At 36.5% G+C, this 49,053-nt stretch carries 41 protein-coding genes and 1 pseudogene; 27 read left to right on the top strand and 15 right to left on the bottom strand.

The annotated features are described in order from the left end of the window. The 5 genes from ACJ5H0_RS22685 to ACJ5H0_RS22665 all read left to right on the top strand — a co-directional run. On the top strand, window positions 1-1,499 hold a 1,499-nt coding region (locus tag ACJ5H0_RS22685; protein ID WP_411252134.1), incomplete at its 5' end, for an RHS repeat domain-containing protein. Between the two features lie 4 nt (window positions 1,500-1,503). Continuing rightward, window positions 1,504-1,923 carry a hypothetical protein gene (locus ACJ5H0_RS22680; protein ID WP_411252133.1) on the top strand — a complete coding sequence of 140 codons (420 nt, stop codon included), beginning with the start codon at window positions 1,504-1,506 and terminating at the stop codon, window positions 1,921-1,923. A 525-nt stretch (window positions 1,924-2,448) separates the two neighbouring features. Next, on the top strand, window positions 2,449-2,646 hold the full coding sequence (locus ACJ5H0_RS22675; RefSeq protein WP_411252132.1) for a KTSC domain-containing protein: 198 nt from the start codon (window positions 2,449-2,451) through the stop codon (window positions 2,644-2,646). 109 nt (window positions 2,647-2,755) lie between these two features. Beyond that, the gene (locus ACJ5H0_RS22670) at window positions 2,756-3,220 is read left to right on the top strand and encodes a redoxin domain-containing protein (RefSeq protein ID WP_411252131.1); all 465 of its coding nucleotides are present in this window, start codon (window positions 2,756-2,758) and stop codon (window positions 3,218-3,220) included. Between the two features lie 5 nt (window positions 3,221-3,225). Then, complete coding sequence (locus ACJ5H0_RS22665; RefSeq protein ID WP_411252130.1) at window positions 3,226-3,744, top strand: DsbA family protein; 519 nt, start codon at window positions 3,226-3,228, stop codon at window positions 3,742-3,744. Window positions 3,745-3,916: 172 nt separating this feature from the next. Here ACJ5H0_RS22665 and guaB read toward each other — a convergent pair whose 3' ends face one another. The 8 genes from guaB to ACJ5H0_RS22625 form a co-directional block, all read right to left on the bottom strand. Next, a complete protein-coding gene (gene guaB / locus ACJ5H0_RS22660) occupies window positions 3,917-5,377 on the bottom strand; it encodes an IMP dehydrogenase (protein ID WP_172280936.1) in 1,461 nt (486 codons plus the stop codon). A 168-nt stretch (window positions 5,378-5,545) separates the two neighbouring features. Beyond that, on the bottom strand, window positions 5,546-6,253 hold the full coding sequence (locus ACJ5H0_RS22655; RefSeq protein ID WP_411252129.1) for a hypothetical protein: 708 nt from the start codon (window positions 6,251-6,253) through the stop codon (window positions 5,546-5,548). 26 nt (window positions 6,254-6,279) lie between these two features. Continuing rightward, window positions 6,280-6,780, bottom strand: coding sequence for a DUF4252 domain-containing protein (locus tag ACJ5H0_RS22650; protein WP_172280939.1), 501 nt, complete (start codon window positions 6,778-6,780; stop codon window positions 6,280-6,282). 11 nt (window positions 6,781-6,791) lie between these two features. Then, window positions 6,792-8,075 (bottom strand): DUF4252 domain-containing protein, encoded by a 1,284-nt coding sequence (locus ACJ5H0_RS22645; RefSeq protein ID WP_411252128.1) that lies wholly within the window; start codon window positions 8,073-8,075, stop codon window positions 6,792-6,794. 63 nt (window positions 8,076-8,138) lie between these two features. Further along, on the bottom strand, window positions 8,139-8,807 hold the full coding sequence (locus ACJ5H0_RS22640) for a hypothetical protein (protein ID WP_172280941.1): 669 nt from the start codon (window positions 8,805-8,807) through the stop codon (window positions 8,139-8,141). Further along, a complete protein-coding gene (locus ACJ5H0_RS22635) occupies window positions 8,782-9,291 on the bottom strand; it encodes an RNA polymerase sigma factor (RefSeq protein ID WP_172280942.1) in 510 nt (169 codons plus the stop codon). Before ACJ5H0_RS22635 ends, ACJ5H0_RS22640 begins: the two co-directional genes overlap by 26 nt. A 101-nt stretch (window positions 9,292-9,392) precedes the next feature. Continuing rightward, window positions 9,393-10,553 (bottom strand): GlmU family protein, encoded by a 1,161-nt coding sequence (locus ACJ5H0_RS22630; protein WP_273649809.1) that lies wholly within the window; start codon window positions 10,551-10,553, stop codon window positions 9,393-9,395. A gap of 590 nt (window positions 10,554-11,143) precedes the next feature. After that, window positions 11,144-11,395 carry a type B 50S ribosomal protein L31 gene (locus ACJ5H0_RS22625; RefSeq protein ID WP_002976190.1) on the bottom strand — a complete coding sequence of 84 codons (252 nt, stop codon included), beginning with the start codon at window positions 11,393-11,395 and terminating at the stop codon, window positions 11,144-11,146. A gap of 185 nt (window positions 11,396-11,580) precedes the next feature. On the opposite strand from ACJ5H0_RS22625, the gene ACJ5H0_RS22620 reads away from it, so the two are divergent. The 4 genes and pseudogenes from ACJ5H0_RS22620 (at window position 11,581) to ACJ5H0_RS22605 (ending at window position 15,949) form a co-directional block, all read left to right on the top strand. Then, window positions 11,581-12,987 carry a hypothetical protein gene (locus ACJ5H0_RS22620; RefSeq protein ID WP_411252127.1) on the top strand — a complete coding sequence of 469 codons (1,407 nt, stop codon included), beginning with the start codon at window positions 11,581-11,583 and terminating at the stop codon, window positions 12,985-12,987. Continuing rightward, entirely contained in the window at window positions 12,987-13,313 is a 327-nt protein-coding gene (locus ACJ5H0_RS22615; protein ID WP_034678907.1) for a nucleotide pyrophosphohydrolase, read from the top strand. The genes ACJ5H0_RS22620 and ACJ5H0_RS22615 overlap by 1 nt, the downstream gene beginning before the upstream one ends. A gap of 158 nt (window positions 13,314-13,471) precedes the next feature. Next, window positions 13,472-14,690, top strand: a pseudogene (locus tag ACJ5H0_RS22610) (3-phosphoshikimate 1-carboxyvinyltransferase). Between the two features lie 257 nt (window positions 14,691-14,947). Beyond that, the gene (locus ACJ5H0_RS22605; RefSeq protein ID WP_411252126.1) at window positions 14,948-15,949 is read left to right on the top strand and encodes a phosphatidylinositol-specific phospholipase C; all 1,002 of its coding nucleotides are present in this window, start codon (window positions 14,948-14,950) and stop codon (window positions 15,947-15,949) included. A 94-nt stretch (window positions 15,950-16,043) separates the two neighbouring features. Here the strand turns inward: ACJ5H0_RS22605 and ACJ5H0_RS22600 are convergent, their stop codons facing one another. The 3 genes from ACJ5H0_RS22600 to ACJ5H0_RS22590 all read right to left on the bottom strand — a co-directional run bounded on the left by ACJ5H0_RS22600 (window position 16,044) and on the right by ACJ5H0_RS22590 (window position 22,516). Next, window positions 16,044-17,870, bottom strand: coding sequence for an alkaline phosphatase (locus tag ACJ5H0_RS22600; protein WP_411252125.1), 1,827 nt, complete (start codon window positions 17,868-17,870; stop codon window positions 16,044-16,046). A gap of 223 nt (window positions 17,871-18,093) precedes the next feature. Continuing rightward, complete coding sequence (locus tag ACJ5H0_RS22595; protein WP_345991626.1) at window positions 18,094-19,602, bottom strand: RagB/SusD family nutrient uptake outer membrane protein; 1,509 nt, start codon at window positions 19,600-19,602, stop codon at window positions 18,094-18,096. 25 nt (window positions 19,603-19,627) lie between these two features. Further along, entirely contained in the window at window positions 19,628-22,516 is a 2,889-nt protein-coding gene (locus tag ACJ5H0_RS22590; protein WP_411252124.1) for a SusC/RagA family TonB-linked outer membrane protein, read from the bottom strand. Window positions 22,517-22,934: 418 nt separating this feature from the next. On the opposite strand from ACJ5H0_RS22590, the gene ACJ5H0_RS22585 reads away from it, so the two are divergent. The 12 genes from ACJ5H0_RS22585 to ACJ5H0_RS22530 all read left to right on the top strand — a co-directional run bounded on the left by ACJ5H0_RS22585 (window position 22,935) and on the right by ACJ5H0_RS22530 (window position 38,279). Next, window positions 22,935-23,723: an SDR family oxidoreductase gene (locus ACJ5H0_RS22585; RefSeq protein WP_273649832.1), complete on the top strand. Its 789-nt coding sequence runs from the start codon at window positions 22,935-22,937 to the stop codon at window positions 23,721-23,723. A 125-nt stretch (window positions 23,724-23,848) separates the two neighbouring features. Beyond that, entirely contained in the window at window positions 23,849-25,453 is a 1,605-nt protein-coding gene (locus ACJ5H0_RS22580) for a BamA/TamA family outer membrane protein (RefSeq protein ID WP_411252123.1), read from the top strand. A 218-nt stretch (window positions 25,454-25,671) separates the two neighbouring features. Further along, window positions 25,672-25,929, top strand: a complete 258-nt coding sequence (locus ACJ5H0_RS22575; protein ID WP_411252122.1) for a carboxypeptidase-like regulatory domain-containing protein — start codon at window positions 25,672-25,674, stop codon at window positions 25,927-25,929. A gap of 19 nt (window positions 25,930-25,948) precedes the next feature. Next, window positions 25,949-28,780 carry a SusC/RagA family TonB-linked outer membrane protein gene (locus ACJ5H0_RS22570; RefSeq protein ID WP_411252121.1) on the top strand — a complete coding sequence of 944 codons (2,832 nt, stop codon included), beginning with the start codon at window positions 25,949-25,951 and terminating at the stop codon, window positions 28,778-28,780. A 21-nt stretch (window positions 28,781-28,801) separates the two neighbouring features. Then, window positions 28,802-30,277, top strand: a complete 1,476-nt coding sequence (locus ACJ5H0_RS22565; protein WP_411252120.1) for a SusD/RagB family nutrient-binding outer membrane lipoprotein — start codon at window positions 28,802-28,804, stop codon at window positions 30,275-30,277. Between the two features lie 81 nt (window positions 30,278-30,358). Continuing rightward, window positions 30,359-32,563, top strand: coding sequence for a phosphocholine-specific phospholipase C (locus ACJ5H0_RS22560; protein ID WP_411252119.1), 2,205 nt, complete (start codon window positions 30,359-30,361; stop codon window positions 32,561-32,563). Then, complete coding sequence (locus ACJ5H0_RS22555; protein WP_411252118.1) at window positions 32,532-32,708, top strand: hypothetical protein; 177 nt, start codon at window positions 32,532-32,534, stop codon at window positions 32,706-32,708. Before ACJ5H0_RS22560 ends, ACJ5H0_RS22555 begins: the two co-directional genes overlap by 32 nt. A 281-nt stretch (window positions 32,709-32,989) precedes the next feature. Next, window positions 32,990-33,568, top strand: a complete 579-nt coding sequence (locus ACJ5H0_RS22550) for a hypothetical protein (RefSeq protein ID WP_273649843.1) — start codon at window positions 32,990-32,992, stop codon at window positions 33,566-33,568. Window positions 33,569-33,664: 96 nt separating this feature from the next. Next, window positions 33,665-34,465, top strand: a complete 801-nt coding sequence (locus tag ACJ5H0_RS22545; protein ID WP_273649844.1) for a WxL protein host-binding domain-containing protein — start codon at window positions 33,665-33,667, stop codon at window positions 34,463-34,465. Then, window positions 34,458-37,214 (top strand): COG1470 family protein, encoded by a 2,757-nt coding sequence (locus ACJ5H0_RS22540; protein WP_411252117.1) that lies wholly within the window; start codon window positions 34,458-34,460, stop codon window positions 37,212-37,214. Before ACJ5H0_RS22545 ends, ACJ5H0_RS22540 begins: the two co-directional genes overlap by 8 nt. Next, entirely contained in the window at window positions 37,211-37,741 is a 531-nt protein-coding gene (locus tag ACJ5H0_RS22535; protein ID WP_273649848.1) for a hypothetical protein, read from the top strand. The genes ACJ5H0_RS22540 and ACJ5H0_RS22535 overlap by 4 nt, the downstream gene beginning before the upstream one ends. A 22-nt stretch (window positions 37,742-37,763) precedes the next feature. Continuing rightward, window positions 37,764-38,279, top strand: coding sequence for a hypothetical protein (locus ACJ5H0_RS22530; RefSeq protein WP_228457001.1), 516 nt, complete (start codon window positions 37,764-37,766; stop codon window positions 38,277-38,279). A 55-nt stretch (window positions 38,280-38,334) separates the two neighbouring features. Here the strand turns inward: ACJ5H0_RS22530 and ACJ5H0_RS22525 are convergent, their stop codons facing one another. From ACJ5H0_RS22525 to ACJ5H0_RS22510, 4 genes are all read right to left on the bottom strand, one after another. Next, complete coding sequence (locus ACJ5H0_RS22525; RefSeq protein ID WP_273649850.1) at window positions 38,335-40,236, bottom strand: SusD/RagB family nutrient-binding outer membrane lipoprotein; 1,902 nt, start codon at window positions 40,234-40,236, stop codon at window positions 38,335-38,337. A 10-nt stretch (window positions 40,237-40,246) separates the two neighbouring features. Then, window positions 40,247-41,137, bottom strand: coding sequence for a hypothetical protein (locus ACJ5H0_RS22520; protein ID WP_411252116.1), 891 nt, complete (start codon window positions 41,135-41,137; stop codon window positions 40,247-40,249). After that, entirely contained in the window at window positions 41,088-43,148 is a 2,061-nt protein-coding gene (locus ACJ5H0_RS22515; RefSeq protein WP_411252115.1) for a SusC/RagA family TonB-linked outer membrane protein, read from the bottom strand. Before ACJ5H0_RS22515 ends, ACJ5H0_RS22520 begins: the two co-directional genes overlap by 50 nt. 224 nt (window positions 43,149-43,372) lie before the next feature. Beyond that, a complete protein-coding gene (locus tag ACJ5H0_RS22510; protein WP_411252114.1) occupies window positions 43,373-43,966 on the bottom strand; it encodes a PadR family transcriptional regulator in 594 nt (197 codons plus the stop codon). A gap of 251 nt (window positions 43,967-44,217) precedes the next feature. Here ACJ5H0_RS22510 and ACJ5H0_RS22505 point away from each other — a divergent pair, with 251 nt between their 5' ends. The 6 genes from ACJ5H0_RS22505 to ACJ5H0_RS22480 all read left to right on the top strand — a co-directional run bounded on the left by ACJ5H0_RS22505 (window position 44,218) and on the right by ACJ5H0_RS22480 (window position 48,817). Next, a complete protein-coding gene (locus tag ACJ5H0_RS22505; RefSeq protein WP_306614850.1) occupies window positions 44,218-45,300 on the top strand; it encodes a cupin domain-containing protein in 1,083 nt (360 codons plus the stop codon). Between the two features lie 36 nt (window positions 45,301-45,336). Then, the gene (locus tag ACJ5H0_RS22500) at window positions 45,337-45,852 is read left to right on the top strand and encodes a fumarylacetoacetate hydrolase family protein (RefSeq protein WP_411252113.1); all 516 of its coding nucleotides are present in this window, start codon (window positions 45,337-45,339) and stop codon (window positions 45,850-45,852) included. Next, the gene (locus ACJ5H0_RS22495) at window positions 45,821-46,225 is read left to right on the top strand and encodes a fumarylacetoacetate hydrolase family protein (RefSeq protein ID WP_411252112.1); all 405 of its coding nucleotides are present in this window, start codon (window positions 45,821-45,823) and stop codon (window positions 46,223-46,225) included. The genes ACJ5H0_RS22500 and ACJ5H0_RS22495 overlap by 32 nt, the downstream gene beginning before the upstream one ends. Window positions 46,226-46,270: 45 nt before the next feature. After that, window positions 46,271-46,753 carry a DinB family protein gene (locus tag ACJ5H0_RS22490; RefSeq protein WP_411252111.1) on the top strand — a complete coding sequence of 161 codons (483 nt, stop codon included), beginning with the start codon at window positions 46,271-46,273 and terminating at the stop codon, window positions 46,751-46,753. Between the two features lie 35 nt (window positions 46,754-46,788). Next, the gene (locus ACJ5H0_RS22485; protein ID WP_172280985.1) at window positions 46,789-48,081 is read left to right on the top strand and encodes a spinster family MFS transporter; all 1,293 of its coding nucleotides are present in this window, start codon (window positions 46,789-46,791) and stop codon (window positions 48,079-48,081) included. Window positions 48,082-48,262: 181 nt separating this feature from the next. Further along, complete coding sequence (locus ACJ5H0_RS22480) at window positions 48,263-48,817, top strand: hypothetical protein (protein ID WP_411252110.1); 555 nt, start codon at window positions 48,263-48,265, stop codon at window positions 48,815-48,817. Window positions 48,818-49,053: the final 236 nt, after the last annotated feature.

Genomic DNA, 49,053 nt, shown 5'->3' with positions numbered 1-49,053 from the left:
CTGGAAACAGATTATCAAAAGTCGCAGAAGCTTCTCAGAATTCATCAGGATATCCTTATTTTGCAACTCCAAATGAAATTACTTATGATAATAATGGAAATATGACAAGCCATAAGGATAAGGACATCACAACGATTGGATATAATTATCTGAACTTACCCAATAGTATAACAAACGGAATTGGTAAATTCAGTACAACAAATAGTTATCTTTATCGAGCAGATGGAGTGAAACTTAAAAAGAGTTTGTCAGGGAGTTTGGTAATAGGAATAAATCAAACAGAATATTTAGATGGTTTTCAATATAACTTAGTAAACGGAGAAATATGTGCGGGCTGTACTCCTCCTAGTCCTATACTACAGTTTATTCCCACTTCAGAAGGTTATTACGATTTTGTAAAAAATAAGTACATTTACAACTATACAGATCACTTAGGAAATGTAAGATTGAGTTATCAGAAGGGTACAACAGGAATAGAGGTTATTGAAGAAAATAATTATTATCCGTTTGGGTTGAAACATGAAGGGTATAATGGTTTAGCTGGAAATCCAGCGTATCAATATAAGTACAACGTCAAAGAGTTACAGACTGAAACTGGAATGTATGATTATGGAGCAAGGTTCTATATGCCGGATATTGGTAGATGGATGACACACGATCCTTTAAGCGAATTACAATTTCGATTTAGTCCATATTCTTATGTGTATGGAAATCCAATTAGATTCAATGATCCGACAGGTATGATCGGGGAAGATCCAGATCCTAAAAAAATATATGGGCCTAAAGGAGGACAACCTATTGAAGAAGTTGTTATGACTTATACAAAGCCGAGCTCACTTTCATTCATGGGTATTAATAATATTGATGCATATCATGCTTCTCAAGATAGATTAGCTTCAGCAATTAGAGGAAGTAAAGCAGCCCTTGCAACTGAAAAATTTGAAAAAAATCTAGGATTTGCGATGATAACATTTGGAATGGGAGGAAGTAACTTACTAGCTTCCGCTAGTTGGGCTACCTTTGATACTTATATGAGTTATCAGGATGAAGAGACTCAAGGAGCTGTAGCTTCTGTGCAACTAATGGCACTTGCAATACAACTTAGACATGGAAACTTAAGTAAAGTTAATAGTGTTTTAGATGCATTAGCAGCTGAAAAAGGAATAATTATTAGTAATGGTGTAACTAAAAAAGGGGTTTTAAAAGTTGATTATTTGTTTAAGGACGTCAATGATGCCAAAAATTTTGGAGCAAAAGCACTAGGTTCTTCCAAAACAAGAATTTACGATGGATCAGGTAAATGGATTGGATGGGAAAATAAGGTTGGAGATCAAGTTTATTGGGGGCATGGTGACTGGGGAAAAGGAGTAGGAAGTTCTACTTTTCCACATTTGAATTACAATATTAATGGTCAAAAAGGACATTTATTTTTAGAAAACAAAATCAATAATAGAGGACAAGCATCCGAATTTATGTCATATTTCAATTTAGGTAGATAAATTTATGAAAAATTTTACAGAAGAAATACAAAATATTTTTTCAAAAACGGGCGATTCAGAACTAAAAAACTATTTTTATAAGAACAATCAAATTAAATTAGAAGTCTTGCTTTTTGATGACGAAACTTTGAATATGGAATTTGAAACTGAAATTTTATATTGTAAAAATTTTGAACAAAAATCTCCTTTTAATAAGGGCTATTTCAAATGTGTAGAGCTTTCAAGTGTCCTTGAAATAAATAATAATCATTATACTTTTTCAGGAAATTTTTCGGACATTATGAAGGCTCAAAAAGCTAAAATAAATTTAGCTTTTGGATTAAATATTCAAAATTATACACATCTTATAACTTTTTCCAACAGTACTGTAAATTTAGCTTTCATCATTAATTATAAAAATAGGTATAAATGCAATATAGAATAATATAGGAGTTCAATGAGCCCGTTCTCTAATACAAGCGAGATGCTCGCGTTGGTAGATAACACAAAACCCACCGTTTTTGCGAGGGTTTTGTGTTCAGATCAAATAGCAATATTTAGACAGTCCCAACTGTCGCACGAATCCTTTCGTGTGGCATTTTCTTCTAGTTTCTTTCAATGAACGATCTCATTTTCTATCTTTACTTAAAACATATAGTGATGAGTAGAAATTAGAAATTTCATAATAATTATATTTTATAAGCTTTGCTGTAGCAGGCTGGCCAGATGTATTTGTTCGAAATGAGTATAAAGAGCTCCTACCAAAGAGTTTAAGATTGGGCCAAAACCAAAAGGGTTTAGAAATTCATGCTTGTATTAATTATATTCTAGTACTGATTAATTATATTAAAATATTACATAAAAAAAGCCAATTCTGTGAAATTGGCTTTTTGTTTATGCCAAATTTTTCTACAAGAGAAACTCGTGAATCAATATTAGCAATAGGAATATTTTTTGCAGTTACTAAACCATGCCTTCCTCAGTTGTACATAGTTATGAATATTTTCCGGAAACTGAAATACTAAGAATTGTATATCAGTCGGGAGCAGTTTATGATTATTTGAAAGTACCCCAGATCATTGTTGATCAATTCAAAGCTTTTACTTCTAAAGGGACATTTCTTAATAAGGTTATCAAAAAGAAATTTAAGTATGCCAGAATAAAATAACATTCTGCGTCTTATTTTAACAATAATTTAAGTCGTTATCGGCTATGAATTAATTTCTTATTCCTAATTTTAGTTTTTCATTCAAAGAATTACAACTAATCACAAAAATATGATACTACAACAAGGAACCCCGGCACCGGATTTTGAGCTCCATGCCACTCCCGACCAGAAACTAAAACGTTCTGATTTTTTAGGAAAGAACCTGATTTTAGTTTTTTATCCTGCAGACTGGAGTCCGGTTTGTGGTGATCAGGTGAGCCTATATAATGAAATGCTTTCCATTTTTCATAAATATAATGCAGATATCCTGGGTATTTCTGTTGACAGCGCCTGGTGCCATGATGCTTTCATGGAAAACAGAAAACTACACTTCCCCCTGTTGGCAGACTTCAACCCCAAGGGAGAAGTTTCAAAAGCTTACGGCGTCTATAATGAAGAAAACGGAACTTCACAAAGAGCACTATTTGTTATTGATCCTGAAGGAATCATCCAGTGGAGCTACTTATCACCCGATGGAATTAATCCAGGAGCTGACGGAATCATTGATGCTTTAGAAAATTTAAAACAAAAATAATATTTATGTCTACTTTAAGAATTCCCATTGGTCCTAACGACCACGTTCAGGGAAATCCAGATACCGCGAAAATAGTTTTAGTAGAATATGGTGACTATCAATGTCCGTATTGTGGACACGCTTTTCCTTTAATAAGAAGATTTGTTCAGGAAAACAGTGATGATGTAGCATTTGTATTCAGGAACTTTCCTTTGACTGATACCCATGAATATGCCATGGCAGCCGCAACAGTTGCCGAGGCAGCAGGAAAACAAGGAAAATTCTGGGAAATGCACGACCTCATCTATGATAATCAAAATATATTGAACGAAGCACTACTCAAAGAGTGTGTAAAAGTTCTGAAACTGGATGTGAATAAAATCGAAAATGAGATTAACACCGAAGAACTTCAGGCAAAGATTGAGGCTGACTTTGAAGGCGGTGTACGCAGTGGAGTAAACGGCACTCCATCTTTTTTCGTCAATGGACAAAAATGGGAAGATTATGACGGAACGTATGATTCATTCATTGACCTAATTTCTTAGTTTAAAATCATCTAAAATATGCTATTCTTTCTATAAGCTGTGCAAAATTGATTGATTCGGTATATTTATTCACTTCATTCACAAAACACCAAACCTTATGAAGTGATATCAAAATCATAAAAAAGACTATCTCAGAATGAGATAGTCTTTTTATTGTATAAACTTAAAATTATTATAAAGAATAATTAGGAGCTTCCTGTGTGATAATCACATCGTGCGGATGAGATTCTTTCAATCCACTTCCTGTGATCATGACCATTTTTGTATCTTTCTGTAAAGCCTCAATATCTTTTGCTCCACAGTAACCCATCCCTGCTCTAAGTCCACCGGTTAACTGGAAAATCACATCTTCCAGTTTTCCTTTGTGGGGAACCCTACCTTCAATTCCTTCAGGAACGAATTTTTTAGCCTCACTCTGGAAATATCTTTCTTTTCCTCCTCTCTTCATTGCCGAAAGGCTTCCCATTCCCTGGTAAGACTTGAACTTTCTACCCTGGAAAATAATTTCTTCTCCCGGAGCTTCATCAGTTCCTGCTAAAAGAGATCCAAGCATTACCGCTCCTGCTCCACTCGCAATAGCTTTTACAATATCCCCAGAAAGTTTAATTCCACCGTCAGCAATTACTGCTACATTTTTAGATTTAGCATAATCGTAGACATTATATATCGCAGATAATTGAGGAACCCCAACTCCTGCTACTACTCTGGTTGTACAGATTGAACCCGGGCCAACACCTACTTTAAGAACATTTGCTCCTGCTTTGATCAAATCTTTTGCAGCTTCAGCAGTCACAATATTTCCTCCCACGATATCCAGATCCGGATATGCTTTTCTGATCTCAGAAATCTTATCTAAAACTCCTTTGGAGTGTCCATGAGCCGAATCAATTGCCACAATATCAACACCTGCCTTTACCAGCGCTGCAATCCTGTCCATGGTATCTTCTCCTACTCCTACTCCGGCACCTACAATAAGGCGGCCATTCTGATCTTTATTCGCATTAGGATACTCCAATTGATTGTCGATATCTTTAATCGTAATCAATCCTACCAATTTATTGTCTTTGTCTACAATAGGAAGTTTTTCAACACGGTTCTTAAGAAGGATTTCTTTAGCCTTTTCAAGATTGGTGTTTTTATCGGAAGTGATCAGGTTTTCTTTCGTCATGATCTCCTCAACTTTCATATCAAGATTTTCCTGATACTTAACATCTCTATTTGTAATAATCCCAATAAGAACATTATTTGGATCTACAACCGGTAAACCAGAAATTTTATATTTGGACATCATTTCTTTAGCCTGAGCTAAAGTATGATCTTTTGAAAGGGTAACAGGATCAGAGATCATTCCATTTTCAGAACGTTTCACACGGTTTACCTGTGCCGCCTGTTCTGCGATCGTCATATTTTTGTGAATGAAACCAAGTCCACCAACTCTTGCTAGTGCAATAGCCAGATCGCCTTCAGTAACTGTGTCCATCGCAGCAGATACTATCGGAACATTCAGGGTAATTTTATCGGTAAGTCTTGATTTTAATGATACCTGGTTAGGTAAAACTTCTGAATAAGAAGGGACTAGAAGAACGTCATCGAAAGTGATGGCTGTCTCTACAATTTTGTTATGAATAGACATCTTTACTTTCTTTGCAAAATTAGGCTATTTTAGTGAGATATGAAAATCCTTTTTAATAGTTTAAATAAAAATTAATAATCAATAAGTTAAATCAAAAAACCGCCCTTATATAAAAAGCGGTTTGTACAAAATAAAATGAGTTATATGAACTAAATATAATATATTTTTTTATTTAGCCGTGACCTGTCCCTTTTCGTCGACACTCTCTATATGCGTCTGGTTGTTTTTATCTACATAGATCTTAAGACGTATGCGTCCTTTATCATCCCGTATAAAAAGTCCTACATCGCCATTCGCTGTTTTTCCGGCGAAAAAACGCTCACTCCCCAATTTTCCTTCTTCCTTCAATTTGGCAAAAGCTTTCTTCATCGCTATTGGGTCATTAAGCTTTTGTAAAGAATCATCAAACCTTATTACTTTTTCGAGCGGGAAATCATCCGGTCTGTCCCAAAGTTTGAGTCCGTATGATCTTTTTTTATCCGCCCCAGTACCTTCACTATATTGAAGTTGCATGATCTGATCCGTTTTCCTCTGGTCTACAGAGTATACCATTCCTGAACCTTTTTCATCGGCATCATATACCAATCCTCCACATTCATCACCTAAAGAATTAAAGAAAATCAGTCCGGCTTCCCTTTCTCTTGCTTTAAGAGGTTTGTTATTCAGTAATCCTGGATGCTGTCGTTTTTTATTACTGATTACCATTTTGAGTGTTCCGTCTTTTTCGACAATATTAATTCTTTCAACATCAATTTCTTCGAACCTCTGGTGATCATTGCTGCTTTTAAAAGCCAATAAAAACAAAAGAACAAAAGCTACTGTAAGCGATGCTGCATATATCTTCAGCATACGCACTTCTCTGATTAATTTTTCCATGTAAATAATTTATTGTTAAAAATAAATTATTTATCTGAAGCTGAATTAATGAATTTTGAAATATCATCCGGAGTAAAATTCCCCTTTACATCCACGAATACCAATTCTCTATCTGAATTTACCGTGATCAGCATATTTTTTATGGTTTCCCCGGATTGCTTTACACGAACATTTACATTATCTCCATTATGTTTTATGGTCGCCCAATCTTCATAATTGTTATTATTAAGATATCTTGCATAATCTGCTAACATCTCCTGATCTCCGTTTTCTACCGTCAATACTTTTATTTTTGATATTTTCTTTACCAACTGAGCGGTAGCCTCACCATCCTCTTCTTCTTTTAATGCTTTTCTGATAAAAGGTTTTGCCAGGAACATGGGTACATTGACGCTTTCAAACTTTGCTCCTTTAAAATCATAGCCTGAGTCCGAAAAGAATTCCATATTAGGTTTGTGTGACACTACACAAGACTGAAGCAAAAATACCGTGCAAGCTGCAAGCAAAATGGTTCGTAAGTTTTTCATGGTCATCAGGTTTAGTTTATGGATCTCAGACTTCCACCGGAAACCTTACTGATATTGGAGTCAATTCTCGGATTTCCTTTATATTTAATGGATCCTCCGGAAGATGCTTTAGCCTTAAGCTTATCCGTTACATTGATGGTAAGACTGGATCCGGATGTAGATTCCACTTCCAATTCACTTAATCTTAAGTTTTCTGCTTTACAAGATGCACCACTGCTTATATCAATAACTCCGGAAGTTGCCTGCCCTTCAAGTATGGTATCTGACCCACTTGAAGCTTTAACAACGACGGACGAAGTATTAAGACTTATTTTTATACTGGCTCCTGAAGTAGAACTCACGTCTGTGGTACCAGAAACATTAAATTTTCCTTTGATTGTAGATCCTGATGAAGCATCAATATCCATACGGTTCTCCTTTACCGGATTTACTGCTGTAAAGTTTGCTCCGGAAGATGCTTTCACACTACTCATTCTTGGAGAAGAAACATTTACACTTAAGTTTTTAAATCTGACATTTCGTTCGCCCTTATTGTCAACATAAACTTTTAAAATACCATTCTCTACTTTGGTGATTACATATTGAAGCTTATCCGCATCTGCAATAACCTTTACACTTGTCGGGCTTTCCTGCTTATAAACGAGATTTACTCCCGTGCTCACCTGAATTCCTGAGAACTCACCCACATTTCTTGCTTCACCATTAAGGTATGAAGTACTACTCTCTGAAGTAAAGCTGCTTCGTGTAGTATTGGTACTCGAGCTTACTTTTGTTTCACTGGATTTTATAATCTTACTGAGATCATCCATTGATAGTTTCCCATCCAGCATTACTAAAACATTCCCGCCATCACCACTGTCAATACTCAACAGGACATCATCCAATATTCCTTCTTTTGCTCCTGAAGATAGAAATTTTATTTTGTTTTCCTTACTATTCACGCTCATCACTTCGCTATAGTTCAGATTATTTAAATAGGTAGAAATATCTTTATTGATCTGGGAGATATTACTTTGTATTTTTTTACCTCCCGGAGAATTTACGTTTTCAGGGCTCTCTGTAATCAGAATCTTTAATCCATTAATCTTTGTCAATAATGGTTTGATCTGATCCAGCTGAGAATCATCGATATTCAGGCTGCTAAGCATCCCAAACATGGGTTTTGCAATTTTAATAGAAGTTACACCTTCTACCTGCTGGTATTTTTCAAAAAGTTTATCGAATTTGTCATCCTGCCCATATACTGTAAAGAAGTGGGAGAAGGCAAGTGCGAATATTATCAATATTTTTTTCATGAGTCAATTTTTAATTTTAAGCTGATAATTAATACCTGATCAGGGAGTAATCTCTTTTTTTTGTTAATAGTTATCATCCATTACTTTTGGCTGTACTAACTTTTCGCTAACATTATTTGCAAATATTTGAAATGAATATTTAGTCACATTAATAGCCTCTTCAACATTATCGATCCTTTTTCCGTTTACAATAACATAATTGTTATTGTAGCCTGTAGAATCTTTCGAAGCAACATTCAATTTTCTATAAGAAGAATTATCTGTAAATTTTGGTCTTACTTCTTTTTTCAGTCTTCCTCTTTTAGGAAGAATCTCATCCAGAACATCTTTTTCCGCAACTGTGTTTCTCTGAAAGACAGAATCACTTTTTATTGCTGCAATACTGTCTGCACTGTTTACAGCGACCTGTCGTTCTGGTTCATGATTTTCTTCAATGAAATCCTGCTTTTGTTGCTTGATCTGGTTTTCTACCAATTTTGACTGGTCTGCTACCGGAACATTTTGGTAGTAATTGAAGATCAATCCTGCACTTACAAGCAATACTACACTTGCAGCCATCCAGAACCATTTGGGGAAAGAAGGTTTTTTCTTTTCCAGAGGAATGATCTTATGATCATCATTATCTATACCTTCTGCTTTTTGAAGAAAATCTTCAAAATCCCAATTCATCTTTTCTTCCTTCATACCACGGAAGATTTCGTCGTACTTATCTTGAAATTGATCGTTGTTCATAATTCATCAGTTGTGAGATTTGTTCTTTTACTTTTTGTCTTGCACGCATAAGATTGACTCTTACTGCATTTTCCTCCATTTCCAGCATCTCTGAAATTTCAGATACTTCATATTCCTCTACATCTTTCAAATGGATAACCATCTTTTGTTTTTCAGGAAGTTCATTAATAAATCCTATAATATGTTCTTTAAGGTTATTAATATCCATACTGTAAAGTTCCGACCGATGAATCTGCATATCTGCAAAACCAGCCTTCACATCATGATGCTTCAATCTGTTAAGGCATTCATTCCGAACGGATTTTAATGCATATGATTTTAAATTTCCGAATTGCTCCAGTTCTTCTCTTTTCTGCCAAAACTTTACCATAAGATCCTGCACCACATCTTCTGCTTCATCACTGCTCATGACAAACCTCTTCGCAAAACGATACATCTCGTTTTTGAGAATAAACACCGTATTCTTAAAGGTCTCTTGGGTCATAAGTTTTGTTTCTATGAGTAAGACAATCAAAAATTAAATTCTATTACATCACAAAATAAAAAAAACTTCAAAAAAATGAAGTTTTTTTTTTATAATCAGGGTTAATAGCTGTCAAAAATATATTTTAAAATCCTCTTATCTTCGTCTGTGAGAGCCACTTTTCTTCTTGCCATTGCCCTTTCTGCCACTTCGTAAGCTTTATCCAATTTAAATCGTTCATCTCCCTTAAATCCACCCCAGGAAAAATTCTCTATGAGATTAGGAGGAAAACCTTCTTTAAAAATATTGGAAGCGACACCAATTACAGTTCCTGTATTCAGCTGGGTATTGATTGCTGTCTTGGAATGATCTCCCATGATCAGCCCGGCAAACTGTAATCCTGTATCTTCAAATGCCTTCGTCCTGTAGCTCCAGAATTTTACTGTTCCGTAGTTATTTTTCATATTTGACGAATTGGTATCCGCTCCAAAATTACACCACTCCCCGATTACCGAATTTCCAACAAATCCTTCATGACCTTTACTGGAATACCCGAATACAATAATATTATTAACCTCTCCTCCTATTTTACACTGAGGTCCAATGGTGGTTGCACCATAAATTTTTGCCCCCAGATTAAATTTAGAATCATCACAAAGGACAATAGGACCACGAAGATGGCAGCCTTCCATTATTTCCGTATTCTTTCCGATATAAATCTTTCCGGTTTTTGTATTGAGTGTTGAGAATTCTATCTGTGCCCCTTCTTCAATAAATAAATCTTTTTTATCTCCTAAGAATCCATTGGTGGAGGAAAGTTCCTGAGAGGTTCTTCCTTTGGTAAGGAGATCAAAGTCAAAATCAATCGCCTTATGATTATAGGTAAACAGGTCTTTAGGTTTTTTAAAGAAAACAAGTTCTTCTTTTATATCAGTCATTTTTTCAATCTGATTCAGGGAAAACCCTTTCATATTGATTTTTGCCGCAATCAATTCGTCTTCGTATACTAAAGCTTCACCTTGCTTAAGGTCTTTTATTTGTTGCAGGACCTGCTCAGTAGGTAGAAAATTAGTAACGAGAAAAAGACTTTCTTTTTCTTCCGGGTTTTTAAATTTTTCCTGAAGGTAATTTTCTGTGAAATAGGAAACTTCAGAGTTTTCCAATAATTTCTGCCATCTCTCTGAAAATGTCAGGATTCCGCAACGCATTTCTGCAATGGGGCGGGTAAAAGTAAGGGGAAGAAAGTCTTCCCAATATTGTGCATCTGAAAATACTAATTGCATTTTTAAGAAGTTAGAGGTTAGAAGTTAGAAATCAAAGGCTTGAAAATGGAAGTAATACCGTACTTGTGGTGGTGTTATTTTCCGGATATGAGCTCCTTATTTCTACTCAGAACAAAAATACAAAAACATATGAGAAATCAGAAAAGGTATTTCGGGGATGCGTGATCCGAGGTATGAAGTGCGAGCATAAATGCTGATCTTATCTTTTAATAAATGACCGCTGCAATTTCGGTAGAAATCTGTTTTTTAATGATCAAAGTGAGCATTGTTAGTTACTTACTATATATTATATTTTAGACCTCTGATCTTCTCAGATTCATACAGATTTTTGCATTTGTTTCATGAATCCTTGTAGGCTTTTGTAAAAATATGATTGTTAATTTATAATATTGACAACTGTCTATCAATTATCATTTATTATTAATTAATCTAGCCCCGATAGAAACGGATACCCCGCAACAAGTATTGGATTAGCCCTGGCGTTAGGAGTATGAGTGGATAGCGGGAAAAAGCTCCTAAAAAGAATCTCAGCTCAAAAAAAAAGTCTTCCAAAATTTTGGAAGACCTTAATATCTTTAAATGTCAAAAAATTACTTAGCGAATTTTTTGTATTTGTTCATAAATTTATCTACTCTACCAGCAGTATCTACTAACTTTACTTTACCAGTGTAGAAAGGGTGAGAAGTAGAAGAGATTTCCATTTTGATCAAAGGGTACTCTTGTCCTTCATACTCGATAGTGTCTTTTGTTTCTGCAGTAGACTTGCAAAGAAACACCTCGTCGTTACTCATATCTTTGAAAACAACAAGTCTATAATTTTCTGGGTGAATTCCGTTTTTCATAATACAATTTTTAAAAAAATTAAAGTTTGCTTTCGAAATAGTAATGGATATTTCTCTGCTAATTTTAGGCTGCAAAAATACAATATTTTTTCTAATATCCAAATAGCTAGTCCAATATTTTTTTCTTGATAAGAAATTTAAAGTATTTTCGTTAAATTTGGAATCTATATTAAACTTTAATTTCGATGAAATTCAAATTATTACTGGCTTTTTCTTTCTGGATGCTTCTGATGGCGGTATCATGTAATAAAGATGATATCAGCTTTGATGCTCCTTCACAGCAATTAAGATTTTCCAGGGACACTGTGTTTTGTGATACGGTTTATCACCAGGTCCGCTCTGAAACTTATGTTGTAAAAGTATATAATAATGAAGACAAAGATATTTCTATTCCCAGAATTAATCTTGAAAAAGGAGCAGCTTCTTTATATAAAATCAATGTAGACGGAAAGGCAGGATACGATTTTAAAGATGTTCCCCTGAGAAAAAAAGACAGTCTTTATATTTTTGTTGAAATTGCCCCACAAGCTACCGGTCCGGAGGCTATTGCTGAAGACCGTGTGATATTTACAAGTCCAGCGGGACAACAGCATGTCACTTTATTTTCTGTGGTTCAGGATGCTGAATTCTTTATCCAGACTCCAACCAACCCTAATGTGATCAGTAATCATACAACCTGGAGTAACACAAAAGCGAAGATTATTTATGGTGACCTTACGATAAATCCGAATGTTACCCTGGATATTCAACCCGGAACTAAAGTATATTTCCATAAAAACAGCGGAATGAAAGTAGGCACAGGTGCTACATTAAATATAAACGGAACCTTGAACAATGAGGTTGTTCTTCGGGGTGACAGGAATGATCCGTACTATGATACTATTCCTAAAAACTGGAATTCAATCCGTATGGAAGCAGGATCTACCCTCAATATGAATTACGGAAGACTTTTCGGAGGAACAAGAGGACTGGAGATGAAGCAGACGAATGCCACAATCAGCAATTCATTTATTCATACATTTCAGGAATATGGTATATATGCTGTAAATTCAACAGTGAATGGAAAAAATCTTGTTATGAATAACTGCGGGGAATCTGCAATAGGTATTTTTAAAGGAGGAAACCATAACTATACACACGCTACCATAGCCAATTATTCGAAAACGCTTTCTTCTTCCAACCGTAACGGAATTTTTGCTACCAATGAGTGGAAAAATGATGCTGGGCAAACAGAACAAGGCGCATTACAGCTTAATGTGAGAAACAGTATTGTATATTCCGACAGGGATAATTCAATTAATTTTGAACAAACTCCAGGACAGTTATTTAATTTTCAGTTCCAAAACTGCCTGCTAAAGTATTCAAACACTTCGGAAGCCGGCTTTAACTTTGACAGCAATACTAATGTCATTCAGAGTTTAAAAAATGAAGACCCGCAATTTGTCAATTATTTTATTGCTCATCAGAATTTAAGAGTTAAGACTACCTCCCCGGCTAAAAATAAAGGAAATGTTGCAGTAGCAGCAACGGTTCCAACAGATATAGCCAATGTATCAAGAACTACCCAACCAACTCTTGGAGCTTATCAGTAATGGAAATAACGAATTTACAACAGCAGGTTGATGAATGGATAAAAACAATTGGTGTCCGTTATTTTAATGAACTTACCAATATGGCAATGTTGACAGAGGAGGTAGGTGAAGTGGCTAGAATTATCGCGAGGCGATATGGTGAGCAAAGTGAAAAAGAAAGTGACAAAAGCAAAGATTTGGGTGAAGAATTGGCGGATGTTCTTTTTGTAACCTTATGCCTTGCCAATCAAACAGGGGTAAATCTACAGGAAGCTTTCGACAAAAAAATGAAGATAAAAACGGATCGCGATAAAGACCGCCATCAGAATAATGAAAAACTGAAGTAAAGATTCAGATGCAATGGGTAAGGCTTATTTAGCTTATCATCTGGTCTTAAAAGACTGAGTCTTATCAGAATAATAAAATTGAAACAGAGAGTACGTTGATGATAACAGATAATAAACGTCTGGGATCTGATGTCTGAAATCTGAAACCTATAGAAACAATGAAGTTAGAGAAATCAAAATTAGAAGGAGATCAAACCATACAAATCAGCGGTTCGAAAAGTATTTCGAATCGTTTGTTGATTTTGGAAAGCCTGTTTAATAACATACAAATCGGAAATCTTTCCAATTCCCAGGACACAGAAATGCTTACGAAAGCCTTATCAGAAAATTCTGAAGTGGTGGACATTCATCATGCCGGAACCGCCATGCGCTTTCTTACTTCATATTTTTCTATCCTCGAGGGCAGGGATACTATCCTTACCGGATCCGGAAGAATGAAAGAAAGGCCTATCAAAAACTTGGTCAATGCTTTGCGTGATCTGGGAGCAGATATTGAATATATGGAGAACGAAGGTTTTCCTCCTTTAAGAATTAAGGGTAAGAGGATCACACAATCTGTGGTGAATGTTCCTGCCAATATTTCCAGCCAGTTTATTACTTCTTTACTTCTTATTGCAGGGAAGCTGGAAAATGGTTTGGAGATCAATCTTGTCGGCGATATCACATCGAGGTCTTATATTGAAATGACGCTTGATATTATTACCAGATTTGGCATTAAAGCTACTTTTACAGGCAATGTGATTAAAGTAGAACCTTTTGCAAACCCATCTTCTGTTATCCATTATGAAGTAGAAAGTGACTGGAGCTCTGCTTCATACTTCTACTCTATCTGTGCATTGGGAAGAAAGACTATTCATCTGAAAAGCTTCTATAAACAATCCACTCAGGGAGATTCTGCAATAGCAAACATCTATGAGAAGTTCTTTGGAATTACAACGACTTTTTCGAAAGAAGAACATAAAATTACTTTAAAGGCTGATCCTAACTTTTCTTTTCCGGAAAAAATTGAACTGGATATGAACGACTGCCCCGACATTGCGCAAACTCTTTGTGTAACGGCAGCTGCATTAAAAATTCCTTTCGCCATTTCAGGTCTTGGAACCTTAAGGGTTAAGGAAACAGACAGATTACAGGCTTTATATAACGAACTAAAAAAAAATAGGAACTGAAACTGAAATTACAGATTTCACAATCGAATCAGTGAGTTTTGGAGAACCGGAAGAAAATATTTCGATCAAAACTTATCAGGATCATAGGATGGCCATGAGTTTTGCTCCATTCTGCCTGATCAAAGAGCTTACTATAGAGGAAGAAAATGTGGTTGAAAAATCGTATCCTATGTTCTGGAAAGATCTTTCCACAATTCTTATATCGTAATGTAAAGAATATTTCAAACGACAACACAAAACGACGGTCCTTTCATCAGATCGTCGTTTTGTGTTTATATGGACAATACGCTACTCAAGTTAATTTAGAAAACAGACGATTTTTGCAATTTCAGCAATTCTGGAATTTTTGCCTTTTAGGAGAATTTCTACATTTAAACATCATAACTTAATTATCTATTAAAATTCATTTAACTCCCTTATAATAGATATATGCTTATTTTAGGTTTAAATAAAAATACTTAAACTATGTCCAAATTTAATGTGAGACATCTTGCGATTCTCCTTCTCGGTATTACAGCTACCTCCACGATGCTTTCTTCATGTTCAGAAAATCTAACCGCTATGAACTCTGATGATAAGAACTTCAGTATTCAGGCAAAGAATACCGGTAAAGTTACTCTGGCCACTATTGGTATCAGCAACTGGATGTCCGGATTAGAGGATAATACTTCCCTTTCTAAAATTTCTATCCCCGGCACTCACGATTCAGGAGCAATGAGAGAGGTTCCTTCGAACAGTGGTACGGCAAAGACCCAAAACCTTACCATCAGCGAGCAACTCAATGCAGGAGTCCGTTTTCTGGATATCCGTTGCAGACATATTGATAATTCTTTTGCTATCCATCATGGTGCTATTTATCAGAATTTAAATTTTGATGATGTTCTTAATGCATGCTACTCATTTTTAGACAGTCATCCTACAGAGACCATCATCATGTCTGTAAAAGAAGAATATAATGCTTCGAATACAACAAGAACCTTTGAGAAAACATTTGATTCTTACATCGAGAAAAACCCTTCAAGATGGGATCTTGGAACTCATATTCCTACTTTAGGATCTGTGAGAGGAAAAATAAAATTACTAAGAAGGTTTTCAGCAGAAACAGCTAAAGGAATTGATGCTACATCATGGGCAGATAATACAACCTTTGAAATCAATAATCCCAATGCTTCATTAAAAGTTCAGGATTATTATCAGGTAAGTAATAATGATGATAAATGGAATAAGATTTCTGCTCTTTACAATGAGGCTAAAAATGATACCAGCAGTAAATTTTTTATTAATTTTACAAGTGGTTATAAACCCTTAATATTTGGAATTCCCAGTATTCCTACAGTTTCCAATACTATTAATCCTAAACTTAAAACTTTATTTCAGAACAGTCCACAGGGAACTTACGGAATAATGCCAATAGATTTTGTCAGTGCGGAACTCTCAGAATTGATTATTAAAACTAACTTCAACTAGATTTCTTAAAAAAACTGAAAAATAAAATCGCAGCCTTTATTGATTAAAGGCTGCTACTTTTTTAATGATTATTACATTATTTCCAATAAAAGCTTTATTTCTTTATTCCGTACGCGCTGAGTATTTTACTAAAGATCTCAGTATTTTCAAACAATCCTGTAAATTCTTTAGAATTGGGGCCATAAGCAAATACAGTAGATGGAATGGAAGTATGGTCATTGGTGCTGAAATTTCCGAAAATCCATCCTTCTTTAAGACTTCCGTCAAGCAGTGTCAGTCCTCCGGTTTCATGATCCCCTACAACAATCACCAATGTTTCTTTATTTTCATCCGCAAACTTCATGGCTTTTCCTACCACATGATCGAAGTCTAATAATTCTGTAACAAGCTGCTCAATATTATTACTATGTCCACCGCCATCTGTTTGGGATGCCTCAACCATCATGAAAAATCCATTTTTATTTTCTTTTAGATCATTGAGGGTAAGGTCAAAGGCATCAGCTAACCAATTTCCTCTTCCTTCGGTTATTCTTTTTGAAGCAAGAGGATCAATGATCAATGTTCGGTTATTAATTTTCTTCACAGATTTTAGATCCTGGTAAGTATCTATTTTTGCTTCTTTAATTTTCAAAACATTATCCGGCGTCAATCCACTGGTAGGACCGCCAATCAGAATCTTGGTTTTGGAATTCACAAAGCCTTTCAGGATTGGCTCCGAGCTATTTCTGTTATCTGAATGTGCATAAAAATCTGCGGGTGTAGCATCTGTGACGTCTCCGGTAGAAATTAATCCTGAAACCTTTCCCTGGCCGGCAATGATATCCGGAATTTGTGCAATAGAATTTCCTCTTTCATCAACTCCAACGAAGGTATTCTTCGTCTTCACTCCCGTAGCAAATGCTGTTGACCCCGGAGCAGAATCCGTAATATAAGCATTGGACGAATTGGTCTTAGACAATCCAGTAGCCTTGATATTAAATACATTTAACTTTCCTTTATTCGCTGTAAAGGCAGCATAATACTGGGACAAAGAGGTACCATCCGGAATTAAAAGAATCACATTTTTAACATTCTTAACCACTCCATCCGTTTTGTAGGTAGGTGCATATGTAGCGTATTCTTTGGTATTTTTATAAAAATTCCTAGGAATGGTATTGAGAAATTTTTTCAGATCGGGAATGTGATCGGTATTGATGTAATCCACTCCCAAATCTATAAAATTCACCCATGCATTAGGGAAATCCGGAGCTCCGTAAAAACGTACTGGCTTTTGCCGGGCATGAGCAGCCTCCACTGCCTTTTTTATATTTTCGGTTTCTTCATCTCTGGGGATTCCCTTTCCATTCCACTTTACCAGCCCCTGCAAATCTGCACTGAACAGTCCTACTCTTCCAAGCTCGTCAGAAGTATATTTTTTATCAAGATCCCCATCAAAAAAAAGATAATCCGGATAATTTTTGAAATCAGAAGGCTGAGGTCTGTTACCGGTTATTACAATTTTGACTCCGGAATTACCCGTAATCTCAGGATATTTTTTCAACGTTGCTAACAAAGCATTGAGACTGGTTTTATAATCTTGCTTAATATCAATAAGCAATTGTAGTTTTTTAGAAGAATCCGGATAAATCTTTCCTTTATTGAGTTTGATTTGTTTTGAAATATTGTCCAGGTAGAGGCTTTCCAATGTCCTGTCAGGAGATAATTCTTTTTCTGTATGGGCTACCCACAGCTTGCCATTAACAAGAAAAACATCTGCTTCAACAGAACCGAAGTTTGCATAATATGCCTCCCAGAATGGTACTTTCTGTTCATAATCATTATGTGAGTGCGCATTGCTTACAGTATAGTTCAGATAATTCTGTGCCTGATTTTGTGAAAAAATGGCGGTGGCTAACAAAGCCCATATTTTTATTTGTTTCATAATATTTTAAAAAGACCTGTTTAAAGGGTTTAGAGACTGAAAGCAAAAGGCAATCTGTTAAATTGTGATTTCTATTTTTGCATTGTTCATCTTTATCAAGATAAAAAATTCAATATCCCTTCGTTTCAATCTGAAACCAATGATGACCATAAAAAATAAAAGTTTAAACTATACCACTGCATAGTTTCAGCAATGGTATAGTTTATCATTATTAGCTAAAGTTTTACCAGCCTTGGTTTTGTTTGATGATCCCGTGACTGTTCACGATTTCAACCTGTGGCACTGCCCACACATTATGAACCGAAGGATTGAAATTTCTGGCAGCCCATACTACCTGTCCATTAATTCCATGTAAAGGCTGTGCATAAGTACTTTGAGCATCCCCCCAACGCACAAGATCCCGGTGCCTGTCAGCCCATTCACCCGCCAATTCGCAACGTCTTTCGTGCTTCAGGTCAGCCAATGTACATCCGTTTTTCGAGGCCAATCCTGCACGGTTACGGATCATATTAATTTCCTGGTCCGCATTCTGTCCCATCATAATTTTTGCTTCTGCTTTGATCAAAATAACTTCAGCATAACGCATAATCGGAACAGCAAGGTCGGTACACGGATAATCTCCATTAGCGCTTACATGCCCACTGTTTAATGCGTACTTAAATGCATCCATATATTTATTAAACTGATATCCTGTAAGGGAATTGATAGAAGCATATGTTCTTACACTTCCGTTAAACGTGAACTGATCTCCCAATTTCAGAATTGTTGCACTTCTTCTTAGATCTCCGGCTTCATATTCATCATATAATTCTTTGGTAGGTTGAAAATATCCCCAACCATTATACAATCCCCATCCTTTATTTTCAAGCATAACGCCAGGAAGAATACTTCCTACCGAATTAAATTTAGGGGTACTCGGTATAGACCATATATATTCCGAGCTATAATTATTTTCAGCTTTGAAAACATCAGCGTAATTATTCAGTAGATTTCTGTTTCCTTTTGTCATTACTTCATTCGCCCAAAATGCAGCATTTTGCCAGTCTTTCATAAATAAATACACTTTCGCCAGAAGTGCCCATGCAGCCACCTTGTGAGGTCTTCCGAAGTCTTTTGCCAGCAGTTCTTCCTGTGCAGGCAATAATTCTGCGGCCCTCTTAAGATCGGTTACAATATAATTGTAGTTCTCCATTACATTGGCCGCTCTCGGGATCGGATTAGGATCGGCTTCTTTATTTCTATCGATAATAGGAACTCCAGCTTTGTCATTTCCATAGTTATATGCCAATTCAAAATACATCCGGCTGCTCATAAATAAAGCCTCTCCCAGATATTTATTTTTTACAGCAGCTGTAGTCTGAATATTATCGATGTTCCGAATGACACGGTTTGCAACACCGATTACATTGTATCTTTTATTCCACTGAGTTTCTAGATCACCTGCAGCAATATAATTACTGCTGAAATTCTTTGCATTATCGGCTTCACTTTTTGATCTTCCTGTAACCATATCATCGCTGGCATTAATGAACCAGAATAAACCTCTCCCATAAAATTCACTATCGGACAAAGGCTTATACATTGCATTAGCTCCGGTGATCAGGTCATTCTCTGTTTTCCAAAAACTCGCCTCGGTAGGTGTTCCTTCCGGCTGAACATCTAACTCGTTTGTACAGGATGAAAGCACAACTGCAATCCCTGATATCCAAAATATATTTTTTAAAAATTTCATCTTTTCTTTTTTTAGTGTTAAAAAATTACAATCCTATTTCCACCCCGAAAATAAATGAGCGAGCCTGAGGATATCTTCCGGTATCCACTCCATAAGTATCCATTCCCACTTCCGGATCAAAACCTGTATATTTGGTGATGGTAAACAAATTATTTGTTGTTATATAAATTCTCAGCTTTGTGACATCAAGCTTTCCATACAATTCTTTAGGCAAGGAATAACCGATGGTAAGGTTTTTCAGTCTTAAGTAGGACCCATTTTCTACGTAGAAATCCGATACTTTAGAGTAATTCCCGCTTGGATCTCCCTGAACGAGTCTAGGTATATCCGTATTGGTATTTTGTGGTGTCCATGCGTTAAGAATTTCCCTGTCCATATTGTAGTTCTGTCCTGTTCCTCCCGGATTTAATGAAATAAACTTCAGTCCGTTGAAAATTTTATTCCCGTACACTCCCTGAAAAAATACATTGAGGTCAAAATTTTTCCAGGTCATATTATAGGAAAGTCCGTACGAAAACTTGGGATAGGGATTTCCGAGATTTACAAAATCATCATTATTCAGCACTCCTGTATTTCCTTCTTTTTTCAGGAACTTGATGTCTCCCGGCTTAGCATTGGGCTGGATGAGATTTCCGTTCGCATCCTTATAATTATTGATCTCTTCCTGTGTTTGGAAAATGCCTCCGGTTTTGTATCCGTAGTAGGAATACAAAGACTCTCCTACCCTTATACGGGTGGGTTTCAGTACTCCACGCACTCCATTGCTGTTAATAAAAATCTCATTAACATCGGCCAGCTGCTTCACCGTATTTTTTAGTTGACTAAATGTTGCTCCTATTGAATAGGAAAAGTCTCCTGTACTTCTGCTGTTATAGTTAATTCCCAACTCATAGCCTTTATCCTGAAATAAACCAGCATTTATATATTGGTTATTATAGGTAGCGGTACTTGGTAAACTTACATTGAATATCTGGTCTTTGGAATTTTTGGTAAAATAATCAAACTGTAAAGAAAGGCTGTTTTTAAGAAAAGAAGCATCCAATCCAAAATTCGTCTGTTCCGATTTTCCCCACTTCAAATTCGGATTTGGTCTGGTAGTAGCATAATATGCAATGTTTTGAGAAGGGTCCTGCCCGAAAATCACATTATTATCCCTGATCATTAAAGGATTAACAGCCTGAGGTGAAATCCCTCCTAGATTTCCCAGTATCCCGTAGCTGCCTCTTAATTTTAAGCTTGAGAGCCAGGAAATGTCTTGTAGAAAATTTTCCCTGGACATTACCCAGGCTCCTGAAAGAGCATAATAATTGGCAAATCGGTTTTGCTTCGCAACTAAGGATGATCCATCCCTTCTTCCCAATACACTGATCACATATTTACCGGCATAGTCATAATTGATCCTGGCAAGATAGGATATCAGGGATTGCTGGTATTTATAACTGGAAACATCTTTATTGGTATCCGCAGCATTCTGAAGGTGTTGAAAAACTTCTACTTCGCTTCGGAAATCATAGGCTTTCGCCAGGAAACCTTCATCAATTGTTTTCTGAAATGTAAAACCACCCAGAAAATCAAAATTATGCTTGTCAAGAGCTATTTTATACGTAAGAAGCTGTTCTGCAAGGGCTGTCGAAGAGTTGTTGGACTGATACTCAAGATTGTTGGTATCGAAAATCTTTCCTACTTCCAAAACTCTGTACGTAAAATTCTTAATGGTCCATATTTTAAATGTCTGAGAAAAATTCGACCGGAACTTAAGATCTTTAGCTAAAGTAACCTCAGCATAAGGATTGATGAGAATTTCATGGGTAGGATTTCTTATGCTGATTCTTTGCAGATAGGCTACCGGATTGATCATATCTCCGTAACCTCCAGCCACATCAATGGGTAATCCTGAAAAGGCTCCCGTCGGAGTATATACAGGAACATTTGGCGGATAATACATCGCGGCTACCAATGCCCCTGTATATCCACTTTTTGTATCCGCGGTATTTCCGTCTGAGTAATTATAATACATATTTTCTCCGATGGTTAACCAATCCTTGATCTTATGCTCAGAATTAACTCTGAAATTATATCGTTTTGCCTGGGTATTCAATAATATTCCTTCCAGATTCCTATGGTTCATCCCAACAAAAAAACGGGATTTTTCACTTCCCCCACTTACGTTAAGATTATATTCCTGGATCGTTCCCGTATGAAAAATTTCTTTCATCCAGTCGGTCCTTGTTACTCTTCCATCCGGATATTTATCCGCATTAAATGCCAAAGGTAAGCTGCTTAGTTTACCTGCATTCTCAAAGGCCTGACGCATCACATCCTGAAATTCAGCAGCATTTAATGATTCTTTCAACCTCCAGGCTTTATTAACACCATACTTCACATCAAAATCTACGGTCAGCAATCCTTTCTTCCCCCTTTTTGTGGTTATAAGAATTACTCCTCCGGAAGATCTTGCTCCGTAAATAGCTGCAGAAGCATCTTTAAGTACGGATATATCCTGAATGTCATTAGGGTTAATAGCCGGAGTTCCGTTAAACACCACACCATCCACCACATAAAGTGGGGTTTCACCGTTGATTCCTCCTAAACCACGGATATTTACCTTCGGGGAGCCGTTTGGATCTCCACCCTCGTTAACAACGGTTACTCCCGGAGCTTTTCCCTGAAGGACCTCACCGATGCCGGATAGTGATCTTGAAGTGAGCTTATCTAATGAAGCTTCGGAAACAGCACCGGATACTTTACTCTTTTTCTGTGTTCCGTATCCTACGACGACGACCTCATCGATTGATTTTTCTTTTAAGCTGTCTTTTTTCTGAGATAGCAACACCGGAGACATACACAGTGCGCCGATTAGTAGTCCGCGGCCTGTTAAATAGGCCACCGAGACAGGAGTTTTCAGTACAGTCATTTCATGCTTTTGATTTCGGATGCAAAATTAGAACAGCATACTCCTTAGGGTTATTAACATTTTTTTATATTTCTATTAAGAAATAGTTTTTCAATCGGTTAAAACCCGCACATAAAACACTACATATCAAATAAATATTGATAAAATAAACATTAATTACGTATTCCCTACATCATTAAGGTTAAGTTTATTTTAAGTTTTATCCCTATAACAAAAGTGTGTATCAATCTATCCACCTATTGGTACTTATCTTTAGTCTGTATTTTCAGGAAGAATAAGTTACAGAGTTCATTATTCTTTTTTTTACATTTGCTGAAAATACGAGTCCGGTGCTGTCTGATGAGGAATATAAAAAACTTGTCAATAATCAGTAGCCGGAAAATATGAATAACAACAATTCTAAAAGCAATAAAAAGAAATGACCATTATCATCACCGGAACTTCATCAGGAATTGGTTTCGTTTTAGCAGAATATCTGGGAAAGAAAGGACATCATGTATATGGATTGAGCAGAAAACATACTGAAAGTCAATATTTCAAGTCTATTCCTACCGATATTACAGATAACACAGCAGTGGGCAATGCCATAACTGAAATCTTAAAAACAGAAACAAGAATTGATGTGCTGATCAATAATGCCGGGATGGGAATGGTAGGAGCTGTAGAAGATTCTTCGAAAGAAGATATCCTGAAGCTGTTCAACCTTAACCTGGTAGGCTCTGTTCAGATGATGAGTGCAGTAATGCCTGTAATGCGTAAACACAAATTCGGAAAAATCATTAATATATCGAGTATCGGAAGTGAAATGGGACTGCCATTCAGAGGATTTTACTCGGCTTCGAAATCGGCTTTGGATAAGGTTACTGAGGCAATGCGTTATGAGGTATATCCCTGGAATATCGATGTATGCTCTCTCCATTTAGGAGACATCAAAACCAATATTGCAGAAAACAGGGTAAGAACTAAAGTTTCCGAACCTTATAAAAGTGTCTTCGATAAAGTGTATGCATTGATGAATTCTCATGTCGGTGACGGAACAGAACCATCAGAAGTCGCAGAATATATTGAAAACCTTCTGACAAAAAATAAGTGGAAAGCCCATTATTATTTTGGAAAATTCGGCCAGAAAATAGGAGTTCCTTTGAAATGGATTCTTCCACAGGGAACTTATGAAAATTTAATGAAAAAATACAATAAACTGGATTAATTCCGGTTAGTATTGAGTGAGGAAAGGGAAAATAATAAAATCGTTAAATCTATAATTTGCAAAATTGTGATTGAGCGGCAATTTTCACTTCACCGGATTTCTGAATGGTTTAAATAAATGGAGTATTGAAGTTATTTCTGAAAATATTTTTTGTATTGTTTTGCGTTTTTGTTCAAGCGCAAAAAAAAGTCTATTGGCTTACAGATAGCCAAACCAAACAAACAAAAAAAGTAAAAGATTCCGCTTCGGCAGTAAAATTCCTTGACTCTCTGGCTCAGAACAACTATTTTTTCACCCAGCTTAAGGAGGTGAAAGTAAAAGGGGATAGTACGGAGATCATTTATGATAAAGGAAAAAACTTCAATGAAACATATGTCAGTATCTCAGATTCAATTGTAGGTAAACTGAAGATCAAAAAAGATTTTTTTACTAAAAATTTAGATTCAACCAAAAAGAGCATTAATAAAAGGTACGTTGATGACGGGTATTCATTCAGCCGGATCAAGTCCAAATACAAAGGCCAGAAGAACGGCTATCCAATGGTTGAACTTGAAATCAACAAGAATGATAAAAGAACGATCGATGGTTTTGTTGTAAAAGGATATGAAAGAGTTCCTAAGCGATTTATCAAAAACCTTGAAAAAGATTTTAAAGGAAAAACCTATGATGATAAAAATCTGATTGCCATTAATAAAAATTTTCAGAGTCATCCGTTTGTTTCACTGGAACGTCCTCCTCAAACGCTCTTTACAAAAGATTCCACCCAGATCTACTTGTTCATGGAAAAGAAAAAAACCAATACGTTTGATGGGGTTATTGGTTTCGGGAATGATAAAACGGACAAATTCACATTGAACGGAACATTGAATGTGAACTTCAGGAATATGTTCAATGGTTTTGAAACGATCAATTTATATTGGCAGCGAAATCCTGACAAAGGACAAACTTTTGACTTACAAACAGATATTCCATATCTCTTTAAATCGAATGTCGGCCTCAATATGAAGGTCAATATCTTCCGGCAGGATTCAACATTTGCGAATGTAAAATTACTGCCTGCATTATACTATCACATCAACAACAGGTATAAAGTAGGTCTCAGAGGAACTTTTGAAACATCAAGTATTATCGACACTTTATATGTTCAGGGAAAAGATTACAACAAAAAAGGGATCGGAGTATGGCTTGATATGACAGAGCCTACTGACATCGATCTTTTTCTCTACAAAACAAAAATAAACGCCGGTTACGATTTCCTTACGACAACATATACTAAAGATAATATTAAAGCCAACCAAAATCAGTTCTATTTTTTCGGGGAACATAATTATCACATTTCAGGCAATCACTTCCTCAACATAAAGGCAGAGGGCGCCATGATGGATTCAAAAATAGAATTTTCAGCCAACGAATTGTATCGTTTTGGAGGATGGAATTCCATGCGTGGGTTTAATGAAAAATCCCTTGCCGCTGATTTTTACTATTATGCCGGGTTAGAATACCGCTATCTGATCGGAAGCCAGGCATTTTTTGATTTCTTTGGACAATATGGGCAGCTTAACAACAAATCCTTAAATGTAAAACCCAAGCTATACAGTATTGGGTTAGGATTTAATTTCTTTATTCCGATAGGGCTCATGAGCTTCCAGATTTCAAACGGTAATGAGTTCGGAAATCCATTCAAGTTTAACGACATTAAAATTCACTGGGGGATCTTAAGCAGATTTTAATGAAAAATGCTTTTATTACTTAAAAAAACAACCATTTATAGTAAAGTAAAAAAGTGATATATATGGGCTTTCTGTTTTATAATTATATTAACTTTTCTTGATACAGATCACCAAATGATATTTTTATCTTAATATATCATTAAGATATAGGTAACAATGCAGCGCTAAATTTGTCCTCAAAAAAATGAAGAAGACTTTAGCTACTTTTGCAATTTTTTTTGCTCCCCCTATACCTAACTGCTCAAGAAGTCAACATTTCCGGAAATGTAAAATCCGAAAACGGCAATACAGTCTCCGGTGTTAACATCACCGATAAAAACACTGGGAAAACAACTATTACAGATGGAAATGGAAATTTCACCATTTCAGCAAATCCAAAAGATATTCTGGAGTTTTTCTCACCTGATTATTCATCCTACACTATAGAAGTTTCTTCGAGAAGACAATATTCCATTGTTCTAAAAAAAAGTAAATGAAAAACAAATCGAAGGCGTTGTGATCACTGCCTTAGGGATTGCCAAAAAGAAAGAAAAAATTGGCTATTCCACACAGGAAGTGGGGACAAAACAATTTGAGTCCATCACCACTCCGAGTATCGGAAATTTATTCTCCGGCCAGGTTGCAGGATTGAATGTTTCCAATCCTACGGGAATGCAGCAGGCACCTCAATTTACATTAAGAGGAAATTCCAATCTGGTATTTGTTATAGATGGGGTTATTGTAGAAAAGGAAGTCTTTCAGAATCTGGATCCTAACAACATTGATAATATTAATGTATTAAAAGGCGCAACAGCTTCTGCATTATATGGTTCCAGAGGTAGATACGGAGCCGTTCTTATCACTACCAAAAGTGCTAAAAAGAAAGGATTTACAGTAGAATTTTCTCAAAACACAATGATTACTTCCGGGTTTACCAATCTTCCGAAGACCCAGACTCAATATGGAAACGGCTCTCACGGAAAGTATGAATTCTGGGATGGAGCAGACGGAGGAGTGAATGACGGAGACATGATCTGGGGCCCGAAATTTGTTCCCGGACTAAAAATAGCGCAATGGAACAGTCCGATCAGGGACAAAGTTACAGGGCAGGTCATTCCGTGGTATGGAACCGTTGCAGGAAGTCAGTACAATGATAAATCAAGATATGAAAGGGTTCCTATTGATTGGGAATATCATGATAATTTAAAAACATTTCTAAAGCCAGCTGTCATAAACAACAACAGCTTTTCCGTAAGCTATAAAAATAATAAAGATATTTACAGGCTTTCCGGAAACTTCATGAACTATGACGACAGAATTCCCGAAGCTTATTTACAGCGTTATGGGATCAACTTCTCTTCAGAAAACCACCTGACGGACAAATTAATCTTTGATACAAAATTTAATTTCACCCAGACTTTTACCCCAAACATTCCCAATTACGATTATAACCCAAGTGGCCATATGTACACTATTCTTATCTGGATGGGAGGTGACGTAGACGGAAGGGATTTGAAAAACCACATGTGGGTGCCCGGAAAGGAAGGGACTTTACAAGCCAACTGGAATTACGCATGGTATAATAACCCGTGGTTTGGAGCCAACTATTACAAGAACAGAAACAGGACCAATGTTATTAACGCACAGACAGGTTTAGAGTATAAGGCAACGGAAGATTTCTCAATTAAAGGTAAGATATCTATTGTTGAAAACCACAATAAACAGGAAATATTAAGTCCTTATTCATATTTCAATTACAGTGCTCCACGAAGTGGCGGATACATTCTGAACGACACCAAAACCTGGAACCTCAACTCTGATGTTTTAGCAACTTATAAGAAAAAGATCTCTGAAAATTTCGATTTTGCCATCAATGCCGGGGCATCCACATTCTATTATAAAAATAATGTAGATAATGCCTCAACAGACGGTTTGAAGATTCCTGAACTGTACGAATTATCAAATTCCATCGGAGCTATAAAGTATTATGATTACCTCAAAGAAAAATTGATTTACAGTACATATGCAACTGTAGATATTGGATTGTATAATGCCTTTTTCATCAATGTTTCCGGACGTAATGACTGGTCTTCTACATTACCAAAAGCGAACAGGTCTTATTTTTATCCTTCTGCATCATTAAGCGCTGTGATTTCGAATCTTGTAAAAATGCCTGAAGCCATTAACCTTCTGAAATTATCTGCTTCCTGGGCGAAAGTGGCTTACGATTTCCAGCCCTACTCGATCAGAAACTATTATATGAATAACAATGGAATTACTTTTAATGGTAATCCAACCAATTATTATCCTACAACTTTAAATTATGAAAACTCACTAAAGCCTGAACAGACTAAATCTTATGAACTAGGCCTTAGTGCCGGATTATTTAAAAATAGAATAACACTGGATGCAACATATTTCAGAACTTTGGATTACAATAATATCCTACAATTTCCGAGTGCTGAATCTTCAGGTTTCAAATCTCAATATGTAAATGGTAATGAATATACTACAAAAGGAGTTGAAATCTCTTTAGGGCTGATACCTGTAAAGACAAAAGATTTTATGTGGAAATCTTTGATCAACTGGAGTAAGTATGAACAAAAACTAACATCTATTTATGACAACATGCCTAACTATAACAACATTAAGCTAGGTGAAAGAATGGATTCTTACTATGACTATACATGGCAAAAGTCTCCGGATGGAAAAGTAATCCTGAATGCAGAAACAGGAATGCCAACTAAAGCAACCACTCCTACGAATTTAGGACATTTCAATCCGGATTGGACGTTCGGCTTTAATAACACATTCAAATACAAAAAACTGAGTTTAAATATCGGTATTGACGGAAGTATAGGCGGAGTAATGAGATCTCAGGTGGTTGAGAAAATGTGGTGGGGAGGAAAACATCCGAATTCTGTAGCTTACAGAGACCAGGAATATGCAAATCCGGGAACTTATTATTTTATTCCTGACGGTGTCAATTATAATGCAGCTACCGGCACTTATACTCCGCACACAAAACCTATCAGTTTTCAGGACTGGGCACAAAACTATCCTTATCAGGCAAGGGTGACACAGGATGAAAGTGAAGAATTCGCCAATGTCTTTGACAGGACCTTTATAAAGCTTAGATCTGTGGTTCTGGAATACGACTTCTCTTATTTGCTTAATCCAAAAGGATTTGTAAAAAACTTCACGGTAAATATATCCGGATATAATCTTGCAATGTGGAAAAAATCCAAAAATCTATACTCTGACCCTGATTTCCAGATAAAAACAGGAAATGATATCCAGGATCCATCGAGCAGATGGTTTGGAGTTGGATTTAACCTTAAATTTTAATTAAATAACATTTCAGTCAAAATGAAAAATATTATAAAATCATTAATTGTTATAGGAGCATTCGCCCTTACATCATGCGAAAGCAACCTTGATAAAATCAATGAAAATCCAAATGATCAGGCTACTATTGATCCTAAATCTCTTTTAACTTACGTTTCACAGTCTGCTTTCCAGGTAAATGGTGATAATATGTATGCTTCAAGGATGATGATCGGAATAGACGGAGAAAATGTTTATCAATACATGAAATGGAACGACTCATCTTTTGAGATCTATTCCAATGGTCTTCTTAATACGGTTAAAATGATGCAGGAGGCTGAGAGAATCAATAATAAAAATTATATCGCGATCGGTAAATTTTTCAGAGCTTATTATTTTTTCAACTTAAGTTTAAAGTCCGGAAGCATCCCTTATTCTGAAGCAGTAAAAGGAGAGTCTGGAATTACCCAGCCTAAATATGATAGTCAGGAAGCCGTAATGTCCGGAATATTAACAGAATTAAAAGAGGCCAATGACCTTATTAACAGCAACGATAAGATAGAAGGTGATATTATTTATCAGGGAGATGCAACGAAGTGGAAAAAACTGATTAACTCTTTTCGTCTTAAGATTTTAATTACCCTTTCTAAAAAAACTACTGTAGGGAATTATAATATTGCCACAGAATTTGCCTCTATTGCAGGAAGCCAGCCTTTGATGTCTTCTATTACGGATAATGGAGAGCTTAAATTTGCAGATGCCGCTGACAGCAGATACACAATGTTTAATAACAGTGGTTACGGTTCAAGTTTGTATATGGCCGATTATTTTATTAATTTCTTTAAAAACAGACAGGATCCAAGACTATTCACATTTGCTGCCCAAACTACTGCAGCAAAAGAGGCAGGAAAACCTATTACTGATTTTACGGGATATAATGGAGGAAATCCTGTTTCCCCATATTCTGATAACGCTGCATTAGTGGCTGCAAAAAATATCTCCAAAATCAATGATCGGTTTTATAAAGATCCGACGAATGAACCTTCTTCGGTATTGAGTTATTCCGAGCTGGAATTTATTCTGGCAGAGGCCACTGCAAGAGGGTGGATTTCAGGATCTGCAAAAACACATTATGCCAATGGGATTAAAGCAAGTTTCAGTTTTTATCAGACATATGTAAAAAATCCAAATCTTTATTTTTCAGGATTTAATGTGAATAATTATTTAGCTACTCCTTTAGTGGCATATGATAATTCCGCATCGTTATCCAGCCAACTGGAAAGAATTATGACCCAGAAGTACATGACGATGTTCCACCAGTCACAATGGACATCTTATTATGATTATCTGAGAACCGGCTATCCCAATTATCCTTTACAAACTGGGGTTGCTGCACCTTTACGATTCCGATATCCTCAAAGTGAGTATAACTACAACAGTGTAAACCTGAAAGCCGCATTAGCAGCTCAATATGGAGGAACAGATAATATCAATTCCAAACCTTGGTGGTTACAATAAAACTCTAACATTTTTAATTTACTTGAAAGAAATCGCGAGAAATACTTTTATCTTGCGGTTTCTTTCTTATTTTATTTCAGCATGAACAGAAAAGAATTTTTACAGAAATCAGGTTTGTTACTGGCAGGTCTAGGAACTTCAAGTGTTTTGCACCCTTCTATTTTAAAAGCGCTCACAATAGAACCCGCTGCCTTGTCTACATTTTATGACGCCGAACATGTGGTTATTCTGATGCAGGAAAACCGCTCATTTGATCACGCCTTTGGATCATTGAAAGGGGTAAGAGGATTCCTTGATAAAAAAGCATTTGTAAAACAAGACGGACATTCTGTTTTTTTCCAGAAAGGAAATGACGGAAAGTACGCTGCTCCGGCACGTTTAGACTTAAGAAATACGAAATCCACATGGATGAGCTCATTACCTCACTCCTGGTCCGACCAGCAGAAAGCTTTTAACAAAGGAAAATATGATCAATGGTTACAGTTTAAGGCTTCTGGAAATAAAGATTACAAGAATATACCCCTGACATTGGGGTATTATAATCGTGAGGATCTTCCCTTCTATTACCAGCTTGCAGATGCATTTACCGTATTCGATCAATATTTCTGCTCATCGCTTACCGGCACAACACCGAACAGGCTTTTTCATTGGTCAGGTACTTTAAGAGAGCAACAAAACGGCAAAGTAAAAGCAAATGTTTATAATGAAAATATTGATTATGACAGCAACCGACAGGCAAGATGGAAAAGCTTTCCGGAAATACTGGAAGAACAAAATGTTTCATGGAAAATATATCAGAATGAAATCAGTCTTCCAAAAGGAATGTCCGGCGAACAGGAAGCCTGGCTGAGCAATTTTACAGACAATCCCATCGAATGGTTTTCGGCATTCAACGTAAAATTCTCTAAAGGATATTATAAGCATATTCCCCATATGATCAGCTACCTGCAGAAGGAAATCGAGAAGAATCCTAATCAGAAAGAAAGATTGGAGAGACTTATAGCTGAACTGAAGGAAGATCAGGTAAAGTACCATCCTGATAACTATGCAAAACTATCCCAAAGGGAAAAAAACCTTCATGAAAAAGCATTTACCAATAATTCAGGAGACCCTGATTTCTGGAATCTGGAAACAGGAAATGATGAACATGGAGAAAAACTAGTAGTTCCTAAAGGAGATGTATTATTTCAGTTCCGTAAGGACGTTGAAGAGAAAAAGCTTCCTTTGGTTTCATGGCTGGTTGCTCCGGAACACTTTTCGGACCATCCGGGATCACCTTGGTATGGGGCATGGTATATTTCTGAAGTTCTAAATATCTTGACGAAGGATCCTGAAACCTGGAAAAAAACCATTTTTATAATCAATTATGATGAAAATGACGGATATTTTGATCATGTTTTACCCTTTTCTCCGCCACTAAATCCAAGTCAGCCGGTAGACATGAATGGAAAAGAAGGAGTAGAATATGTTAATAAAGATCAGGAATATATGTTATCATCTCAATTGAGAGATTATGAACGTATTGAAGGAACAGTTGGACTTGGTTACAGGGTTCCGATGATCATTGCTTCCCCATGGACAAAAGGAGGTTTTGTAAATTCTGAGGTTTCCGATCATACTTCTGTATTACAGTTTCTTGAGAAATTCATCAGGAAAAAATTCAGTAAAGATGTCACCATAGACAATATCAGTGACTGGAGACGAGCCATTTGTGGAGATTTGACTTCTGCTTTTAATGATTCAAATGTGACGGTCCCAAAAATGGATTATCTGAATCAAAAAGAATATACCAAAACCATTAATGCAGCCAAGAATAAGCCTGTTCCTGATCTGAAATGGCATTCTGAACATGAGCTATCTCATGCATTACTGGAAATTCAGGAGAGAGGGATAAAGCCATCCAATGCACTCCCTTACAATTACCATGTTAATCTCACAGATAACAGTATTAAAATGGAGAACCTAAAGGAGACAGGAGTTCCATTATTAATCTACGACAGAACAAAGCTAGATGATCATGGTAATTATTATTTTTCCTATGCTTTATACTCAAAACAAACATTGTCACACACTGTTTATCTGGATAATTATGATTATGAAGTTTTTGGACCCAATGGTTTCTTCAGGAAATTTAAAGGGATGCAGAAACCGGAAGTAGAGATACAAATGCTTAATGATACGAAAAATAATGAAGCTCAATTGATATTTAAAAAGAAGAAAAATGGAAATATCATGATGGATATAGAAGATCTGTATGAAAAGACCCGTAAAAAAAATTGCGCTTAGTAAAGATGAAGAAAAAATAACCCTTAACCTGAAAAAGAACAAAGGCTGGTATGACGTAAAAATAAGTTCATCCGGTCACATCTGGCACTTTTCAGGAAGAGTAGAGACAGGAAAAGTTTCTATTTCTGATCCACATTGGGCATAATTTCAATTGAAAATTTCAAAAAAATATATAAAAGTCTTACAGCATTGTGAGACTTTTTTCTTTTTCATTTTCTCAAATATTGAATTATTTTTTAATCGGATATAAAAAAATTAGGCATTATTATTAATAACAACAATCAAATAGTTCTCTATTTTGTGATAAAAATTCATTATGTTTCGCATTAGAAATGAGGAGGTAAGGAGTCATAAAAAAGATAAAATCTTTTATACTTTCTCTTTATTTTATTAACTTCACTTGAAAATTAATAATAACTAACTACCATGAAAAAATTCACACTTCCATTATCATTATCTTTAGTTGCGTTGGCCATTTCAGCCCATGTAAACGCACAAGATACCAACACCGACAATCACACCATTACGATTTCCGTTCCGGAAGTTGCGCTTGTTGATATTGAACCTGCGGCTACCAAAAATATTACTTTAGGATTTACAGCTCCTACAGAAGCTGGACAACCTATTGTTGCAAGCCCTGCCAATACAACACTTTGGCTTAACTACTCTTCAATAAAATCAGTTGCAGATCCATCCCGTAATGTTACCGTTCGATTAAATGCTTTAGTTCCCGGGATAGACATTCAAGTTACCGCAGCAGCGGCAACAGGTGCTGGTGCGGGAACATTAGGAACGCCATCAGCTCTGATTACATTAAGTGCAGCAGACCAGACAATTATCTCTGGGATCGGAAGTGCTTATACCGGAAATGGAGCTAATAACGGCCATAATCTTACGTATGCCCTTGCAGCAGGCAGTGGACCTGGCGGAGTTGCAGCTTACGCTGATCTACAAGCTACAGCGACAACTGTTGCTACTGTAACTTATACTATTTCGGACAATTAATATCTGAAAATACATATTTGAATAAGAAGAAATCGCTTTGTCAGTTTCTTCTTGTTCATCTATTGCATGATCTTCAACTTAAAATTTTTAATAAGAATGACAAAGCGAATCTTTCTTCTTACTTTCCTGATCTTACCTTACCTATTTTTGCATGCCGGTATCGTTGTGCTTAATGGGCTTTCGCATAATTACAAGGTAGAAAACGGACAGATTTACAAAGGAAAAATAGCCTTGCAAAACACCGGTGACAAACCTCAAAATGTGAAAATATTTTTACAGGACTTCAGTTACCAGTCAAATGGTTCTATCTACTATACAACTCCGCATACGAATGAAAGGACCAATACGGATTGGATAAGGCTTAATACAACCTTTCTTACTTTAAAGGCTAAGGAAAAAACAGAGGTCTTTTATGAAATTACCGTTCCTAATCAATTAAATTCTCCCGGTAGTTACTGGAGTGTTGTCATCGTTGAACCTGTAGATGAAATAAAACCGAGTGATAGTAAGCAGGGAATTAATATTACTTCTGTTGTAAGGTATGCCATCCAGATCATAACTGATTTTGATTCCGAAAAGGTAAAACCAGATCTAAAGTTTGAAAATATTAAAGTTGAAAAAGAAGAGGGCAGACAAATATTAAAAATTGCCATCGCCAACCAGGGAGCAATCTATTGCAGATCAACGGCTTCCGTTGAGATATACAACCGAAAGAATGGTGAGAAAATAGGAACATTTTCATCACAGGCAATGGGACTATTACCGCAAACCTCCAAATCCTTTCCTATTGATATCAGTAAAATGCCTCCCGATAAATATACTGCAGTCATCATTGCAACAGATGAAGATGAAAACGCATTTGCTATCAATGTGGAACTAGAAGTAAAAAATGACTAGAAATTGGGCCTTATATCTTTTCATACTATTCCCAGTACTTATTTTTTCACAAAAACAATCCAGAGAAATTGTCAATAAAAAAGATAGTATACTACCGGGAACGGCTTCTTCTATTTCTTTTTCCCTGGAAAATACGACTTCTCAGAATAAGGTTTATGATATTGTCATTGAAACTTCAAATCAATACATTATTCCCATTTTAAAGAAGAATCAAGTTTCAATTGCAGGCGACGAAACTTACCTATATCTGGTTCCATTGCGTATAGCCACAGAAACACCGCAGGGAAAATATACCATAACATTACGAGGTTTGGGAAGTGATAAAACCGATCAATTTATTAAAACGGCAGAAATAAATGTTCTCCCGGTCAGAAAGCTTTCAGTAACGGCAATCAATTCTCCGGAATTCGTAAAAGCAGGTGAAACCATCACCTCCTCTTTTCTACTTAAAAACAGTGGAAATGTTACTGAAAAACTGATCCTGGAAAGTAAAAATGCCGTGGTAAATCACGATGCAACTCTCCTTTTACCTCCAGGCGAAGCAAAAGTAATCAACATCAGTAAGGTCACAAATCCGGATCTGGGTAAAAATGAATATCAAAATCTTAATCTGTCCGTGTATTCAGTGGATCATCCGGCAGAAACCCAAACGGCTTACAGCAGTACGAAAATTATTTCTGTTAAACCTGGTGAAGATGATATATACCATCGTTTACCGGTTTCCGCCTCAATGGCTTTTATTGGAATGAAAAACAGAGGAGAATACCACGATGGCTTCCAGGGTGAATTGTATGGTAAAGGAACGCTGGATAAAGAAAATAAAGGGACATTGGAATTTCACGCTGTAACTTCCAACCCGGTTGAATTCAATTCCTTCACCCAATATGAGGAATATTTTATTAACTACAGACGGGATGAATTTTTTGTTCATCTGGGAGACAAGACCTATTCTTCCTCTTATCTTACCGAGTATGCACGATATGGCCGGGGAGCTGAAATTCGTTATAATTTCAAAAAGATCAGTATTGGAGGATTTTATAATCACCCTAGATTTTTCCGGGATATCAAAGATGAATTCAATGTATATTCTACATTCAGGCTTCATAAAGAATCTGAAATTACAGCAGGTTATTTGTACAAGATTCCAAGACCCGGTGAAACAAGTTTAAGTTTCAGTGGTCTCAGATTAGATTCTAACGCTCACCTTCCCTATGCTACCGGAAAATTCAAACTGAATAAAAATCTTGATGTTTCCGGTGAAGTAGCCTATAGCAAAACAGATCGAATGGAAGGAAATGCCTACATGGTTCAGCTTCTTGCCAGCTACACGAAAATCAACGGAAATCTGATGTATATGAAATCAAGTCCTGATTTTGCAGGATATTTCAGCAATACAAGCACATTTAACGGTAACATCCAGTATAAGATCTCCTCCAGGCTCAATGCATTTGCCAATTATGTTCAGGATGCCCGAAATTTTCAAAGAGATACTTTGTTTCTGGCAGCTCCTTACAGAAATTATTTTCAATATGGAATAAGCTACAGGTATCTTAAAAATGGTTCTATCATGCTATACAACGGATATCAGAAATATAAAGATCGTCTTGAACCAAGACAGTTTGACTATTATGAAAGATTCGTAAGGGTAAGTATCGATCAGCAGATTGGTATTTTTCAGGTCAATCTTCAGGGGCAATTTGGAAAGACAGATAATTACCTGAGTGGATTTAATGGAAATTCCAGCTTTTACACCGTAAATCTGGCTTTTGAAAAGCTGAAAACCTCCTTCAATGTATTTGGAAGTTACGCAATAACTTCCCGGTATCAGTTACAAGACCAGGAACAGATATACTACGGTGCCCGTGTTATAAGTAGATTCTCACCGAAAACAAATCTTAGTATTTTCTATCAGAATAACTATATCCCTGAAGAGTATTTTAATGACCGCAACCTTTTTGAGGTCTTATTTCATCAGCAGATTTTTCCGGGCCATGAATTTGATGTATCAGGTAGATATGCTTTGCAGAGAGGACAATTAGGAAACAAAGATTTTATTTTTTCATTACGATACACCTGGCGTCTGAATATGCCGGTACAAAAAACTGCAGAGTACACAACGCTATCTGGAAATATCGGAAATCTGGGAGTTAAAAAAGTGGAGGGCATAAGACTTACTATGGGAAATCATTTATCCATTACAGATAAAAACGGAAATTTCATTTTTAAAAATATAAATCCGGGAGACTATATTTTAGAAATCGACCGTTCAACCACTGACATTAATGATATTCCGGATATCAGCCTTCCTGCTACCGTATTGTTAACAAATAAAGAGAATATATTTAATTTTGGTTTAACCACTGCTGCCGCTATTCAGGGAGTTATTCAATTTAAGGAAACTACGGATCCCAATCAGCTCAGTTTTGCTCAGTTCCAGCTTAAGAAAGAGAAAAAAAGAAAAGAAAGCATTATTATTGAAGCTTCCAATGGAGACCAGACCTATCGTAAAATAGCTTATATAGGAGAAAATTTCGATTTCAACTATTTACGCCCTGGAGATTGGGACATTAAGTTGTATAGAAATGGCCTTGACAAACGATACAAAATATCAATGGATGCCTTTCATTTTACCTTACATCCTTCTGAAACAAAATCCCTTGTTATTGATGTCGTAAAGCAGCAAACCGAAATTAAGTATCAAAAAGAAAGCATAAAAGTAGGATATAATACCATAAAAAAACAAAAATGAGATCACTATCAGCCTTATTTTATGTGATATTTATTTCAATAATTTCAATATCTGGCAAAGCTTTTTCCCAGATCTCAGTTGCTGCGACATTACCTATTGTAACATTATTGGATATCGAACCTGCAGGAAATATCACATTAAGTTTTGTAGCCCCTACTGAAGCAGGCCTGCCTTTGGTAAATCCAGCAGTAAATACAACAAAATGGATCAACTATACTTCGGCCATCGCTGCTGGTGGCCTCACAAGGAGAGTCACAGCATCTGTTAACCAGGTAATTCCCGGAATCAATATAAGATTACAAGCTGCTGCTGCATCCGGCTCGGGTGGAGGCACATTGGGTACTCCAGCTGCACAGGTAACCTTAACCACAACAGCAGTTAATATCATTACAGGCATAGGAGGTGCATTTACCGGAAACGGAGCTAACAATGGACACAGACTAAGCATTAGCTTAGTTCCCAGTACTTATGGAAACATAACGAGTACCAATACTCCGGTAGTCATTACCTATACCATCACCGAATAAAAAAAAAGAAATGGAATACAATATGAATTTTTTAAAGAAAGGAAAACACGCTATAAGTAGTCTGTGTGTTTTTTTATTAATCATATTGACGGGCTCTGCTCATGCACAATCTTTAACGGTAGGTGGCAGCAACTGGACCGTAAGCATCCCTCCTATCACTGAAGCAGGAACAAATTATGCCGGAACGTATGAAAGTGCAACCAATCAAATTCTTCTGGCTGCAAGTGTCCCTTTATTACTTGGTACGGCTAAGGTAACGGTACGCTATATACCGGATCCCACATGGAATAATTCTCTGGTTTTAAATATAAGGAGAACAGGTAACGGAACCACAGTTTGCGTATTATGCTCCATCACCGGAGGTACAACTTACCAGGCTATTACCCAAGCTGATCTTGAATTATTCAGAATTACTGCTGTATTAGCTCTTGCCTCATATAGCAATATTCCTCTTCAATTGGAATTAACAGGAGTATCTGTAACAATTCCGGCTGCAACTTATAACGCAAGGATAGTTTTTACAATAGGACCGATATAATTTAAATAAAAATCCCTGCTCAAGGTCTGAACAGGGATAAAAAGAATTATTTTTATTAGTGTTTTGCCCACCATAGCGGAGTCAGTATAGCATCTTCTGCCCCTAAAAGCTGTACAGCTTTCTGATAGCCATCGGGATCCGAATTACGGAAGCTGCTTGGATACCTTAGTCTCTGAGGAAAATTCTTAATTGAATTCGTCATATAATTACCTGTTGTAATAGCTGGTAAGTTAACTAAGGGAGTTTCCACAGCCGGATTTTCAAAAAACGGCAATCCCAGCCTTCGGTGGTCATTCCATGATTCAAGCGGAAGCCACGGCATGTTAGCCAAATACTTTTGCGTAATGATTTTAGTTAATTTATCATTTTTAAATGCTCCATTTTTGTATATCGTATTAACAGGATAGTTAACAGAGACTGAGACCAAATTATTGGTCGCCGGATCTTTGTACTTCATTGTGTGTGTTGCTCCAGGTTCCGAAATATGACTGTATGCAACAGAAGTTCCGTCACGGTTATAATCGGTAGAAGCAATATACTGACCGTAAAATTGAGAAACCCCATTATAAGTAAAGCTATCCTGGATCCCTTTGTTATAGGCGGCTTCATCGCTCATTGGAGTTGACCATCCTTTCAAAGCAGCTTCTGCAATCAGGAAATAAGATTCCCAGCTCGCAAAAAATATCCTGGAATTAGCGCTTTCCCTGTATTGCTTACCCAACGCCGGTGCACGGCCAATTAATCCTCGTAATCCATTCCTTTGTCCTTTTTCGGCCCAGTTTCCAATAGTAAATGCATTCCAGGTATTGACTGCATTTACAGTAATGGTCGTATTATCTGAAAATTTCAGTTCTCCATAATTGGTTTTCGCATCGTTGGTATAAGTAGGATAAAGAGAATAAATAGGATTGTTGAAATCACCGGGAATGTAAAATGTTTTGTATGCCCTAGGATCCATTTTGTTCGGAATTCCATCCAGCCAATATCCTGCGGATGGATCATTAGTAAGTTTTGTAAACTGCTCATCATATCTTATTCCAATATAATCTTCGTCCCGTATTGCACTATGCTTATCAGCACTAAGTTGATCTGCAGAATTTATACCTCCTAATCCAACATATAGATTGTTAAGAGTAGCAGATAATAACTGTGAATTCCATTCACGCGACATCACACCGGTAAGAGCATCCCATCCCGGTTTTTCTGCGACACTAAAATTTTCGCTACTTACGCTTATAAAATTATTAGTTGCCACAGCCGCCTCAAATTCTGATTTTGCCTTAGCCGGATCTACTTCAGAAATTCTCATTGCTATTCTCATGCGAAGCGAATTGGCATATTTAACCCATAAATTCCATTTTAATTTATAGGCAAGATCATATTTTGAGATATTGTCCGCAGGCACCGGCTGATTAAGATCGATTTTGCCCACAGCATCTTTTAATTCCTCCAGGATATAGTAATATACTTCTTTTTCAGAATTAAAATCAGGATTAACTGCCTGAAATGCCTGGATCGGCTGAGGTCCGAAATTATCCGAAAACTCACTCATTAGATAGGCTCTCCATATACGGGCAACCTGAATCAAATTGTCATAATGAGGCAGCCCCTGACCCTTAGCTTTCTTTTCATTGGCAATTTGAATCGTAGCATTGGCATTATTCAGCCATTGTGAGATATACTTCCAATATTCCACACTCCACGCATCATTATCCGTACCGCCGGCTATACCCGTACTGAGATGCTGCCTTGCTGCTGTTTTCCAGTATAACACAAAAACTCTTTCTGCAATATTGGGATCTTGCTGTGCTCCTAAGATTGAACTGTTTAAAAAATATTCAGGCTGCACCTGATCAATATTGGCAGATAACGGATCTGTATTAATTTCTTCAAAATCTTTACATCCTGAAAATGCTACAAAAATTAATACGAGAAGTGTAATTATATATTTTTTCATGGGTATTGTATTAAAATCCTAAGGTTATGGTAAATAAATATGATCTCATGGTCGGAAAGGCAAGGTTTTCAAAACCTACCGCATTTGAACTTATAGCGAACACTGATTCGGGGTCAATTCCCTTTGCCTTACTATAGATCATCCAAACATTATTTGCTGTGAATGCCACTTTAGCGCTTTTTATCACAAACTTTTCAAACATTGTCTTTGGAAAGTTATAAGAAACCTGAATATTTCTTAGTCGTATGTTCGTTGCATCATAAATATTCTGTTCTGTAATACCTAAATTTCCTGTGGTAACCGCTTCCCAGTAATTCTGCTGTGTAATCTCTTTAGTGTTGGCTGTAAAGCCTCCATTATTTCCGGCAACGACTCCGTCCACTACAAAATTATCGCGTTTTCCGCCAGGTGCAGTATCTTTCGCTAAACCTGATTTTTGCAATGCTAATTGTGTTCCTGAGAAAAATTCTCCACCGATACGCCCGTCAATCTGAAAGGAAAGACCAAAATTTTTGTAAACAAAACTATTGGTAAAACCAAATAATGCTTTAGGAGACTGATTTCCCAAATAGAAAAGACCGGTTTCCTTTTGAGGCGCACCATTTCCATCTACGATCAGTTTACCAAAATAAGGACTGCTTGTATCTTCAACCCTCTTAAATTTGGAGCCGTATATAGCACCATATCTTCTTCCAACCTCTGCGAATATGCTTACATCATCAAATCCGCCAAGCGAATATTTAGTAACCTCTCCATCGATCTTATCAATTCTGCTTGTCATTTGGGAAAAATTGACATTCGTATTCCACGTAAAATCCTGTTTTTTAACAATATCCGTATTGAATACTACTTCAATTCCCTGATTCTGCAGACCTCCTGCATTGATCTTTTTTTTTCTCATACCCTGAAAGAGGATTCATTGGCAGGTTGATCAGCTGATCAGTTGCTTTGGTATTGTAATAACTGACATCCAGTGAAATCCGGTTAAATAATCGCAGATCCAGACCAACTTCAAATGTTTTAAGTTTTTCATTCCTTAAGTTCGGATCATATAAAATCTTTTTCCGATCTGCTGTTACGTTTCCGTTAGGATCTTTTTTAACTTCAAAAGTATTGTAAAGTTCATAGGCTTCCAGCGAGTTCCCAGTTACAGCATAAGAAGCTCTTACTTTAGCAAAAGATAAAAATTTGAGCTTAGTCCCGTTTATTTTTGCAAGCATATCGGTAATAACCAATGAAGTACTTATAGAAGGATAAAAATAAGACCGGTTTTCTACCGTAAGCGTTGATGACCAATCATTCCTTGCTGTAGCATTAATAAACCAATATCCATCATAATTTATCTCTGCCGCTGCAAAAGCTGAGTTGATTTTTTTATTTAAAATAACTTCCCGTATGTCGGGATTACCTACAGAATTATTGATATTAAAAAAGTTGGGAGAAGTCAGATTGGGAGCTGAAAGATAGATCGCATTTGTCCTTGTTTCCATCATTTGTCCATATATCGATAAGGAACCACCCCATTTTCCAATAATATTGTCCTTTTTGGCATTCAAACTCGTTATATAATTATTCTCATAAAACTTTTCCTGGCTTGTATTATAAGAATTATTCAGCCTGGATCCCGTCCATGTTTTCGCATTGGCATCCAAAGAATAAAAGTCCGTTCCTAAGCGAACATCCGCACTCAGCCAGTCATTGAATTGATATTTAAGATAGCCACTTAGCAAGAAGCGGTCTTTTTTATCTTCATTCAACCTATTGTAAGAAGCCCAATAAGGATTAACTCCGTTATTTGTTATCCATCTCTGCGTAACGTTATTCTCGGTCATTCCTTCTTTGTAATCTCTTATATCAATATTTCTCGGCATTAACAAGACACTACCATAAGTATTATTATCCAAACCTCCATTAGGACGATTATTTGCCTTGGTACTTATATACTGGATTTTCACATCAGTTGTCCATCTCTTTTGTGCCCCGAAATTAGAATTCATTTTAGCCATAAAATTCCATCTTTCATACTTCGAGTTGGGAACCTGACTATTGTCGTATAAATAATTTCCGGAAGTATATAAGTTTGTTTCCTCGCCCAGGTTTTCCTGAAAACTTATTGTATGTTGGACACTCGTACCTGTCCTGAAAAAACCTTTAAGGTTATCATAGACTTTCATATCTGTTCCATCGATCTGAGGTCCCCAGCTGTTTGTATTATCAAGATTACTTGGTAGATTTGGAAGTCCGTTGCTTCCCTGAGCAAAGTTACTTTGCAAGTCGGGCTTCATAAATATCTTTTCAAAACCTAAACTTGTGGAGTACGTGATGCCTACTCCTCCTTTCTTTTTGCCGGATTTCGTTGTGATGAGAATAACCCCGTTTCCAGCTCTTGCACCATATAATGCCGACGCAGCTCCTCCTTTAAGAACAGAAATAGTTTCGATATCGTCAGGGTTAATATCACTTAAACCATTTCCCATATCAGTATCCGGGTTCCACAAATCATTATTCTTTGCCCCGTCCTGGCTCCTGCCTTTTACTCCGGCTGAATTATTAATGGGAATACCATCCACGACAATTAAAGGCTGGCTATCTCCTTCAAAGGAATTGAATCCCCTGATATTGATTCTGGAAGATGAAGCTGGTCCAAATCCGCCCTTTACAACCTGAAGTCCCGCCACCTTACCTGTTAGTGCATTGGTGACATTGTTTTCCTTAGCGTCTACTAAAGCCTGTCCTTTAACATCCTGGAAAGAATATCCCAGAGATTTCTTCTCTTTTTTCACACCATATGCAGTAACAACTACTTCATCAATTTTTGAAGTTTTAATTGAATCTGTAGATTGTGCATAAAGCCCATTGAAACAAAAGAATACAGATTGTAGTAGACCAATCCTAAATAGTGTTTTATTCATATTATATTAATGTGATGTGACACAAACATAATATTTTAATACTATTTAACAAAGTAGCAAAATCTAAAAAGAGGAATTAATGTATAAATTTGAATCTAACACATTTATATTCAAATCAAAAAAATGACGACAAAGTGAAATATTCCACTATATTTTAACCGGAATATCGTGTTTCTGTTGCATTATAACAATTAGGAAAATCAGAATATTTACCTAACAGGCTTTTACAAATCATTTTCTGAAAAAAAAGAATAGGCAAATTGTCGAATTCGTTTTGCCTGTTCAACCTCAAACCTTGCCTTGGCAGCAATTTCACCATAAGCAAAAGCACGCGCCATCTGAATTTTTTTAAACTTCTCTTTTGGAGTAGATTCCGATCTCATTTTCATCAGCTTGTACTCATTGGTTTGTATTTTATAGGTAGCTTCTTCAAGCTGGCGTGCTCTTTTTTCAAATTTTTCAATATGTTTATCTATCACAGAAAGTGCCTGTTCTAAAGTACACTTTTCCATGTAAGAAGACCAAAGTAAAAAAGGCTCCCGAATGGGGATATATTGAATATCATCCTGAATCCAATCATCAAGCTCTTTTCGACCGGTGTCGGTAAGGGTATACTGCTCCACATTCATTTTTTCTCCCCTGATACTATTTTCAGTTTCTACCAGGTTGTTCTCTTTCATACTTTTAAGAGCATTATAAATCTGGCTAGCTGTAGCACTCCAAAACGGAACTACTGAAGTACTCAAATTTTGAGCAATTTCGTAACCTGTCATAGGGGCTATTTCCAACATAGACATAATGATGTGTTTGGTCGACATACAGATGTTTTATACAAATATACTCATTACAATTCTATTTTTTCATCAACCTCAAAATATTACTTTAAATACTATTTAAAAATAATAATACAAAAAGAATGCATTATCAAAATATTTAAATTTATTCAAATTTAATTTGGAATATTCATTTATTTATATCTAAATTTAACATCATCATATTATTTACATCATAAAAGCAATAATCCATATTTTGCAAAAACAAAGTAAAATAATATCATAAATACTATATTATGAAAGAAAAAGCAGCGTTATACTCCAAACTAAAAGAACAAAATCTAGTTCCTCTTTGGCTTGTCGAGCAAGATGTATTACCGCTACGGCCTAATCCGGCTGCAATCCCCTGGCTTTGGAAATGGGATCAACTTTATGAACTGGCAGCAACTTCCGGAAAGCTCGTAAATCTTGAAGAAGGAGGGGACCGACGTGCTTTAGGATTAAGCAATCCAGGGCTTAATGGAAAACCTTATGCCACTGAAACTTTATGGATGGCATTACAATGGTTAAATGGTAAAGAGATCGCTCCTCCACACCGCCATATTTCACAGGCCTCAAGATTCATTATCCGAAGCGAGGGTTCTTATAGTACAGTTGAAGGAAATAGAATCTTTTTGGAAAGAGGAGATTATGTACTTAATCCCCCTATGCTGTGGCACGACCATGGCTCTACCAATGATAAACATGCGATCTGGTTAGACGCTTTAGACATTCCGCTTACCAACTATCTCAATGCCAATTTTTTTGAATCCTACCATTTGGATCAACAGGAAATAACCAAAAAAATGAATGCGTCTGTACTGAAGCATGGCAATGGTAATTACCGTCCTTTATGGGAACCTTCTAATAATGAATATCCTCCGGTATCAGTTTTTAAATGGAAAGACACCCTAAAAGCACTTAATGATCTTAAAGAAGCAGATGAAGCGAGTCCTTATGATGATGTTGCCCTGGAATACGTCAATTCATTCAATGGAAAGGCAGTCATGAAAACCTTTGGTGCATCAATACAAATGATCCGTCCTAAAGTACATACCAAAGCCCATCGTCATGTTTCCAGCAATGTATACTATGTTTTTGAAGGAAATGGCTATTCAGTGATAGATGGGGTACAATTTAACTGGTCGGAAGGGGATTTCTTTGTGATTCCTACCTGGGCCTATCATGAACATTGTAACATTTCAGAGGATTCTGATGCAATCCTATTCTCCGTAAATGATACCCCGCTGATGCAGACACTCGATAAATACAGAGAAGAACCTTATCTCGAAAATGATGGTTATCAAACCGTTCGCGAAGTCTTTAAAAGTCCTCTCTAATTCTTCTAATCAATTTAAAATTTTAAAATACATCCAATGAAATTATTAATGTTTACCGTGGGCTCTTCACAGCCCAAATTCGGGGCTTTTGTTCAGGAAAAAATCATTGATCTTAATGAAATTGCCCGCCTGGCAAAGCTTTCCCTGCCTCCCAGTATACAAGAATCTCTAAAAAGCAGTTCCGGATTATCAGATGCTGAAAAAGTTATCCCATATGCTGTGGCAAACTGGAATCAACTTCCGGAAAATGCGATTTGGAAAGAAGATCAGATTGAATGGCTTCCTATAGTAGGATCTCCCGAAAAAATTGTATGTGTGGGACTGAATTATAAGCACCATATTATGGAAATGAAAAGAGAAATGCCTTCCACACCTGTATTATTTGCTAAAATGGCAACGACATTAAACGGACATAGACAAGATGTTCCGTATATAGACCTCTCTAATTCTTTAGATTATGAAGCAGAAATGGCTGTTATTATCGGTAAAAAAGGGAAAAATATAAAAAAAAGAGAATGCCTTGGAGTATGTAGCTGGGTATTCATGCTTTAATGATGTAACAGTACGTGAATATCAATTTAGAACTATTCAGTGGATGCAGGGAAAAAACTTTGATGGACATGGACCTATAGGCCCTATGCTGGTAACCCCCGACGAAATAGAAGATCTTGCTACTTCCAGAATTACCCTTCGACTCAATGGAGAAGTAATGCAGGAGTCTTTTATTGGTGATCTCATTTTTGATGTTCCCACCCTTATTGAAGCTATATCAGAAATCATGACCCTGAATCCCGGAGACATCATCGCCACTGGCACTCCCTCTGGTGTCGGATTTGGGAGAACTCCAAAAGTATTCATGCAAAGAGGAGATGTAGTGGAAGTAGAAATTACCAATATCGGCTTGCTACAAAATACTATTAAATAAATACGATTCTTAAAACATAAATCATGAGCAATACAACATTAACTCTTGAGGAGATCAAGGAATCTCTTCAACATTCCCAAAAAAAAATTTCTGAATCTGTTAGACGAAGTTGTTCCCATACAAAAGCTATATATAAGGCCTTCGAGCGAAGAGTGGTCTTGTGGTATTGTATTCTGGCATATTGGTGAAGCCCGGATTTTCTTTGTAAACGAAATTCAAAAAGTATTGGATGATCCTTCTATTTCTATTGGTAGAAAAATGGATAATCCAATTCGTTTAGCCAATATAGAAGAAGCGGATAAGACTCAACCATCACCAACAGAAATCCGGGACAGGTTGGAAAAAAGCTATACCGAAATTACCCGTTTATTTGAAAAGCTGACCCCTTCCGACCTAGAAAAGGAAATTCAGCATATGAATCCTAAATTCGGATTAATGAAAGTTAGGGATTTTATTGATCATTTTATCGTTGAGCATGATGCTATCCACGTTGCCCAAATTAACAGGGTCGTGAGTCAGATCAACTAGGGATATAATATATTCACATAAAAAATAAAACTTATATGGACTCTCAAATTTCTGAGCATAAAAGGCTGGGGCAAACCCAGCCTAATTATGCACTACTATTACTGACTCTGGTATTTGCGCTAGGGTTATTGGACCGGGTAATTTTCAATGTACTTTTGGACCCTATCAGAGAGGAATTCCACCTATCAGACACTGTGATGGGTTTATTATCAGGCTTCGCTTTCGTTGCATTTTATTCTGCCATGACCTTTCCCGTTGCAAGACTTGCCGACCGATATAACAGAAGGAATATTGTGGTTACAGGACTTACTATATGGAGTGCCATGACTGCTTTTAGCGGACTTGTGGCTAATACTCTTCAGCTTACTATTGCCAGGATCATGGTTGGCTTTGGAGAGTCAATGGGGTCTGCTCCTGGTCATTCTCTTCTTTCCGATTTTTTCCCGAAAGAAAAGCGTCCTAAAGCTTTCAGCATTTATTCCGGAGGTCTTCACATTGGAATACTGTTAGGCTATATCATTGCTGGTCTTGTAGGCCAAATGTTGGGATGGCGTTATGCCTTCTTTTTTGCCGGAGCACCCGGACTTATACTTGCTCTCATTATCCGTTTAACAATGAAAGAACCATTACGAGGCAGCTCAGAAGAACATTACAAACTAAAAGAGCTTGGAATTCCTTTAAAAGAAGCCCTTAAAGACATTTTTAGCCGGCAAAGTTATCTTCTTGTACTCATCGCAACCACTATGGGAGCTTTCGTGATTTATGCATTAAGTACGTGGGAAGCAACTTTCCTCAGAAGAATTTATCACTTTAATGGAAAACAAATAGGATTGATTGTAGGAGTGGTGAAAGGGGGAACGGGTCTTGCAGGTGCCTTTCTTGGAGGATGGCTTTCTAATACCTTTGGAAAGAAAGATTATAAATATATCTTACAAATCCCAGCTATAGCAACATTTTTATGTGCCGCCTTTTCTCTTGTATTCCTATTTTCCACAAATGCTGCTATGGCCATTATAGGACTCGGTATGACAACATTTTTTCTCGCATTTCATATTGGAGTATCATGGGGTGTAGCTCAGACAGTCACACGTGTTGAAGTACGTACACTGGCTGCCGCAATATTAACCATTTCCTGCAACTTTATCGGTCATGGATTTGGCAGTTCTGTCCCAGGCTTTTTCAATGATCTTTTGTCTGAAACATATAGTGTTAATGCCATACGCTATTCATTGTTATCTGCAACAGGTGTAGCATTGCTAGCAAGTATCATTTATTGGAAAGCTTCAGGGCTTCTAAGAAAAGACATTAATACAATAGAACAAAGATAGATTTATTCTTACTGTTTTTGATACAACCTATTTTAATTGTTCATTTTAAAACTTATATCTCTATGCTGTATTCGTATAAAAAAAAATTTCAGCTATTGCCTTTTACTTTTATCATACTTATTTCACGCACAAATCACCAATGATAGTATCCCATCTCCACCGATAATTCAAACAGAGATTGATGCAGGTTATAGAAAAATACTGCTGTCCACAATTGTTACAAAAAAAAATTGATAGACAGAAGAAATTTAATTTTCTTAACATAACAGCTGTACACAGCTTCTATACTAAAGATGATCGCCGTTTTGATGAAGTATTTAGTAATATGGCTGTAACCTATAATTACGCAGGTCCTTTTGCGGCGGGTGCCGGAATGAAATTCGTTAATACTACCGGAATTACTCCTTTTCTAACAGCACAATATTCCAAACGTACTCCACGATTATCCGCTATAATACTTCTTTCTTACATGGTAATCAATATTCCTTTGCGGGAAGCTATTGTAATGATCAATTATCGGTATCCAATCAATCGAGATTATCAGCTCTTTACCCAGCTACTGGCCACTACCAGCTGGTTAGATTTTAAACTACACCGTAGAAGTCAGCAACAATTTCGGATAGGATTGGACAACAAAGCCTTTCAATATGGACTTGCTATAGATTTTGATCAGTATGGCTTAAACCCTGTAACCAAAACCAATGTTGGATTGTTTCTTCGAAAAGAGTTTAGATAGCTAGCATTAATAATAAATGATGATTGATAAATGATGATTGATCTTTTATCATTTATAATTCATCAATGATCATTTATCTTTTATTGCTATGGTATAGTAGGTATAGATATGTATAGGTATAGTTATAAAACAAAAAAGTCTCATACAAATTCATGTATGAGACTTTTAATAAAAACTGGCGGCGACCTACTCTCCCGCTTGTCGCAGTACCATCGGCGCTGGTGGGCTTAACTTCT

Origin of the sequence: Chryseobacterium proteolyticum (genome assembly GCF_046591535.1) — a bacterium.
In the GTDB taxonomy this organism is placed as follows: domain Bacteria; phylum Bacteroidota; class Bacteroidia; order Flavobacteriales; family Weeksellaceae; genus Chryseobacterium; species Chryseobacterium proteolyticum.
The sequence above is the reverse complement of the archived record's forward strand: the minus strand, read 5'-3'. Positions and strand labels throughout refer to the sequence as shown.

Coding starts and splice junctions, on each gene's coding strand:
- ACJ5H0_RS22635 (WP_172280942.1), bottom strand. CDS start 9,291: ATGACCCAAGAGACCTTTAAGAATACGGTGTTTATTCTCAAAAACGAG.
- ACJ5H0_RS22590 (WP_411252124.1), bottom strand. CDS start 22,516: ATGACTGTACTGAAAACTCCTGTCTCGGTGGCCTATTTAACAGGCCGC.
- ACJ5H0_RS22555 (WP_411252118.1), top strand. CDS start 32,532: ATGAAAAGACCCGTAAAAAAAATTGCGCTTAGTAAAGATGAAGAAAAA.
- ACJ5H0_RS22515 (WP_411252115.1), bottom strand. CDS start 43,148: ATGAATAAAACACTATTTAGGATTGGTCTACTACAATCTGTATTCTTT.
- ACJ5H0_RS22540 (WP_411252117.1), top strand. CDS start 34,458: ATGACTAGAAATTGGGCCTTATATCTTTTCATACTATTCCCAGTACTT.
- ACJ5H0_RS22565 (WP_411252120.1), top strand. CDS start 28,802: ATGAAAAATATTATAAAATCATTAATTGTTATAGGAGCATTCGCCCTT.
- ACJ5H0_RS22550 (WP_273649843.1), top strand. CDS start 32,990: ATGAAAAAATTCACACTTCCATTATCATTATCTTTAGTTGCGTTGGCC.
- guaB (WP_172280936.1), bottom strand. CDS start 5,377: ATGTCTATTCATAACAAAATTGTAGAGACAGCCATCACTTTCGATGAC.
- ACJ5H0_RS22680 (WP_411252133.1), top strand. CDS start 1,504: ATGAAAAATTTTACAGAAGAAATACAAAATATTTTTTCAAAAACGGGC.
- ACJ5H0_RS22645 (WP_411252128.1), bottom strand. CDS start 8,075: ATGAAAAAAATATTGATAATATTCGCACTTGCCTTCTCCCACTTCTTT.
- ACJ5H0_RS22560 (WP_411252119.1), top strand. CDS start 30,359: ATGAACAGAAAAGAATTTTTACAGAAATCAGGTTTGTTACTGGCAGGT.
- ACJ5H0_RS22655 (WP_411252129.1), bottom strand. CDS start 6,253: ATGGAAAAATTAATCAGAGAAGTGCGTATGCTGAAGATATATGCAGCA.
- ACJ5H0_RS22500 (WP_411252113.1), top strand. CDS start 45,337: ATGAAATTATTAATGTTTACCGTGGGCTCTTCACAGCCCAAATTCGGG.
- ACJ5H0_RS22620 (WP_411252127.1), top strand. CDS start 11,581: ATGAAATTCAAATTATTACTGGCTTTTTCTTTCTGGATGCTTCTGATG.
- ACJ5H0_RS22665 (WP_411252130.1), top strand. CDS start 3,226: ATGTCTACTTTAAGAATTCCCATTGGTCCTAACGACCACGTTCAGGGA.
- ACJ5H0_RS22615 (WP_034678907.1), top strand. CDS start 12,987: ATGGAAATAACGAATTTACAACAGCAGGTTGATGAATGGATAAAAACA.
- ACJ5H0_RS22625 (WP_002976190.1), bottom strand. CDS start 11,395: ATGAAAAACGGAATTCACCCAGAAAATTATAGACTTGTTGTTTTCAAA.
- ACJ5H0_RS22675 (WP_411252132.1), top strand. CDS start 2,449: ATGCCTTCCTCAGTTGTACATAGTTATGAATATTTTCCGGAAACTGAA.
- ACJ5H0_RS22545 (WP_273649844.1), top strand. CDS start 33,665: ATGACAAAGCGAATCTTTCTTCTTACTTTCCTGATCTTACCTTACCTA.
- ACJ5H0_RS22535 (WP_273649848.1), top strand. CDS start 37,211: ATGAGATCACTATCAGCCTTATTTTATGTGATATTTATTTCAATAATT.
- ACJ5H0_RS22670 (WP_411252131.1), top strand. CDS start 2,756: ATGATACTACAACAAGGAACCCCGGCACCGGATTTTGAGCTCCATGCC.
- ACJ5H0_RS22630 (WP_273649809.1), bottom strand. CDS start 10,553: ATGCAATTAGTATTTTCAGATGCACAATATTGGGAAGACTTTCTTCCC.
- ACJ5H0_RS22480 (WP_411252110.1), top strand. CDS start 48,263: ATGCAGGTTATAGAAAAATACTGCTGTCCACAATTGTTACAAAAAAAA.
- ACJ5H0_RS22505 (WP_306614850.1), top strand. CDS start 44,218: ATGAAAGAAAAAGCAGCGTTATACTCCAAACTAAAAGAACAAAATCTA.
- ACJ5H0_RS22585 (WP_273649832.1), top strand. CDS start 22,935: ATGACCATTATCATCACCGGAACTTCATCAGGAATTGGTTTCGTTTTA.
- ACJ5H0_RS22525 (WP_273649850.1), bottom strand. CDS start 40,236: ATGAAAAAATATATAATTACACTTCTCGTATTAATTTTTGTAGCATTT.
- ACJ5H0_RS22530 (WP_228457001.1), top strand. CDS start 37,764: ATGAATTTTTTAAAGAAAGGAAAACACGCTATAAGTAGTCTGTGTGTT.
- ACJ5H0_RS22595 (WP_345991626.1), bottom strand. CDS start 19,602: ATGAAATTTTTAAAAAATATATTTTGGATATCAGGGATTGCAGTTGTG.
- ACJ5H0_RS22510 (WP_411252114.1), bottom strand. CDS start 43,966: ATGTCGACCAAACACATCATTATGTCTATGTTGGAAATAGCCCCTATG.
- ACJ5H0_RS22485 (WP_172280985.1), top strand. CDS start 46,789: ATGGACTCTCAAATTTCTGAGCATAAAAGGCTGGGGCAAACCCAGCCT.
- ACJ5H0_RS22640 (WP_172280941.1), bottom strand. CDS start 8,807: ATGAACAACGATCAATTTCAAGATAAGTACGACGAAATCTTCCGTGGT.
- ACJ5H0_RS22650 (WP_172280939.1), bottom strand. CDS start 6,780: ATGAAAAACTTACGAACCATTTTGCTTGCAGCTTGCACGGTATTTTTG.
- ACJ5H0_RS22600 (WP_411252125.1), bottom strand. CDS start 17,870: ATGAAACAAATAAAAATATGGGCTTTGTTAGCCACCGCCATTTTTTCA.
- ACJ5H0_RS22605 (WP_411252126.1), top strand. CDS start 14,948: ATGTCCAAATTTAATGTGAGACATCTTGCGATTCTCCTTCTCGGTATT.
- ACJ5H0_RS22520 (WP_411252116.1), bottom strand. CDS start 41,137: ATGAGAAAAAAAAAGATCAATGCAGGAGGTCTGCAGAATCAGGGAATT.